The following is a 57671-nucleotide window of genomic DNA, read 5'->3' on the forward strand; positions in this document are numbered from 1 at the left end:
ACGAGGTGCATCTTAACACCTCTAATCAGGTGGCCAAATTCACCGTACCACTACACCTCAACGTCCTTAGTTCGACGGCTTATACAGGTGTAGTGCGGACAAACAAGCGGGATGTTAGCGAGCTTAAATACTGAGTCTAGAAAATCTTGCAGCACTCGCAATGGCATAGAGAAAACGCGCTTCACCATCAGTGCTGTTGTAATCGGCTAAGTCACTGAATCGGCAAGGTCTACCGCGCTTACCTTGTTTGCTTTGTTTCCACTCGGCTATCGTTTCCTCATCAATCCAAAAGGTCAGAGAACCACTGTTAATTAAGGATTTATTGTAATGCTTTCAGTTAGTTGTTTTGTAACGAGATTTCGGAATAAGGCTACGATAATTCACTGATGTAGCCGATCAGATCGTCACTTCCTGATTTAGTTCCATCGAATTACGCAACAAAGCCGGTAGATTATGCAAAGTATAGTGAAACCGTCTTTCAAGATGATTTTCTTACGTGTTAATTAATAAAAGATAAAGTCCTTGTGCTTATATTACACATCCTAAAAACCTTTCCTATCTATGTCACTGCAAACCCTGTGTCATGATTTTGTATGTACATTGTAATATCACGCTCACCATTACAGTCTAATTCGACAACTAACCAATAGATTGCATTAATATACAATTATATTTATGTATACCAATCACTTCCTCAACACAAAAAATAAATAATAATCAGATGCTTATAATGCAACATTAAGACAATCAGTCGTTTTTCAATCATAAGTCTCTTTGTCTACTCACGTTTAATCATCGTGACTCCTACGTACACTTCCTTACTTACCTTAGACATACTTGTTAAGTGCAGATTGATATTGTTAGGCATATAAGTCCAACAACAACCAATAGATCTTAACAATGAACATTGCTAGAACTTCTTTCATTTTTATCCTGCCCTTTATAACAATCGCGTGTACCACTAGTAGCAACGGTCATGTCTTCAAATCAGAGTGTGGCTTTTTTGAGCTTTCGGGCAGTAAACCTCTCACATATTCCATTGAAAATGAGAATGTGGTGAGCCTAGATGGTGTCATTTGCTCTGGGTCACTCGACACATTTGTCAGACTTACAGGATCTTATCCAAATCTTCATACGCTCAACATCAATATTATTGAAGGCAGCAGCGACGATGAAACCAATCTAAAACTTTCAAAGCTCATCCATGACATGGGCATCAACACACACTTAAACAAAGACGGCCTAATCGCCAGTGGTGGCGTTGACTTATTTCTCGCAGGCATCCATAGAACTGCCGAAGATGCTCATCCACAAATAGGTGTACATAGCTGGGAAAGCTCCGATGGAACCGATGGAGGGCAAGTGCCTAAGTCCGACCCAGTCCATCAAAAATATTTGACTTACTACAACCACATCAATGTCGAACCAGACTTCTACTGGTTTACCCTTGAGGCGGCTCCTGCAAGTGACATTCACTGGATGACACAAAGTGAACTAGCTCAATACCGCGTTATCACCCCATAGACTCTCAGACAAAAGCCCACTCAGGAATATCCCTAGGGCTTAATAGAAAACTTCCGATAGGATTTACAACATGAATAAATACTCTGCTTTACTCGTTTCCCTTCTTGTTAGTGGCGCCACTTTTGCTGATGGATTCGAAGGTGAACTGTCGTATATGGTGGGCTATGGCAAAAGTACCAGTAACTTAAGTACTGAAAACAGTACTAAAACAGGTGAGCTCAATAGCGCAGGCACTTCACACTCTGGCACGCAACAAGGGCCTTTTGGTCAGTTGCGTTACAACTTTGGCGAACAGCAGGTTTTTGTTGGGATGTCTAGGGATGACATCGTCCAAGGCGTTTTTGCTATGGAGCTTGGATACTCTCGTTTGCTGACGGATGATCATGCTATTTCATTTTCTTACTTGCCTACTATAGCTAACGGAAAGGTTTGGCAAGACCCTTACCTAGTAAACAAAGCGCGTAAAGAAACCGACATTTCTGGCAATGCCTATCGTATTACCTTCGAGAACGTGCAAGACGCTGGATTAAAAGTTGACCTAGCCTATTACGATCAGAAGTTAGAGCGTGAGTTCTCTGGAAGTAGCTACGCTGTTGACCAAACACTGCTACGTCGAGGCGGTAAGGGGTACAACATAGAGGTTTCTAATGGGATCCCACTTAGCCACGATATTTTACTACAACCATCTTTTGGATATCGACAATTTGAGGCAGACGGTAAAGCCATGGCATATGGCCGCTACAGTGCCGCTCTGACAGCAATGTACATTGATGGTAATCACCTCTTCTCTTTACATGGCGGGCTGTTCAAAGCCGATTACAAAGCCGTTAACCCTATGTTTAAGAGAAAGCGTGAAGACAAAGGGTATGAGGCTACGTTTGCCTATGAATATCAAGGATTTATGGGATGGGACAACCTAGGGTTTAACGCGCTCGCCAGCTACAGTCGCTCCGATTCAAACATCACTTTTTACGACGAAAACGACTACATGGTCGGCGTGGGCGTGAGTTACTTTTTCTAAACGCCAAACCACTCAATCAGGGAAAGTCTCGCCGTAGGCTTTCTCTGCTACCAATGATATTATTCAATGAAGTAGTTGATTAGTTTTGTCTCAAAATTGGTAATTTTGCCTACTGACCAAACATTCGGAGGCGTTTCTGCAAGTCTTGCGATGTTGGGTGATATCAATATCGGCGAGCCTAAAGCAAGAATAGGGTTTGCGGGGCGCCGTGTTATAGAGCATACCGTTCGTGAAAAATTACCCGAAGACTTTCAGCGGAGTGAGTTCCTCTTAGCTCATGGCGCTATAGACATGATTATAGACAGACGTGATATGCGCGAACGAGTTGGTGGATTAATAGCTAAAATGACAAATACAACTTGGTGAATCCCACTTAGGTAAGAGGTTCAAAGCTGTTGGCTAAACTGTTCAATATCACCAACAGCTTTGGGTTAGTACTCTATTCAGGAGCTTTAAAAGGCATATCCAAATTAAACAGATAGTTTGCCGTAATATACATTGGGTCGCTATCTTGCTTTTGTTCACGTTTGGGGTTGGTTTCGAACACCCCTTCCCATGTCATATTTTTATCATCATCACACGTTACTTTACGCGCCATAACTATTTGATTGGGCGGGATAGAGTTACACGCGATTTCCATTTGCGTATAAGCATTGGGCAAAGCAGCATGCTTACCTTTTTTATAAAGCTCATCTACCACATCGACCGATTTATCATCGCTGTATAGAGCATAAACATAGCCACCGTATAAAGATGCATACTTCATCGCTATAGTGATTTCTTTTGAAGTCGAAATCCCCCCTATCATTTGTCCGCCGTCTTGGATTTGGATCCCCCCTTTAAAACGAGGCTTGAATCCGACAGAAAAGATGGTTGAAGGGGGACGAGTATCAGCTCTGTAGACTATACGCATACGCTCTTTGTCTCCTGGTTGCAACTGAGTTAAGCGGTGTGAAGGGCCCGTAAAATCTCTTATTTGTAGTACAAACACACACCCAAAAATATGAAACGATAGTAATACAGTTAAACTTATTATTCTATGTGTTCTGTTTTATGTACCACTGAACCTATCGCATTACTAACTTAAAACAAACATATGTGATTCTGGCTCAGCAACTTTTAGCTACCCAACCAAAATAGCTTTTATAGAAAAATGAGGTTCTTTATTTCAACCATTAGAGAGAAACAGCGAGGCGATTAGCTTACGAAACACAGCCTTTCATCTATGCTTATAGAAAAACAATAATAAGTGGAACTATGAAAGCTTGCGTTTTAATTGCCTTGTGGATTCTCCCCTTCTCAGCTATCGCCGCGACTTCTGAGCCTCATCAGCTCGACTATTTGTCTATGTTTATGGGGCTTTTTGGTGGCTTAGCCATGTTTCTTTATGGCATGGAAAAGATGTCCGATGCTTTAAAAAGAACTGCTGGTAGTCGTATGAAGCAAGTTCTTGGAACATTAACCAAAACTCGGATAAGTTCAGTTGCAACGGGAGCAGGTTTGACTGCTGTCATTCAATCATCTTCTGTCACGACAGTGTTAGTGGTTGGTTTTGTCAGTGCAGGACTGATGTCATTAAACCAAGCTGTTGGCGTAATTATGGGTGCCAATATCGGTACAACCATTACCGCGCAAATTATAGCCTTTAAAGTAACAAAAGCGGCGATGGCGATGATCGCTGTAGGCTTTGCAATTGAAATGGCGTCTAAACAGCAACAAAACAAAAACTACGGCAATATCATTTTAGGCCTTGGTTTGTTGTTTTTGGGCATGAACCTAATGAGTGAGTCCATGTCACCATTGCGAGTTTTCCAGCCTTTTATTGATTTTATGGCAAGAATGGACAACCCAATTTTTGCCATTTTGCTAGCCGCAACGTTTACCGCTTTAGTCCAATCTTCATCGGCGACGACGGGGATCGTGATTGTTCTAGCTAGTCAGGGATTTATTACGCTTGAGTCTGGAATAGCAATGTCGATGGGTGCGAATATAGGAACTTGTGTCACTGCGTTATTAGCTGCCATTGGCAAAAGCATTGAAGCAAAACAGACATCAGCCATTCATCTATTGTTTAACCTTGCTGGTGTGCTGATTTGGCTACCAATGATCAGTTTTATTGCGCTCGCTGCCACCTCGATATCACCTGGCTACTCAGATTTAGATGGTATCGAACGCCTTGCAGCAGAAACACCGCGCCAAATAGCTAATGCTAACACCATGTTTAATGTCGCTAATACGCTCATTATGCTGCCATTTAGCGCCTTTTTTGTCACGATAGTTAAAAAGCTTATTCCTCATCAGGCTTCTGCAAAAGAACAACAAAAAGTCCAACTCAAATACATCAAAAAAGAATACTTATCGACTCCAGATATCGCACTTGAACAAACTCACTTGGAAATTGGTCGTCTTGGTCGTCGAGTGACCAACATGGTCAACCGACTTCCTCCCTTAGCAAGCCAACCCAAAAATGAAGACGAGAAGCACACCATTAGACAAACCCTAAGAGAGATTGAAAAAGTCGAAGACGAAGTAGATGTGCTGCACGCAAAAATTCTTTCCTACCTTGGAAAGTTACGTCAGTCACCGCTAACACAGCAAGAAAGCAGGCATCAAATTAAATTAGTCAGCATTACTGATCAACTAGAAAGTGTTGCTGATCTCGTCGCCAACAACATGCTGCCGCTCTGTTATAAGACACTAGATGCTAACATTCAAGCTAGTCCAGAGATGCGTGAAACACTTGATCGCACCCATTCTAGAGTTAATCAGGCGCTGCTCGACAGCGTCAATGCGATACGCCGAGAAGATGGCCAATTAGCCGAGAATGTGCTCAATGCTAAAAATGAAATCAATATCCTTCTAGAGTCAATTCTTGAACTCCAAGCGCAAAGGCTCTCTCAAGCAACCGAACAAAGATTAGCTATTTTTCGGATTCAAATGGAATGGGTAGAAGCTTTGAAAAGAATTTACACACTGAGTAAGCGCGTAGCTAAGTTACAGCTACGCAAGTAATAACTATTGTGGCAAACATGCCTAGATTTCAGGTAGAAAGTGGTTACTTAAAGGCCATCGCGCCTTTACCGACACCTTCATAAGCGATGATCTGCAAAGATTGACCATCCTTCAAGCTCGGTTTCACTTCATCGGCAATATAGCAGGCTAACAGCTCAACCGTAGTATCCGTCGGTAGAATTTCTGTTTCACTTTTGCCAATCGCTAGCTCAAACTCTCCTTGCGGAGCGGTGTAACGAAAACCAAAATGGGTCTCGTCTGTGACGCCATTGGCTGTTTCGCTAAGATTAAGTTCAGCAACAAAAACTTGATCTTCTTTGGACCCTAAGTAAATATCTTGCCAGCGTTGTGCAAAAGCCGCTTCTTTTACGCTGTCTCGCTGACCATCCACCAGTATTTCAATCGGAGAACGATGCCCATGCGCTATGCGCTGACAATTGCCATCGTGTTTTTTCAAACCATGTGTATAGTGATAAAACGCACCTGAAATGTTTTCGTGGCGTAGTGTAATGTCTATACCCGTCACATTGCTAGGCAGATTATTGCGTAGAATTTGGTATACGTGACTGGTAATGCTGTCGAGATTAATCTCTTCCGCATCAATCAAGCAGTAAGCTTCATTCGGGCAGTGAAGGTGGATACTCTTCTCACCACGCAGAACATCAAGTGTGGAGTAACCCGCTTTACTTGGCTTGTAAACAACGGCTGAGCTTTGTTTTGGTACAAGTAGTCGGTGGTCAACATACTGATCAACAAGCTGTTTGATTTGCTTCTTCACCCTACCGAAATCCAATACCATACTCATTTCATTGAGTTCACCAGACATGGTAACATCTAAAATCCAACTATCTCCCACGACCCCTCTGTGTTCACAGATGTATGAAGAATCGATAACGGTAAGATCTCTTACAAATAGGTTCAAGTTGAACTCCTTACTACATTAATGAGATACGGGAGGCTGATTGTCATTTCAGCAGGCACTTCGTCTCACTATTTAGGGTGAATAAAATGGAGAGGCAGGATGTATCAACGACTTGGTAAAGTCCACCTTTTTTGCGCCTCCTAGAGAAGAAAAGAGCAAACTCTGTTCAATTTCGCTTAAACATAGTCCACGGTAACAAAATTGCTACCATTTGGGTCTAGTCAATAACGAGTTGGATGGCTTACGTTAAAAGCCCTAGGTGTATTAAAACCTAGGGCGATAGGTGTGTGATGAGAAGGTTTAAATTAGATCCATTAGCTGAGTTTAAAGTTCGCAACCTGACGTTTCAGATCATCATTGGTATCATTCAGCCTTTCTGCTGCCTGAACGGTTTCTTGCCCGCTATTAACTAGCGACTCCACAATATCACGTATCGATAGCATATTGCGGCTCAACTCTTCGGCCACCGTACTTTGTTCTTCAGTGGCTGCCGCGATTTGGGTACTGACATCATCGATCTCTTTTACCGAGTCGCTCATCATAGATAGGCTTTGAGATACCTCTGATGTTTTGTCTGCAGTCTCTTGACATTGGTTCTTAGTCGCACTCATAGCCGTTACAACGCTTTCTGTGCCGCTAAGAAGTTGGCTGAGCATATCCGAGATTTCCATCGTACTATTCTGAGTTCGGGCTGCTAACGCTCGTACCTCATCTGCTACGACGGCAAACCCTCGACCTTGCTCTCCGGCCCTCGCCGCTTCTATTGCCGCATTTAATGCGAGTAAGTTAGTTTGCTCTGAAATTTCACCAATGACATTAAGCACATTGCTAATTTTATTGGCGTCTTGGTTCATGCGCATGATGCTGTTTGACATCTCGTCGACTTCTGACACCAATGCACTCACGGTATCAACAGCATTGTTTACTATTCTTAGTGACGATAACGCTTCTTTACTCGCTTCTTCAGTAATGCCGTTAGATTGGGTAACGTTCTCTGCCACGTTACGCGCACTCTCACTCATCTCGGTTATTGCTGTGACGACCTGCTCTGTTTCCTGTGAATGTGATAAAAGCTTCGATTCATTATCTCTTGCCGTACAACCGAGTTGATCAACACTAACTGAGATGTGCTCACTGGCATGAGAGATCTGCAGCATCATCTGTTGTAAATTCTCTACAAATTTGTTGAATCCTGCACTTATCTGAGCCAAATCATCTTCACCACTGACCTCTAGCCTCTGGGTCAAATCACCATTGCCTTGAGATAGGTCGAAAACTGCAGACTTGAGTTTTAAAAGCGGTTTGTAAGCAAAATGTAGGATGAAGAATATCGCCCCACAGCTCACCACGAGAAGCATTGCTCCTGTCGCAAAAGACTCGTACATCGCACTGTAGACACCAGCAAGTGCAGAATCCTGATCCACAAACACCATTAACGTCCAGTACATGTCCTGAGACAGATTTACGCGCTCAAAATAACCATCAAACTGAATACCTAAATAAGGGAATGTTAGGTGCCCAGACTGCTCGGAAAAAAACATCTGTTCCATTTCCTGAAAGTTGGGGCTAATTTGAGAAGGCGTTCGACCAATATCATTTGGGTCGTCACTGGCAAAGAAAACCGCATTCCTATCCGTTAGTGTCGCAGCACCACCTGCAAAGCGCATATTGCTGACCGTTGTGATGACCTCGCCAAGTTGAACATCACCAAGTAGTACGCCAACAAACTGCCCGTCTTGTGTGACTGGCATTGTCACGCTCACTACTTTTTCTTTAGTTACTTGGTCTTGATAAATGTCAGTAAGTTTAACACCACCAGAGCTTTTCGCAGACTTATACCAATCCCTTGTTCTAAAGTCGAACTTTGCCCCATCAATGGACATATAAGTTCGGCCGTCTTCGTAGGTCATGATGACATTTGAAATTGCAGCGCTCTTGGCAAGTAAAACCACCATTTTTTGATTATCTTCGTCACTGAGTGTTGTATTGAAGATCTGTGCCCCTTGCTCAATGGCATTAATCCTAAACTTCATCATCTGCTCGAGTTCAGTGACATGAAAACTGAGTTTGTCTGAAGTTTTTGATACAAGCCCATCAACCATTTTATCTCTCATTGATAGGATATTTAATGTCCCTAGTACAATTAGCGAAACAGCTACCAAAGTACCAACACCTAGATATATTCTTGATTTAAAGCCTAAGTTCATCATAAACCTCACGCATCAACGATCTTACTCGGAATGATGAATGACAATCGGTTACTGTAATTATATTGTGATTCGCGCATTGTTCTCAGCACGTAAAACCAACCTATCACCCAGCCAACGAAAACCAGCGCCATACAATATGCAACTAGGTTATCAATAGTACATCTAGTTGCAATTCCACCAACAATCAACATTTCACCTCACACTTTTATAAATAATCATTCTTATTTACATTTAACTCATTCTCCGCGTGAATATATGAGAACTCATAGCGACTTTTCGAACTGTTCATATTGAGGCTCTGCTCAGTGACTATAGTCAGCTATACACGAGTTTTCGTGTTGGCTAGGTAGCGAAAAACACTCTCGCTACTTGTTCCTGATACTAAGTATTTAAATCTTGGAGCAAAAATTATGAGTAACAGCAATAAAATCAACTACGGTCCAAAGCGAACGCCTTGGATCGAACAAGTTCCTGAGTTCGCAATAGGCAAAATAACGCCTCCATCTGCTGACCCAATCGAGGTATACGCAGAGCGAAACTATGATTTCCATTACACTGAGCAGGCTATTAATGGGTTCGACGTTGAACTGCCTCCCACAGGTCAAAACTGCGGTGAACAAAACAGTGTTTACGAACAAATTCAAGCATACGTAGACTCCCAAAAAGAGCGCTTTCTTGGCTATCAGACCGAAGAGAACATAAGTTATAAAAATCGATTGGCGCCTTTTCTCAATGTCAGTTTGAACAACGTTGGAGACCCCTTTGTCAACGGTAACTATACGATCAACTCGAAATGTGTAGAGCGCTCTGTACTGGATTACTATGCTTCGCTATGGAATGCGCAATGGCCTTCTCAAGGGCCTTACATTGACGAAAATGGAGACTTCCAGAAAGGTGTTGGTGAAAGCTATTGGGGGTATGTGCTAACAATGGGAAGCACAGAAGGTAACTTGTACGGTATGTTGAATGCGCGCGATTACCTCAGTGGTGTCATGCTGCTCGAAGAGGAAATTCGCGCAGAAACCGATGATGGTGATACTATTTCAAACTGCCAAGTGTATGCGCACCACCCCACTCCCCCTAAGCAAACCCCGAATGCCTATACTCCCGTAGCGTTTTTTTCCGAAGACACTCACTACTCCATCGTAAAAGCTATGGCTGTAGAGAAAATTGAAACTTTTGGTGAGCTAGGTAATCGGCTGTTCCCAGATTGCAACCCTGTGAATCCTGGTCAAAAATGGCCTGCGGAGGTTGAATCCGAAGGGCCAACACCAGAGCTACCTGCGGGTTCAGGAGCAATTGACGTAGACAAGCTTATCAAGTACGTCACATTTTTCGCCGAAAAAGGCTACCCTATTCTACTCGTGCTCAACTGTGGAACGACATTTAAAGGGGCGTACGACAACGTTTCACTGATCACCCAGAGATTAAAGCCGATATTAGAGGAAAATGGGCTATGGGAAAGACAGGTTCCCATTGATCCAGATGACCCGAGTTGTGGATATGAATCACGTAATGGCTACTGGCTTCATATTGATGGCGCCCTTGGAGGAAGCTACGTGCCATTTATAAAAATGGCGAAAGATTGCGATGAGTATCAGTCATTTTTTAGTGAACACGACAGCTATAGTGGACCAGACTTCGACTTCAAAAACCCAATGGTGCACTCAATAGTGACCAGCGGACACAAATTCCCTGGTGCCCCTTGGCCAACAGGTATCTATATGACCAAACAGCAGTATATGGTCTCTCCTCCAGATAACCCTGAATACATCGGCTCGCCGGACACCACATTTGCAGGTTCGCGAAATGGCCTATCGCCCATAGTTTTATGGGAGTATTTCGCACGGAACAGCTACAAGGAGCAGATACGGTTAACCATGAAGGCCCAAGAAATGGCTCAGTATGCTCACAAACAACTCAAAGATGTTGCCGATTACTGGGCTAAGAAAGGCTCACCTTTACCTGAAGGCCTATGGTTACAGCGAACTCCTCTTTCACTCTCGCTAATCTTTTGCCAACCAAATGAAGAAATCATTTTCCGCTACTCATTGGCCAAAGAAAGTACCACCGTAACAGTCTGCGATGATGGAAAAGAGGTTGATCAAGTTCGTCACTACGTCCACTTATTTACTATGTGGGATGTGGATAAACAACTCATCGATAGTCTATGTGAAGACTTGAAACAAGATGGGGCATTTGATGCTCGCCTGTTCAAGAAGATCAAACACACTACTGTTCATAAACCACGAGTGAAAAACGCTGTAAGACAAATACAGCTACCACTTAAGGGGCGGTCCTTTCGTTAGAGAACTTGAAACTTTGGAATATTAGAAACAACTTAGCCCACTTTAAGTGGGCTAAGTTTCAACAAGCGAAGCAACACAACAATTCGAGTGAGATTGCTAAACTAAGAGTCGAACAAGAATGCCTTAATCTACCTGATCTAAACGTCGTATTAATCTAGCAGGCGTTCCACCATATAAGCAATCTGGTGGTACATCATGATTAACGACTGAATTGGCGGCAATCACGGAACGAGCCCCTATGGTAACACTTTGATTGATGACACAGTTACCGCCAATCCAAACATCGTCTTCAACGGTAATTGGAAGGCAATATGTTTCCCATTTTCTGCGCTTTATGTAATCCAAAGAGTGTGAAGCGGTATAAAACTGAGTGCTTGGGCCTATTAGCACATTATCACCAATGGTAATTTTTGCTCCATCTAACATCACAACATTCATGTTTACAAAAGTGTTGTCACCGATCTCAATCGTTTTGCCAAATTCGCAATGAAAGGGAGACTGCACAACACTCTTACCGATCGCTCCCAATAAAGATTGCTGAAGTTTCTGCCTTTCTATTGGCTCTATTGATTGGTTGAACCTTTTTAAAGTATGGAGGGCTTGATTTCGTAACGTGTCTATTTCTTGGTCGGCGCCGTCAAACTTCTGACCCGACATCATTTTTTCTAATTCAGACATAGAGAATACCTAGTAAACGTAACCAGCTCAGGATAAAGGTTTCATACAAATAAAACAGAGTAAAAGATGAACCGAATCGTTTCCCATTTTCAGCCTTAACTTAACCAAGTAGGTGTTTTTCAATCTGTCTGCACTTTCCTAAATATAAAACTATATTTATATTAAAGATTACGAAGTTAATGCCTTTAAGAAGAAGGAGGCGGACCGCTACATATGACAGTAACCCATAGGTCTTTTGCAATTATGCTCGCAGTGGCAGTTAGCTTATTATTGATATTTATACTCAGCCATGACGACGTAGTCGGTCATCAGCATACGCACGGCTATCATCAGAGTAAGGCACATGCTCAACCTACAAACACCGACCTAATTACTCCTATTCCCGAGGCCGTAAACGTTAATAAACAGTACGCCAAAATCGGCTGGTTATTATTTAAAGACCCCCAACTTTCTTCAAACGGACGAGTAAGCTGTGAGTCCTGCCATCACTTGGCAAGTAACGGAGCTGAACCTACTGCGGTTTCAACTGGTGTCGAAGGTAAAGGGACGAGAAACTCAATCACCGTTTTTAACACCTCACTTAACTACCGATTTTTCTGGGATGGCCGAGCAAACTCTTTAAATGACCAAATTGACGAACCTATCCATAGCAATCTCGAAATGAATTCCGACTGGCCATCTATTACCGAGTATGTCGCTAACTCCCCTAAATACGTGCAGCTATTCACAGAACAGAAATTGGAAGCCAATGAACAAACCATTAAATCAATGTTGGTCGAGTTTATGAGTGCACTTGTCACCCCTAACGCACCGTTCGACAGATACTTACAAGGTGAAGATATCGCCCTAAGTGCACAACAAATTGATGGTTGGGAGCTCTTTCAAAAACACGGCTGTGTACGTTGTCATCGAGGTACCAACATTGGTGGTGGGATGGTGATGAAGTTTGGTTTATATGGGCTTAGATTCCAAGGAGAAGAACGCTCGACCGATACAGGCCGTCACATGCGCAGCAATAAACCAGAGGATATGTACATTTTTAGGGTGGCGAGTTTAAGAAATGTCGCTAACACAGCCCCTTATTTTCATGATGGGCAAACGAACAACCTAGAAGATGCGATACAAATAATGGCCAAAAGCCAGCTCGGGCTTACTCTAGATGCAGAAGAGTTAAACGCGATCAGTGCCTTTTTAAATTCTCTAAGTGCAGAAAGACCTGCTATTTTGAAGGAGTTTGAAAATGAATCTTACTAAAGTGCTATTTTCAATTGCCTCAGTTTTGTCGTTGTTCATTAGTGTCTTTGTATATCTTCTCTACCTAGAGCAAAAGCAATTAAACTCATATCAAGCAAGGATTAGTGCTTTGGGGCATGAGGTGATTGAAGTTCGAGATGTGATGACTACCCACGCTCTGTCATCTCGATTAGATCCTTACTATTTAAACTCTGTGATGGTAGATCTTGAAATTGAAAGCAAGGCTGTTTTATCAAGTTATCAACAAGTATCAAGACTCGGCCTTTACACACATCAAACAAGCAATGCGTTGAATCATTTCCATCAATCCTTGCTCAGTCTAACTGCAACTATGGATAAAGCCGTTGGCTTAATCATCGTTAAAGATGCTTTGCTCACTTCTTTATTGGAGCAAATCGGCGTTTCCACTGGCAGTGCATCGTTAGAACGAGAAGCTTTATCTAGAATTATTCACTTATCCTCTGCAACGTCTCCCGAGCTTCGATCCACAATCGTTACGTTTAAAGAAGTGGATTTGCAACTGCTTGACTGGTTTACTGCACTGCTCTCACCGAGCAATTCAGAGTTTGTCGAACACACAGAGAAGTTACTCAGACGACAGGCTACTGACATACAAACTCGAATGCTTCAGCTAGTTATTGCACTCGGATTGGTCGTATCTGCTTTTGTTGTTTATACCTACCTTAATCGTCTAAAAGAGCTCAAAAGAAACAACTTGGCATATCAAGAGGCCATCAACAAGACCGAAAAGGCCAATCAAGCAAAGTCGATGTTCTTAGCAACTATGAGTCATGAACTTAGAACTCCTCTGGGAGGCGTTTTGGGTGTCGCGCAGATGATTCGCGAAGATACTCAAGACAGTAAAACCCGAGAACAAGCCGATATGATCGTCGAATCAGGTAGTCACCTTCTAACATTACTTAACGACATTCTCGACTTTTCGAAAGTTGAACAAGGAAGGCTGGTGTTAGAAAAACATCCGTACTCTTTACAGGAGCTAATACAACCATTAGAGAATACTCTAGCCCCTTTAGCTCTAAATAAAGGTATTGAACTAATCATTCCAAGTTACCAGGCTGATAACATTAAGCTCGTCGGTGATTTGGCTCGTACTAGGCAACTGCTGTTTAATATTGTTGGCAACGCAATTAAGTTTACCAATCAAGGCAAGGTTGACGTAACGATCGAGTTGGACGGAGGTGACTCACATGGCGTTCACTTCTCGGTAAAAGACAGTGGAATCGGCATTGATGAGACAAAACTCGAACATATCTTCACTCCTTTTGAACAAGCAGAACTTTCTACGACACGCAAGTTTGGCGGGACTGGACTTGGCCTCTCGATCGTAAAAAAACTCGTCGACTTGATGGATGGAGCAATTTCGGTAGAAAGCCAGCTTGGTAAAGGTGCTAAATTTGACATATATCTTCCTTTAGAAGTACGACGTACTCAAGTTGATACAAACAACATACAACTTGTATCATCAGACACCATCACATCGATCAACCAACTAAGAATTTTGCTGATTGAGGATAATCGCGTAAATGCCGTCGTCGCAAAACGCTTTCTTAGAGAATATGCTAGCGATATCATATGGGCTAAAGATGGTTTGCAAGCGCTCGAAATACTTAAGAGAGATCAATTCGATCTGATTGTTACAGACAATCATATGCCTAAGCTAAGTGGGTTTGAAACCATCAAACGTATTCGAAATGTGTTAAAACTCGATACGGTAGTATTTGCTTATACTGCAGATGTTTTTAAAGAAGCACACGACTCGCTAATTGGTGCAGGAGCAAATTTTGTTCTTACTAAACCACTGCAAAAACCTAGCTTGGACCTAGCTCTTAAACAGTTCTCTGGCGAGATCATCGCTCGCTTACATAATGACGGCGAAATCCCGAAAATTATCCCTTTAATCCGCCACCCAGCAAGCCAACTTGCAATGACAGAGGAAGATCTTTCAGTAAGTGCAGTGTTCAACGACCCAACATTATGCCGTGTATCTAAACTTGAATTATTAATTGGGCTGAAAGCAAAGTTAAACTATTTAACAGACCAGCTCATCGAAGCCTACTCTGCCTCAGACTTTGAATTAATGACACAGATATTACAGCAAGTAGAAAACACAGCCTCTGAGCAAAAACTAGAGGGGATACTCGCTTTAGCAATAGAAGCAAGAAAGAGTAGCGAGCACAAACAACTGCCCAACGTTGAGCACCTACAACAACTTGTAAATCGTATGCTTGTGAATCACCACCAAGCTCAGCGGCTTACGCTAGAACTAAGCCACCAGGGAAAACGCGCAGAACATTTCTAGCCACCGAAATAGAAAATGGAGCCTAAAAGCTCCATTTATATGTTAGATATTTTCACAAAAATGTCAGGCCGCCACTTCTCTTAACCGAGCAAAGAACACGGGGTACTTATTACGGATCTTTCTTTGTTCATCAACCATGATTTTAAAAGTTGGGCCTTTGCGAAGTTGAACGACTACTTCGTCACGATCAAAACGAAGCACTGCCCCTTCAATCTCGACACGGCTTTGATCATTTAGATTCAGCATACCTTTGATCTCAAGACCTCTATACATATTGTTAGCGTTGCTCACTACCATTCGAATACCGCCCTCAGAGACTTCGGTCACTTGAAATAAGTCTTCTCCGAGCCTAACAAAAGGCCGCGCCCGTTTCGGGTATCTTAAGCGGTAAAACTGTCTTTTCTGTATAAAGCTACTCATGGTCCTGATCCTGCTCCGCGCTATTCATAGCTTACTCTAACCTTAAAGTATAACCTTTTCGAAGTAAAAAAGCTGTAGACAAGCATTAGCTATTCAACATCCACTCTACTATATCGGCAATGAATTGGTTTTTTGAAGGTTTGCGCGAAACGCAGTTGGTAAATGTGTGATGTATGTTGGTCCTTAAGAAATGAACAGAGACGGGTAATAGGACGCGCAATTAACAACAATCCACGATTTTCGAGCCGCCAGTAGCTTTATTGCGTATGTCGCTAATGCATATGGTGAACAAGGTGTGGCGTTGGGTTCGATCTATGTGGCAGCCAACATCATGGCCCTAACGACTGCCCTGTCTACTTTGACATTTACTGTGGGTGTATTATTGCTTCTCAGCTTAGGTTTTATATATACAAAAAATCAATGCAAACTATTGTTATATAAGTATTTAAAACAAATCACTGAGCAAAAAATCTTTACTTTACTTTTGGGCTTTTTAAGCTTAGATTTCGCACAATTATTATCCTTCTCGAGAATATTATGCCAGAGCAGCGTCTAGGCAATGGAATGGCCGCTTTTTCGTTCTTACTTTGGGGTCTATTGCCACTTTACTATCAGTTTTTACCCAATGCCGCGACCGATGAGCTACTCGCAATGCGCTTGATTGCTTCGGTACCACTTGGTGCGCTCATCGTTTTAGTAGTCACTAAGCGTTTGCCAGATCTACGTGCAATCTGGACGGATAAGCGCTCCCTTGCCTACACAACTGCAGCAACAGTGATGATGTCTATTTCATGGTGTGCATTTACTTGGGCCCTCACTAACGACAGAGTGATAGACGCCAGTTTGGGCTTTTTTATTAGCCCTATTACCATGATGGCATTAGGCGTGTTCTTCTTGAAAGAGTCACTGTCCATAGGCAAGAAAGTTGCCCTTGTGCTTGCCTGTATTGGCCTCACCTATCAAATCATCCATTATGGTGAGATCCCGTACATAGCCCTAACGATGGCGATTTTCTTTACCTTTTACGGTTGGTGTAAGAAGAAAATCAATTATAGCTGGAGCACTGGACTGTATGTCGAAGCCTTGGTGCTGTTACCTATCGCCCTATTCTATATGGGTTATAAAGAAGTCACGATAGGTACTGAGTCTCTTCATCATGGAGCATCCACTCTAGCTCTATATCTAGGTGCAGCTCCCGCCACGTTGCTCCCTTTGGTGTTTTACTCGATTGCGATTCGGTTAACTACCATGTCGACTATCGGATTAATGCAATACATCGAGCCAACTATTCAGTTTTTTCTCGCAATTTACTTATTCGGTGAAGCCTTTGATGAAGTGAAACTAATTAGCTTTAGTTTTATCTGGGCAGGTCTAATTTTTACCATTTTCGACAGCTTACGCTTTCGATACACAGCGAAGTACAGATAGAAAAATCCCCTGCCAAACTTGGTAGGGGATTTTCTCAAATAACCGGATTAGAAAGCCAAGCTTAAGCTACCTTGCCAAATCATACCAACAGCTAGCATCGCAACTGCGCCTAGCATGCCAGCACCGAGCTTCTCTCGACCTTCAAATGGATTGATACCCTGCTCTTTCTTAGCCTGAATATAAAAATACAGCCCTGGCACATACAAAATAGCCGATAGCAGTAAGTAGTTTAAGCCCGACGCATAAAGCAACCAAATCCCGTAGAGTGTCGCGCCCACGCCGATCAGCAACAGGCTCCCCTTGTTCTTTTCTTCAATCGCAATTTTGAGTACGAAAGCACCGACAAGGAAATACGGCACTAAGATCATTTCTGATGCAATGATGAGCAAAGTATCGTATGTACTGCCTGCAAACATCACAAATACAAGCGAGATCTGAATCCAGACATTGGTTAATGTCAGAGGCTTAACTGGACTACCCGCTTTGTTTAGTTCTGCATAACGCTTAGGAAACATTTTCTCTTTTGCGCATAGGTATGGCGCTTCTGATGCCAATACCGTCCAACTCAGGAACGCTCCACATACTGAAATCAGTAAGCCAATACTAATGATGTATTGTCCCCACGGGCCTAATATTTCTGTGAGCACTTTAGCCATAGAAGGGTTGTGGTAGCCGGCCAGTTCAACGGGTTTCACGACCCCCATAGAAAGTAAAGTTACAAAGACATAAATCGATAATGCCGTTAGGAGGCCTAATATAGTAGCTCGGCCAATATCTTTACGATTTCTAGCTCGACCAGAGACAACGACCGCCCCTTCAATCCCTATGAATACCCATACTGTAACCAGCATAGTACTCTTTACCTGAGACACGAGATCATGCCCTTCTCCAAAGTGGAGCCCGGTAAAGTCTATGGTAAATGTGTTCCACTGAAACGCAAATGCAGCGCAAACAATAAAAATTAACAGCGGAACTAACTTGGCGTAGGTAGTAACCATGTTAATCAGCGCCGCTGTTTGAACACCACGTAACACCAATGCATGCACCATCCACAACAAACAAGATGCGCCGATGATTGATATTAACGTATTGCCCTGGCCAAAGATGATGTTGTCTGGTGTATCAAACAGCATTCCAAGTGTGCTAAAAACGATCACCAAATAGGATACGTTCGCAAGCATGGCACTTAACCAATACCCCCAAGCAGAGCAAAAACCAACAAAATCACCAAAACCTGCTTTGGCGTAACCAAAGACACCGCTATCAACATTTGGTCGATGTGAGGCGAGCTTTTGAAATGAGAGAGCAAGGAAGATCATACCAACGCCTGTGATCGTCCAGCCGATTAATACTGCTGCGGGGCTAGCAACAGAAGCCATATTTTGAGGCAGGCTAAAAACACCCGCGCCGATCATCGAACCTATGACGATCGCTGTTAGCGAACTCAAGCCGAGTTTATTATCCATTATTGTTTCCGGTGTAACCGTTCAGGAGGTGCAATACTACGCTGAAATGCATGTGATAGGCAGAGCTGCTGTGAGCTAAGTCGCACATATGATTAGCAAATCATAGATTTCATTGTCACCGATCAAATCAGAGCGCTCATTATAATGTCTTTACAATAAAACAAGAAAATAAATTAGCATTATAAACCACATTCAAAGCAAAAAAGCAGCATATAACACCAAACGAAAACCATTATAAAACATATAATAGAACTAACGATTAACAACAATAACGACTAATTATCCGTTCATTTACGCCAATTATGCACAAACCCAAGCAACCAATAGAATTTAGACTAAGCTAATAACAGGTAAAGTGACAACAACGCACATTGCCTCTCAATGATATCCATTACTTCCTGTTTGTAAGGTCGCTGAAAGGCGACCATTTTTTTATGATAGCCATAACTGTTCACAGGCTACAAAAAAAGCAGCCCGAAAGCTGCTTCTACAAATCCATGTTTTAATGCTTAGCTTTGTCAGGCTCGTGGCTAAACTCAGCTTGTTGATAAATGTCGGCTAAACTGCGGTCTTTTCTCTGCTTTGCACGCTTGGTTTTAGCACAGTAGTGGTAGCTTTGATCTTCTAACGCCTTTTCATGAGCCTTTGCTGATTGAATAAACTCAGGATCTGACATCGATTGTTGACGTAGGCGATTAACGCGTTTGATGGTTTCCAACAACATAATAGACCTCCCATTTACCTGTATCTATAACCAGTATAATCGGTTCATTTTTAAGATCAATAAATACTGGATATAAAAACATGAAGTAGCTTTAATCTCTTGATGTAGAAAAGTTTATCCTTAGCTTAAGGATAGATACAAACGTTAAATCCTATATTTTTAATCGATAAAAACTATTGATGGATAGGCGCTATCACAGCGATTGCTTACCTCCAATTCTCACCACATGCACCACTCGATAGAATTGTAATCACATCAATGTAACTGGCAAGATTTTTGAGAGCATTCGTCGTAGAAGGTAGAGCAATGCACGGCACTTTTGCTGCAGGTGTGTTTGGATTCGTTTATAGAAAATGGCTTTCAAATAGGGATTATCGAAGGTGAGAAACATCTTGCAAACCGAGAGGGCGTATATGGTCTGACTCTGCTGTTAGTAAGAGCGCCATACCGTTCGTCATGACGGCTTGCGATTCGGCGCTCGGCCAATATTGACGTTATAGACCAGACAAGTCGAGTTCAACAGGCTTACCGAGCCAGTACGCATATTCAGAGTGATCTTTTATATCATCACCAGTAAGTGCATGAACTAATATAGACAATCCATTTCGCAAATTATCTAGCCATGAAACCACGGACTCAAATTCACTTGACGTAAAGGTAATGGAAAAGCTCCACATTGTATGAGGGCCAACTAACTTCTCATTAAACCTACCAACTGGTAATTCAAACCTGTTCATGGCTTGCTCGCGAATTTGTCTAGCCAACTCGCAACTCTGTTGGTCAAAATAGATGTGAGCATGGTATTTTTGATGAATATTTTTTGGATAGGACACAAGCAATAAACTTTTTGAGTGAATCATAATACTAGCTTAACACTGCCGTAGCCAACACTCGCGCTTACTTACAATAATTACAAAACTTGTACCAACGGGGTAAACAGGTGATCAGATAACTGCGCAGGTATTTATTCTGGTTGGTATTACGCAACTATCCCCTTTTCGACAGCGTATTTAGCCAGCTCAGCCGTGCTGTGAAGATCGAGTTTATGCTTAATGTTTTGGCGGTGTGTCTCAACCGTTCGGTAGCTTATATTTAGTAGTGAAGCAATCTTCTTGCTACTGTTCCCCTCTGCAACGAGCTTAAGTATTGCCTCTTCACGGCGACTAAGCGGATTAGGCTTTTGTGCAATAGGAACAACTTCTTGCGAAAAAAGCGTTTGCGTGACTGATTCACAAAAGTAAGTTGACCCTTGGTAGACGGTTTTGATCGCTTGGACCATACGCCGCGCACATATCTCTTTAAGCATGTAGCCTACCGCCCCTACCTGCATCACCTTCATGATGTACTCGCGATTGTCATGCATGGTGAGCATTAAGACTTTGACATCAGGCATCGACTCTTTAATCACTCGCGTCGCATCAATGCCATTCATCATCGGCATACTGACATCCATCAGAACCACATCCGGATTTAGTGACTTCACGACATCAATGGCCTCTAAACCATTGCTGGCTGAACCTATCACTTCTATCTCAGGCTCAGTTTGAAGTCGTGCGATAAATCCATCCAAGACCACTTGGTGATCATCAACAATCACCACTTTAATCGGTTCATCCATATACCAATCCATCCAATTCCAGTAGTACGGTTATCTCGGTGCCAAAACCCGGCTCACTTTCTATTTCAAAATCGCCACCAATAAACTCAACCCGCTCGCGCATATTACGTAAGCCAATGCCGCTTTTTCTTAGCGAGGCGTTGACATCAAAGCCCACACCATCATCGCGAATAATAAGCTGAAGCATATTACCCATCTGATGTAATATCACGCTAACCGTATTAGCGTGGGCGTGTTTTTCGATGTTAGTCAGTGACTCTTGAGCAACACGATACAAAGTCGTCGCGACTTCTGATTTTAGTTTTCCAGGCTGAGTGGTCAAAGAAGCTTCAACGTCGACACCAGAGTGCGATTTAAAGTCTTGCAGTAGTGTATTCATTGCCGCCTCTAAACCGATATCATCTAGTGCACTCGGGCGTAGGTTATGAGAAATATGCCTTACCTCGTTGATCGCCGTCATTAGTGATTGTTGAGACTTGACCAGGTGCTGTTGCAACGGAGCTTCGGTTATCTTACTCGATAGTAGTTCCAAATGGCATTTACTCGACACCAGTAATTGGTTAATTCCGTCATGAAGCTCACGAGCGAGGTGTTTTTTTTCATCTTCCTGAAACATCACCGTTTTATGAGCCAGTTCTTTTAAGCTTTTGTCGGCTAACCGGTGCTCATGCAAGTTCACAGCAAGGGTAATAACCACAATCACCCCTACCGTCACTATTACTATGACGATAACAGAGAAGAAAGTAGTTTCGATGTTTTTACTCACCTCTGATTTTAGATTAGCGACTTCATTAGTGATATCTTCTATATAAAGCCCAGTACCAACCATCCAATTCCATTTGTCTAACCACGCCGCGTAACTCAGTTTGGTAACGTTTTCTCCGGTAGAAGGTTTCTGCCACAGATAACGATGAAACCCACCACCATTTTGTGCTTGTTCTATCAGGGTCTCTATCAGCAAATCACCATTCTCATCTTGAAGGTCAATAAGATTTTGGCCTATGAGATTGGGCATGATTGGGTGAACAAGGTTGGTTCCTTGCTCGTCGTAAGCAAAAAAATAGCCGTCTTTGTCTTTGCCATAACGAAGTTTCGACAACACGGATTTAACCTGTTGCTTTGCTATGTCTTCCGACAGACTTTCATCATTATAAATGTGTGAGATCGCATCAAATGCCAGAGCAACGTGATCTTTGAGCGCGGTCTCCTTTGATCGGATCAAACCATCTTCAAAGATCTGAATCTCTTTTTCACCTAGAGTTTTTGCTTGATGGATCGAAATCCAACTCGTAAGTGCGGTGACGAGCAACAAAGGTAACAGGCTAAGTAAAATCAATTTTGCTTGTAGAGGCATCCTTCCCCCAATGACAACAGAGGCTGCTTACCAATTTGGCAAGCAGCCCCACTTTAACAGGAGTTGTTAATATTACGTAACTAAAGGATCACATTCCGTAGAATTCAGGGAACACGAGCAATGATGCGAGTACGAGAATCTGAATCGCAATAAACGGCATCACACCTCGATAGATATCCCTTGTCGTCACCCCTTTCGGTGCCACACCTTTCAGGTAGAAGAGACTAAAACCAAACGGTGGAGTTAAAAAAGACGTTTGTAGATTCATCGCAATCAAAATGGCAAACCAGGTCATATTGATACCCATAATTTCAGCGACAGGTGCAATGATCGGTACAATAATGAAACAAATCTCTACGAAATCGATAAAGAAGCCAAGAATTAGTATCACTAGCATAGTAATAATAAGGAAACCCCATTTCTCACCCGGGATTTGTAACATCCACTCTTCTACTAAGTAATCACCACCTGTATAGGTGAAGGCCATAGAGAACGCCGTTGCACCAAGTAAGATAGCAAACACCATTGCAGTCACTTTAACTGTCTCTTTTGACGCGTCATACACCATCGACCAACTAAACTGACGGTACAATATCGCCAATACAATTGCTCCTGCTCCCCCTAGAGCCGCTGACTCAGTCGGCGTTGCTACTCCTGCGAATATTGAGCCGAGTACAACAATAATTAAGGCTAGCGGTGGCACAACAGCTTTGAGAGCTGCGATAATTTCTTGCTTACGGCTCAAGTTATCATCGCTTGGCATTGGTTGCGCAGCGTCAGGATTCAGCTTGGCGTAAACTAGAATATAAACAACATAGGCGCCAACTAACACGAGGCCCGGCCAAACCGCCGCTTGAAACAAGTCACCAACAGGGACACCAAGGACATCGCCAAGTAAGATCAGTACGATTGAAGGCGGGATAATCTGTCCAAGCGTGCCAGAAGCACAGATAGTGCCACAGGCTAACCCTTTGTCGTAGTTGTACTTAAGCATAACAGGCAAAGAGATTAATCCCATTGCCACAACAGAAGCACCAACAACACCAGTGGAAGCCGCAAGCAGTGCGCCCACTAAAACAGTTGAAATGGCTAATCCACCTCTTACGCCACCAAACAACTTACCCATAGACTCTAGCAGTTGCTCAGCCAAACGAGTCTTTTGCAGAACCAAGCCCATAAATACAAACAGCGGTACCGCCATAAGTACAGTGTTTTCCATAATGGACTGGATTCGGTAAGGCATGAAAGCAAACATATCCATACCTTCAGCCCAAACCCCAAAGATTAATGCAATACCACCAAAGGTAAACGCAACCGGAAAGCCAAGTAGCAGTGCAAACAAAGCGACAAAAAACATTACGATACCGACCACTGTAGCCCCCTTTATTTGCGATCTTGTGAATAGATAAGGTGTGGATTGACGATCTTGTTTAGTGAATGCAGCAATAAACCAACACCACTGATCGCCATAAAGAAAAACGACAACGGGATCATCGCTTTAATTATCCAGCGATAAGGTAAACCACCTGGGTCACCTGACGTCTCACCTAAGGCATAGCTCTCTTTGGCAAAATCAATACCGTAGTAAGCCACCAATAAGCAAAACGGGAAAAGGAAGATAAGAGTTCCAAGCAAATCGATAATGGCTTGAGCCTTGTTCGATAAACGCTCATAGAAGAGATCAACCCGGACATGACCACCAGCTTTAATTGCATAAGGAACACCAAGTAGGAAGACTGCTGAGAACAGATGCCACTCCATTTCTTGAAACGCTATGGAAACGTCGTTAAATACGTAACGCATTACAACGTCGTAAACGACATTCGCAAGTAGCAAAATAAATAAAATGCTTGATAACCACCCTAGGAAGTCACCAAAACGATTAAATATTCGCTCGATATAGATTAGGCTTCTCATTCCCTACTCCATGGAATTTAGAATATGCGCCACTATCATTTTGTGGCGCTATTATTGATAAGTTTTCTTGGGCTTTAGTTAGGTGACAACGTCACCTAACTATTTATTGTTATTGTGCTTGGCTGTTTAAGTACGCGCGGTGAGAAATGTCGGTCCACGAACGCACTTGCTTAAGGTAATCAGCTTGAGATTGTTGAATTTGCTTCGCTAGCTCGTCTTTCTCCGCATGTTTAGCCAATAGGCGACCATTCGCTTCACGAAGTGCACTCATCACGGCTGGCGGGAAGTCTTTAACTTGAACGTCAGGATATTCAGACTTGATTGAAACCCAGTTCTTACCACTTTCGTGGGTCGCTTGAGTGTACATGTCATAAGCAGCAGTGCGCATCGCTACACGTAGAATTTCACGAAGATCTTCTGGTAGACGCTCGTAAGTACGCTTATTTACCAAGAACTGCAACTCCGAGCCCGGTTCATGCCAACCTGTATAGTAGTATGGGGCAATTTTGTGGAAACCCATCCGTAAGTCGAGTGAAGGGCCTACCCATTCAAGCGCATCGATAGTGCGGCGTTCTAGAGAGGTATATAGTTCACCCGGAGCAATGTTGGTCGGCTTTGCCCCAAGTTCTGCAAGAATTTCACCCGCAAAGCCAGGAATGCGCATTTTCAAACCTTGCAGATCTTCTACTGAGTTAATCTCTTTTTGGAACCAACCACCCATCTGGATATCTGTGTTGCCCCCTGGGAATGACAACAGATTATGCGGAGAGTAAACCTGCTCCATCAGTTCCATACCGCCACCGTGATAGAACCATGCATACTGCTCTGCTGGTGTCATACCAAACGGCATTGAAGTAAAGTACAGCGTGTTTGGTACTTTACCTTTCCAGTAGTAAGAGCCTGAGTGACCTAAGTCGTACTGACCCGACTTGACCATATCGAAAATGCCTAGCGGCGCTTTATGCTTGTTCGCAGAGTCGATTCGGATTTGCAGACGGCCATTAGACATCTTCTCGGCCATTTCGGCCATATTCTTAGTTGCATCACCAAAGACCGGGAAATTTGGCCCCCAGGTTTCAGCTAGCTTTAAGCGATACACTTTTTCTGCCGCATTAGCGGAAGTTGCTGCCACAGCCAATGCTGCCGCAATCGCGGTTCCTTTTAGCACTCTTTTTAGAGATTGTTTGATAAGACTCATGTTCACGTCCTTTGTTTACGGGTCATACCTGTTAGGGCATGTTCTATTTCTCATACAGATTGGTTCATCAATAACCAAGAAGAAATAGGCGTGAACACGGACTGGTTTTAACAAAAACAGAGAGGCCCAGACTAAAGAACTACGTAGATATACGTAGGAAATGCGAAACAATATTTTCACACCACATATAAATCAACAAGTTAAAACTAGAAAGAAAAACATCCCAAGTAAAATATACCTAGTAACTTATCCAATAAAGAATTGATTGAAAATGTGATAAGAGTATTAAACATAATTTAAAAAAATGAAAAAGCCCCGACTTAGTCGAGGCTCTAAAGCATTGTTTATCTAACCCGAGTTAGATTAGGCGCATGGCAATTATACGGCTTTGTAGATAACTTTGTTGCCAGCTAGCTGCTCTTTAACCACTAGATTCTCTTCTAGAAGTTTTTTAAGAGCGCCTGTCGCCCAAGATGCGGCTTTAGCATCTTCTTGACCAGCCGCTAGGCCGATCCCTTTAGGGTTGATACCTTCAGCGTTGCTTACAACGATATCTAGAACTTGTTGCTGCTTTGGAGTAAGCGCAACATCAGTAGTTTTAGCTGCTGCTACAACTTTCTCCGCTGCTGGTTTTACAGCGACTTTCTTCTCAACTGCAGGCTTAGCTTTCTGTGTTGCTTCAACGTTTGCAACTGTCGCTTTAATGCGTTTTTGCAGTTTAAGCTGCACTTTACGCTTATGAGCAAGTCTCATCGAGTATTTCTCCATTTCACTGCATACGGAGCAGTGGTGAAAATTTGAAGCGCGATTTATACCAAAAAATTGTGCGCTTTTACAGAGTATGAGCGGCTTTATGCCACAAAAATACGCGATACAGCGACATGCGACTACAATTTAATCAATAACTCTAGTGATCGAATCTTCAACTACTGATTATATAAACAGATGTATTTGTTGTTGAGAGAAATGCCTGTATGCAAACCGTACACCTAACCAATCAACCCTTTGTTTTTTCTTCTATCACAGTGAAGTGGCTAACTGGCATCTTCACCCTAGGATGTCTTTTTCTACTACTCTACGCACCGGGGTGGCAACAGGCGCTGCTTACCGCTGTAACGGTTGCTGCACTGATAGGTTTTGGATATGTGCTAGTTTTAAAAAGTACCGTCCGATTCACTCTGACAGCGACTCATTTCCAGCAACACCTATTCAAAGGCGGATGGGTTATAAAGTGGACAAACGTGCAAAAGATTGGCATTTGTACCTATGAGCAAGAGGGGTGGCATCAATCTTTACCTTGGATCGGGATAAAACTAAAGCACTACTCGCCTTATTTGACCAGTATCTGCCCACGTGTCGCTACGGAGATATTACTCAGCCAACGAGCTCTTCTATACCTAGGTGCAAAACAACATCAACAAGGGCAAGATTTTGAAGACATCGTACTCGACTCACATGCTTACCTGAATTCAGATGGCAGAGAGTTTAAAGGTTTATTGGCCATGTTGGCGAACAGAATGAGGTATCAGCGAGAGTATTATGATTACGACATTTTTATTTCCACCAATGATTTAGACCGATCACCAGAGGAGTTTGTTGGACTGTTACGTCGATACTTAGCCGCCGCTGAGCCAAACACATAAAAAAGGCCGCATCTGCGACCTTAGTAAAAATTTGCTCATCTTTGTTAATACAAAGGCATTTCATCAGCGACAAAAGGATTTGATGCGCGCTCGCGTCCAAATGTAGATTCAGGGCCGTGGCCAGGTACAAAGCGAACATCATTCCCCAGTGGCCACAACTTACCCTTGATTGAAGCAATCAGGGTATCAAAGTCTCCTTTGGGAAAATCGGTGCGGCCTACCGAGCCGTTAAACAGTACGTCACCCACAAAGGCAAGTTTGGATTCTTCACTGAATAAGACAACGTGACCTGGAGTGTGCCCCGGCGTATGGATAACGTCCATAACTTGATTACCAAAAGTAATTTTATCCCCCTCACTCAGCCACTGGCTTGGTTCAAACGCTTCGGTTAGCGGGAATCCAAACATCTTGCTTTGACCTTCAAGGCCTTGCAACCAAAAATTATCGTCTTTATGAGGGCCAACGATGTCAACACCACCGAGTTCGCGAGACAAAGGTTCCGTCCCCCCAACGTGATCAAGGTGACCATGAGTCAACACAAGATTTACCACCTCAACACCAAGCTCTTTTATCAACATTGCTAGCTGTTTAACATCACCGCCAGGATCGACGACAATACCTTCCATTGTTTCATCACACCAAACGATGGAACAATTCTGCGAAAAAGAAGTGACGGGAACGACTTGGTACTTAAGAGACATAGCTTAACCTTGATATATATCTAAACTGGCAGAACTATGACACTTGAATGCCACTTTGACAACTCTAAGCTAGGCAAGATTACGCCCAGTAGCGAACGGGGCCTGTATCGATGTGAACAAAGTTGCTCTTGGGGTAATAGCCTACGCCACCAAACCGCAAATCTCGCGCCACATCTCGAACTTGCTTTAGGTTCACTCCATCAAGACGAAAGTCAATCGCTTGGCCTAACATATGGTAACTTTTCTTAGCGACACCACTCGACTTACCACGCAGCGCTTCATTTGTAACGGGTGATCGATAACCCGAAATGATTTGTACTTCTGCTTCGACGCCCAGTTCTTGCTGTATTTGGCTGATATGATCAAATAGGCGTTTATCCATGGCATGAATTTCATTGCGCCTAAAGTCACGGCATAGGTGGTTTAACCGACCCAACTCTCTATCAACATAATTGCTGCCATCGAAATAACACGTTTCAAGCGCTTCACGGGTGTGCAAATTGGTTAGTGCTAGCGAGCGAGTCTTATCTGGGTAGGATGCCCATGCCACGCCTGGAGCACAGCTCGCTACGACCAAACCACTTCCGGCTAGTTTAATAAAATCTCGTCGGGATAATGCCACTTTAAAATTCCTTCACAAATCGTTGCTCAAACGTGTCAAACGGCGACACTACCGAACTCTCTTGTGAAGTGCAAATGCATAAAACATGCTCAAAGTCACACTAAGTGAGCATTTTTTTGCTTAACTATTGAACCTATTGGTAAAAATAATTTTAAGTTGCAAAGGTAAAGATACCGTCAACTTTAGCCCTTTGTGTAACGAAATCTGTCTAAACGGTAAATATCTTCCCTGTAGTGGACATTCCCTTCCTCATACCATGCCGTTTGATAAATAATATGGACTGGTATGTGACTTTTTAAAGGAATCGCTTGGTTAGGAACCGGGGGAACTGGTTCGCTCTCCTCACTGTTTGCATCTTCTTCAAGCTCCAAACCTTGAGTTTCTAGCAGTGTTACAGCAAAAAGATCAGCGTTCTCAACTCGAATACATCCTGAACTAAATGCTCGTTGCGTTTCATCGAACAACCCCTTACTTGGGGTATCGTGAAGGTATATGGCTCTGCGATTAGGTGTATTGAATTTATATAAACCTAACGCATTAGCATTACCTGATAACTGAGTCATCCGATAAGGAAATGAACTTGGCCTTAGGTTTTCCCAGTCGATTTCTTCTGGGTTCACAATGTCTTCAGAGCCCCACTTAGGAACAATCTTAATGTTTTGCCTAGTTAAGTAGTCAATATCTTCTTTCACCTTGGGGATAATGTCCTCAACCATAATTTTCCACGGGACATTCCAAGTTGGGTTTAGAATAAGCGAATCTAAGTTGGTGTTCATAACCGGAGTGGGTCTTCCTTTACGACCAACGACCACCTTGGATGCAAAAACTTGCTCTCCGGCCGACCAATACTTCATTTCAAAGCTTGGCACGTTCACTACAATAATTGTTTCACGTTGCACTGGCCAATAACGGATACGTTCGGCGTTAATCGCCAATATAGAGAGACGCTTCTCAATCGACAAATTTAACCACGCTATCGTCGCCGGGCCAATGACGCCATCTTCTGCCAATCCATGTAGCCGCTGGAACTGTTTTATGGCGGTTTCTAGCGTGCTATCAAACCAAGTCACATCTTTTCTTACGTCGAGAATATTGACGTCGACAACTTCAAGTCGTTGTAACAAAACATCTCTGTTATTTAGCTTGTCGCCAATTGTTTTAATACCAACCTGCTCGTAAAGCGGCATATTGAGCTTTTGAAACTTGATTAGGTGTAGGTACGTATCAATCAGATATTGATAGCCTGCCGAGTCAGGAGTATAGCGATCAATTAAATCACCTAATGACTGTTGGGCAATGGCTCTGTGGGTGGCGATAAGTGAACTGTTTGGGGGCAAAGGTAAGGGATACGCTACCTTTCTACCAAAAAACCATTCACTCCCCTTAGTTTTTGCACTCTCGGCGTAACTAAGATAAAGAAGCAGTGTATCTGTCGCCAACACATCGTATTCAAACCAGCGATTGCTTTTGCGATAAAACTGTAAATAGCTCAGTTGACGCGAGAATAAAGTGCTAAGACTTGCGTGGTGAATAACCTCGAGTTGAAATTCGAGTTTACTGCTTTGCTGAAGGTCAAACCAAATCATCTGGGAGCTATTGTTGCGGTAGATTCCCTCAACTACAGCAGGATATTGAAGCAATCGGTGAAGCTGGCTATCTGGTTCAAGCCAACCAATTTGATTAAAATACTGTGTTGCAAAGCTCGTCGATGGAGTAAGGCACAGCACCAACAACCAACAAGTCCACTTTCCCATTGCTCTGCCCCCTACCATGCTTCGAATATAAAGTATGGCAGAGTTCCAGACCAAGAGTGTGACTTGTTTTTGAAACTTTTGTCAGCCTCTCCATTTTTGCTATATTTACTAACTAATTACAGACCAATGGTTATCCCATTGAATGCCTGAACGAATAACTTGCTTATCTCCTGGCTCAAGTTGACTCACCACGCCTCCTGCACCTGAACTGACCTTAAACTCCTTTCCTTGCACCACGACACCAGAAGCGTCGGGAAGTGGTGATAGCTCAACGAGTTTCTGCGAATGTTTAGACCAAATACCATAACAATTACCCCTTGGAGAGGTAGCAAGTATCCAGTTTTCTGTCGCGGCAATGCTCGCAATATAATGATTAAAACGTGCCCACTGTTCTGGTTCCGCTTTAAGGGGTACAAACTCCCCACCAAAAGTATGCATTGCAAGCAGCGACGGATATTCATCAGGCTCTCCCCGATATTGCTGTCCGCACAGCACGGTTTTAGACCCATCATGAGCCAAATGACGAATACTCAGCTTGTGATCCTGCAACCCGACCTGTTCGATAAGGTGGCCATTTGGATCAAGGTAGCTCAAGCTTGGTACCATAGTATTGAGATTAAGCGGTTCTCTTCCGTTGGTATGAACACCACCGACACCAACGGCTAAAGAATCATCGGGCATCACAATCACTTCATGGGGCCCTAGGCCAAAGCCTGTAAATTCGGCGACCTTCTCGTAGCCTGCGGTAACGTCATAGACACCGATAATTCCTCGGCTAGTACCACGCTCTCCTTCCGTCGCGTACAACCATTTACCATCATTAGAAAACGCCCCATGGCCATAATAATGTCGCTTGGTGTCTGCAACACGGAGCTTTATCGTTTCACCCGTCTGGTAATTGAATACTTGAAAGTAGCTGCCGGGACGACGAGCAAAAGCAACCGCGTGTTCAAGATCCGAATTAGAGGCAACACCATGACCTCGCTCAGGTAGTGCGACTTGCCTTATAGGTATGCCGTTTTGGTTCGCAACCACTGCATTAAACCGATTTCGCCCAGAAACCGAACACCCTATCAATACTGGCTTAGCGTCTTGTGTCGACGTCGACGTCGACACACACCCTGCCAACGGGTAAGCCGCTCCCAACAATGCGGCTTTAAGTAATGAACGTCGCGTGTTATCAGTCACCATCTGTTGCGTTAAACCCTATAATCACACCCAATTCAATCGCGACCTCTTCATGGATCAAGTATTTAAGCTGCTCTAGCTTGTTGTACTGTGAGTAAGCCTTCTGATAACCCTTTTTCGTTTGTAGCATATCAAACAAACTTTCGTCAGTCGGCCATGTTTCAATCGTCATGGCAAACTGATTGGAAATGCGGTCAGCGAGGTTGGCTTTACCTTTTTCACGCAATAATGCATCCAACCCTTCTCCATTAGCTAAATAGAGCAAATTCATTGCTTCAACATTGGCTTTCAAGTTTTGCATTGATGTTTCAGAGCGCCAAGACTCTGAAAAATATGGACGTGGTTTACCAAAATTCGCCAGTGGACGGCTCATTTTTTTCATGCTGTACTCGAGCTGATTGGAAAGCAATGCGATGTATTCAGACTCCCACTGCTTTTCATCAAGATCAGCCCACGGGTTTGTTCCCCACGCCTGGGCAATTTTATCTGCATTGATTTCAATATTTTTGCTGATCGCTTGTGCGGTATCACAAGTTACTGCGCTGCCGGATAAATTGGATGCTTTGTCATAAAGTAACCATTCGATAGAGCCCAAACCTTGAACCGTGACACTTTGTTGAGCGATATCTTGCTGAGACCAAGCCAACGGCCTATTGATCAAACGGCTCATCTTGCGCCCAGTGGTGTTCTTTTTATCTGGCCAAAACTGTATGTTCCAGCTTTGGGCCAAAGCCAATTCTGGCCCACGTTCTTGACCCTGCAATGCCATCCAAGTCAGCATGGTTTGGTGCCACTGTTCTTCTACGCTATCCAGATCAGTAGAAGACGCACAGTAAGCCGATATCGACGCAGATAACTTCGAGGATTCATGTCTGAAAGCTTGTGCGGACGCAAACTCCACTTCATAAACACCTTGGCTAAGATGGTTAGTGCTCTGCGGCAATGTTTGGTCTGTCTGTGTTCCTTGACAGCCACTTAGCGCAGTAATAATCGCAGCATTTAACACATAATGTTTCTGTTTCATCATTGAATCCTATAAAGAGTTCAAGAAAGCAATCAGTGCGTCTCTTTCTTTCTGGTTAAACTTCAACACGTCCTGTTTGGACGCTTCAGCTTCTCCACCGTGCCATAATACCGCTTCCATTAAATTGCGCGCTCGTCCATCGTGCAGGAAGTATGTGTGATCATTCACCTCTTGAGTGTAACCGATCCCCCATAGAGGTTGAGTTCGCCACTCTTGCCCATTAGCCAAATACTCTGGACGGTTGTCTGCAAGACCTGGCCCCATATCATGCAACAGCATATCCGTGTATGGATGAATGGTTTGATTGGACAATGCGGGTAGATTCTCGCGAGGCCCCGTTTGTATATTAGTTTTATGGCAGCTATCACAGCCCACTTTCGCAAACAGTTCTTGGCCTAGCTTCACCTCTGGTTTATCTACATTACGACGAATCGGGACTGCTAGGTGCTGAGAGTAAAACTCTACGAATTCTAAAATATTGTCACTCACTTCCGGCGAGCCACCATTTGGTAAATCATCACAAATTGACTGCTTAGACGTACAGTTTTCATTAGGGAACAAGTTGCTCGTTAAGCCAACATCGCCATTAAAAGCCGCTGCATTTTGTTGCATTAGGTTTGGTTGACCAGCTTTCCAGCCAAAACGACCAATCGCAAAGTCTTTGGCGCGCACATCCCAAACAACGTTTACCTTGCCTGAGATACCATCACCATTTTTGTCTTGCTCATCAGCCCAAGCTTTAAGTGTTTCATCTGGGATACTTTCGAGCAAGCCCAGTCCAATCATCGGGGGGGCTACTCGAGCTGACATTTGAGTATCTGGATGCATCTTCCCGTAGCCTAAATTCGTAATCGAAAGGTTTGGTTTGCGCAGCGTGACCACTGTACCATCGGCGAATGTTACTGGTGCATCTGTGTAAGTTATGTCGATTGAGCCTTCTGGTGTTTTATCTTGAAGTGCAAAATCTTGTAGCTGACCACCATAAGTCGGTTCAGGGATCACACCGTCTTTGATGAAGGTTTTCTTTTGCTCAGGCGTCATAGCAGGAATACTTAAGCGCACTAGCATCGAAACGGCATGTATATCACCCTCTTCTGGTGGGTGACCACGCCCGTCCTTAATGTGACAATTCTGACAACCATTAGTATTAAATAATGGCCCTAAACCATCACGGGCATCGGTAGACGCTGGTGCCTGCACCCAAGGGTTTCGAAAGAAACTATTACCCACACTAAAATCTAAGCGTTTGGACATGGGGAGGTTTCCAGCAGGAAGTGAGAATGCGTTAGCGCCATCTTTTTTAACCGAGGTGTCACCACCAGACTTAACATCATAAGCAAATGCTGAAGACGCACTAATTGCGAAAAGGCTTGCAAGGACAGTGTTCATGTACAACTTCATACTAGGACTCTTTAAACAGAAATAACCTGACTTTTTAAATGGGAATAATTCTCAAAAACACAGTAAATAAGAAACGGCAAAAGGGCTCAATTGAGCCCTTTTATTTACTATTTGTTGTGGATTAGAACTCGTGGTCAGCAGTGTCTGGATTCAAGCTGCTGATACCAACGATTTTCGCCGCACGCTCAATTTGAGTAGTTTGAGCAACCAGCGACATGATGGTGTCGTTAACAAGCGCATTGCCTTGAGTGTTACCTGCAGCTATCAACTGGTCAAAGTACTGACCGTTTTTCTCAGCGGATGTGACCAGTTGGCCTACTTGAGCACGTGTTACGTCAAACTGCTTTTGGATCTCTTTTGCAGCTTGCTTATCTTCTTGTGCCACAAGGTCATTGATGCTTGGACCAGACAGAAGCGTACCGTCTTCACGCTTGTATAGCCCCGTATAAACGTTGTAGATCCCTTGCTCGTTGTAGTAGTGGGAGTTGTGCGTATTATCAGAGAAACAGTCGTGCTCATCTTCCGTTGAGTTTGCTTCTAGAGCGACCTTCATGCGCTCACCAGCCAACTCACCCAAAGAAAGAGAACCCATACCGAATAACATTTTACGCAGACCGTTATCCGCAGACTCGTTTAGAAGTTCTTCGCGGTAGTTGCCTTTAACATCAGCAGACCACTGCTTTTCCATCCACTCTAGATCTTGAACTAGAAGTTCTGCAGCAGCTTTTAGAAACTCACCGCGACGATCACAGTTATTATTCGTACACTCTGTGCCAACAACGAAGTCAGTGTAAGCACGTTGACCTGCGCCTGCGTTAGTGCCGTTTAGATCCTGACCCCAAAGTAGGAATTCGATCGCGTGATAACCAGAAGCAACGTTTGCTTCAGAGCCACCGACTTCATTTAGGTCAGCGATTAATTCTGGTGTAATTTTCGAAACATCAAGTTTAGAAGCGCCAATTGCTAACTCGTTGTTTGCAACGATATTAGCGTTTGCGCCTTCATTGCCTAGTTCGTATTGGTAATCTGAAGATACGTAATCAATCAAACCTTCATCAAGAGGCCATGCGTTAAGTTGACCTTCCCAATCGTCTACAATCGCGTTACCAAAACGAAATACTTCAGATTGTTGGTAAGGCACGCGAGAAGCAAGCCATACTTGTTTAACTTCTGCAAACGTCGCTGCGGTTGGATTTGCTAAAAATGCTTCTACTGACTGATCCAAAGCTTTTGCCGTAGTAAGAGAGTCTGCAAACACCGCGTGAGCAACATCTGCATAGTGCTCTACAACTTGTTGTTTAGTTACGTTTGCGGCAAAAGCAGAACCACTAGCGATAAGTAGTGAAGCTGCTACAGATTGAGCTAATAGAGATTTTACATTCATTGAAAAAGCATCCTTGTTGAGCTTAATAATTATTTTACATTCGTAGTGCTAATTATTATCATTTGCACCATTAGTTGCGAATAATACAAACTTACATTTTTTTTGCAAGCAGGAAACAAAAAAGCCTCACAAAAGTGAGGCTTTTATCAACATGGCTTACTTTAAGGGTTACACATCGAGGTTATGCTTACCATGAGACATTTTAGCTTTCAGGTAGCTCTCGTTGCCATCTTTAACATGAGCTAAAGTATTAACAACCTCGTCAATTTCTATCCCGTACTCTTCTAGATCACGTATCTTTTTTGGGTTGTTGGTTACTAATCGGATCTTTTCAACCCCTAAGGCTTTTAGCATTTGAGCGGCTTCTGTGAAATCACGTAGGTCATCTCCAAACCCTAAATGATTATTAGCTTCGTAAGTATTCATACCTTCGCTCTGCAGCTTATAAGCATCAATCTTGTTGTACAGACCAATCCCTCGCCCTTCTTGTCTTAGGTATAAAATAATTCCCCCCGACTCAGCCATGCGATTAATCGTTTCATCAAGTTGTTCACCACAATCACAGCGAGATGAGTGGAACACATCTCCAGTGAGACATTCTGAATGCATGCGAACAAGTGGGATCGCTTGGGTTTTATCTGCTTTTTTGAAGACAACGGCAACATGCTCTTTCTCAGTTTTCAAACCGTGAAAGGAAAGTAATTCAGCATCAATATTGCTCTTTGCACCTACTTTGAAGTCGACTCTGGCTCTTACTTCCGCCATATTTTTACTCACTTGAATCTCTGTCTTTATTATATCTGTCGCTGCATTCATCAAAATGCTCCGCTATGAACTTAACTATGGGGACTAATACTTAGGTTTTCAATGATTAGATCATAAAATGTTATAATATAACACTTCAATTAAGAGGCAATAAAAAACCTCAACAACATAGGTTGTGAGGTTTCACTGTTTGCCAATTTGCCTTATCGCTTTAATCTTGTTGGTTTTTCCAAACAGAAAGTGCAATCCAGCACGCCTCCAGCTCTCTTAATTCTTCATCTGTAAGTAACGACAGCGTTGGTTGCGTTTGCGGAAGTGCATACGACTGCATTGCACTGATGCGTGCATAAAAGTCTTCACGAAGTTGAGATACATTTAAAGCCACTGCTTTTCCCTAAGACTCAAGTATTAAATGAAAAATAATGCGTTGGAAACATTAGTATAATCAATAATATCAGAATACATTTTCGTCGCAAAAACTAGACATATTCCTGGGGTAGAAGTCACACAATTATGACATGATTAATCTTTACTTTTCTAAACGTTAGTAGGTTGTTAAGGTTCTTCTAGAAAAGTTCTACATCATCTTGGCCATTTCTGTACCCTTCTGGACATTTGGCATTAAAAAAGTGAATTTGATTCCTGCCATTATCTTTTGCGTAATATAGTGCGCTATCGGCGTGATCCAATATAGTTGGCAAATATTCTTGAGGTGTTACGCCACAAACCCCACAACTAAAAGTGAGGTTTATAACTTGCGGGAAGCGAAATGAATTAATGTGAAGGCGAAAACCTTCAAGCGTTGCCCGGCACTGCTCCATAGATTGCTGAGGTAACAAAATCACAAACTCTTCCCCTCCAAAACGGAACAACTGCTCATTGCCGGAAAAGTAGTTTCTCATTTGCTGTGCAAACAAGAGCAAGACCTCATCACCAATCATATGACCAAAGCGGTCATTGACACCTTTAAAGTGGTCTAGGTCAACAATGGCAACCCATGCGGTAATCTCGACAGGCCTATCAGGTATGATGCTAAAACAGCGCGACAACCTCTCCTCCAGTGTTCGGCGATTTAGCAAACCGGTGAGCTTGTCTCGTTCGCTGTCATGTAACACGACTAGGTAATTGCGATAGATCTTTGCAAACCCATCAATTAGAAGCTCATAATTGGCTGGTGATTCACCTAGTACGACGATAAGTTCCGCAGAGCTATCGTCAGAAACTGGAATCGGGTGTGTTGATATATATCGCCCATCATCGTCTCTGGAGATAACAGATTGTTCATTCAGGTGGCTTCTCGTTCCATTATTAACTGACGTTGAGTCATATACCCAATCAAACTCTCTTTGGGCGGCACCTATGCAAGTGATTTTTGCTACCGTCCGAGCCGTATTATTAATGAAATAGGTAAGTTCTATTGACTCAGCTGGGATCATTTCCGCCAGAGTGGCGACAAGACAATGACCAAGTGAAACTGAGTTTCTCTGTTCGGTAATTTCTATTACGGAGCGGATTATCTTGTCTTCCATGACTCATTCCATGCCTTTACATTTGTTAAGTAAGTATAGACAGGTGCAATAAATATGACATTAGCTGCATAAAAATAGAGCAGCTAATGCTGCTCTATTTTATTTTCTAAACCCTAGTTTAACCGTTCCTTGAGTATCAAACCAAAGCGCTTCTTTGCGACGTCTACCAATTAGAATAGGCCCATCGTCATAGAATAAGAAATTCTTCCAATGCTTTTTAAATACCGACCACTTGGTTTCAATCACATTGTATTTCTCATAACAAAAATAAACCGTCACATCGTCTTGCCAATCAATAAACTCTTCAAGCTCTTGTGGCATGGATTCTTCATCGGCTTCCCAAGCAGCCATCCAATCAATAGTTTGTTGCCAATTTGACTCTTTCATTGGCCAATCACTAGGGCTTAGACGCTCTGCATCAGGGCTTTGAGCACTGATATTCTCTTTCCAAAATTGAGACGCGCGCGCCTGACTCATAGGTTTGATCGCGACCAAATCCTCTTCAGGTACTGGCATAGATTGGTGGGTAAAAATCCATTTTCTTTGGTATTCATCCAAAGTAAGGTATGACATCAGTTTTCCTCTTAAAGCCTTACGCTTTTAGCCAACCATTTTTCGTGGCATCGTCAATAATCTGTTGTGCTTTTGTCCAAAGAGCTTTCGAACCAAATTCAATCTTTTGGTTAACAGTTAAGGCTTGATGGCGTGTAACACCATGCTCCTGCCAACTTTGGCCTTGATTGTGGTAGTTCAGTAGCATAGGAATGATTCTATCCAGTGCTTTAGCAAATTTAGCATCTGCGGATTGAGCAGATTCAAACTCTAACCAAAGCTCTAGCAGCGGTTGTCCTTGATCCTGTGGCAACATGTCAAACAGGCGCTGAGCGGCTTCTAGCTCTTTTTGCTCTTGCTTAGCAGAAGCGGCGATATCATAAACAAAGGTATCGCCCGCATCAATTTCGACGATATCATGAAGCAATAGCATCTTAACCACGCGCGAAATATCAACCTGTTCGTTGGCATGCTCTTCCATTAAAATAGCCATCAATGCGACATGCCAGCTATGTTCGGCACTATTTTCTAAACGACCATCGGCACTTTTTACCCGAGTGCGCCTTAAAACGGACTTGAGTTGATCAAGTTCCATAAGTAAACCGAGTTGTTTCTCTAGTCGTTCCACTACTATTAACCTTTCCAGTTAGGGTTGATAAGTGAAGTTAGGTTATGATCTTCCCATTGACCATTGATCAACAGATAGTCTTTAGCGAAGCCTTCTTTAATAAACCCAGTGCGTTCTAAAACCGCTTCACTACGATAATTACGTGGCATGTAACTCGCCATCACGCGATGAATATTCTGCACTTTAAACATGTAGTTTACAGCGAGCTTCAGTGCTCGCGTCATTATTCCGCGACCTTGCGCACTAACGGCTAGCGAATACCCAACGCTACAAGCATGAAATGGAAAGCGAGAAATATTACTAAATGATACTGTGCCGAGCATCTCGTTGGTTTTTCTGTCGATAATCAACAAGTAATAGCCAAGTCCTATTCTATGCAGCTCATTTAACTTAATCAGCTTTTGTGTCCAGCCTGATAGTGTGAAAAAGCCATCTTCTCGCTTTGGTTCCCATTCTTTTAAATGGGTGCGATTAGCAATGAAATATTCAGAGATTAGATAACCATCTGTCGGCTCGGCAGTGCGAACTATAATGTCTTCGTCTACCTCATAAACAGAGGTAGGGGTGCTGATTCTTTCCATTTAATTTTTTCTAATACCGTATTCACGCAATTTGTTGGCCACTGACGTATGAGAGACGTTCAGGCGCTTAGCTAATTTACGACTCGAGGGAAATGATTGATAAAGTCGCTCAAGTATCTGAGATTCATACTCTTTCATTATCTCATCCAACGAGCCATCTATGTTCAATGAAGGTGTATTTGACGTTGTTGTTTCTAACTGCGGCAAGTGAAATAGTTCAGCGGTCAGCATGTCAGATTCCAGCTCAGTTAAAGCTCGCAATACCATGTTCTCTAGTTGACGCATATTGCCGGGCCATTGATAACTAACAAGCTGATCAACCAAAAACTCGTCAATAGACGGCTTAGAAATACCAAGCTGTTTAACGTACTTCGCCACAAATAACTCTAGTAACGGCGCAATATCATTCGAGCGCTCTCGTAACGGTGGAATAAGTAGAGTCAGTACATTCAAACGATAGAATAGGTCTTCGCGGAATGACCCCGACTCAGCGAGATCTGCCAACTGGTGACGCGTAGAGGCAATCACTCTTACATCCACATGAATTTCGTCTTCTTCCCCAACGCGGCGGAAAGTACCATCTTGGAGTAAGCGCAGCAGTTTAATTTGCAAATGCGGACTCATTTCACCAATTTCATCAAGGAAAACGGTGCCACCATTTGCCTGTTCAAATATCCCTTTATGGCCTTGTTCATGGTTAAACGAACCCGGTGCATGGCCAAACAACTCGGTTTCAGCAACACCATCTGGCATTGACGCACAGCTCAATACTAGAAAAGGGTTTGCTGCGCGATGGGAGCGATTATGACAAGCTCGCGCTAACATTTCTTTACCTGTTCCCGTTTCGCCTTGAATCAGAAGCGGCTGATCGAGCATAGAGAGTTTCTTCGCTTGGCTGATGAGCGCTTTATGACGATTAGAAACACCAACAAAATGTTCAAAGCCAAGGTTGTTGTGCAAAGGCAACGAGTCATCAAACAGTGGCTTTTCCTGTGCAGAGCGAATGATCATTACGGCACTTGCTAGCACCGATTCATTTGACTCATCCGAGATATAGACAGGCATTATTTCCATCATGTAGTCGAGGCCGCTAATCACGATCTCTTCTCGTTGACGAGCAATCTTACCTTCAACCCACTTAGTAAAACTGAAACTTGGGAGTAGCGTAGAGATTTGGTGTCCGAACATTTCGCTCTCTTCACAACCAAATAGCGACAACGCTGCATGGTTAGCCATGTCTACATGACCTTTTAAATCAATCGCCAATACGGGTTCAGGTAGATTGTTGAGAAGAGAAATAAGTTCGTTGTTATGACGTTCAATTGGCATGAACTGAATCTTGCGAACGTCTTTCACACCTGAGATACGACGAATCTCCGCCATCAGTTCACTAAAAGTATCGAAGTCGATATCAGGGCAGTTTAAGTAGATAATCCCGGAAACATCGATTTCAATACCTCGGAGATCGAGGTTTTTGGAAGCAAGAATATCGAGTAATTCACGAGTCAGACCAAGTCTGTCTTCACAGAAAACTTCAAGACGCACGGATAAGTCCCTACATAAGGTGTCACGAAAAGTTGACAGTAGTTTCCCTTAAGCCTAGATCCTCGTCAAGCAAACAGATATTACCTGCTTCACATTCGCACTATTTGATTGTTAAAGCGGCGACTTTTTCAACAATTTGTTTGCGAATAGCACTTAATTTAACTTGCCTATCCTTGTGCCAAGGGATTGGTCGTAACAATGCCATCGCCTTTAGGCCTAGCCTTGCTGTTAAAATACCAACACCTAACCCTTGCCCAGCACGAGCCGAAACTTTACCTGCTAAGTCCATAGACATGAGATCCATACTCGCGTCCACTGCAACTTCACTTGCGCCTGCTGCTGCCATATTAATCAATGTGGCTTTAAACAACTTAAGTCTCGACCAGTAACCTAACTCAACACCATAAACATCGGCTAGGTTGTCGATCATCTTAAAGTTGCGCCACGCGACCAACATCATGTCAGCAATGGCTAATGGGCTTATAGCCACCAGAGCGGCGGACTCTGTTGCATGTTTGGAGACCACCCTAGTTGCCACTTTATCTTGCTCTGCCACGACCATAGCATCGTACATATCCAGCACTTCAGCATCGCTATGTGACGCGTTTACGCTATTCGCCCAACGATCATAACTTGGTGACTCTCGTTGAATACCCGACTGTTTGGCGACCGATTCGCAAAATGCTTTGCCTTGTCCAACACTTTCTGACTGAATAAGGGCTTCACTTTGCTCTTGAACACTAAAGTGGTTACGAAGTCTACGCAGCTTAAACAGCTCCTTGCCTATCGCTCCAACACCTAAAAGTGAAAGCGTGGCAATAAACCCTGACCAACCCAATGCGAGCCAGTCTGCTGTTTGTACCGCGGTCACCACACTATCGATTGCTTGCCAACCGACCAGACCAGCAAATGTACCTACAAGACCAGTCGCCAGCCATTTGGAGCTGGATTTAGGTCGAATCACCTGTTCTAACTCGGCTTCAACACTGATGTCTTCACTCTTGTGGTCGACTTCAACAGGAACGAACTGCTCCTGTTGCTCAAACTGCATTTGAGCGGTCAGTTCTGGATGAGATTGAGATTCATCTTGTTCACTTTGGAAAGCGTCGCTAAAAACGTGCTTTTGCTTAAGCTGCGATTTGTCACTGTTTGTCATTTAAGCTTATCTCCAATCAGATATTCAAGCGCTTTATCCATTCTAATATGAGGTAATGGCTCATCCGGTGCCCCTTGCTGTGGCCTAAAACCTGTAAACTCAAATCCTTGGTTAGCCCAGTAATTTTGCGTGGGCAACTTTTTAGGCACTTCACCCGGAAAAACGGTCATTGCTTGTTCATCTATGGTTACGCCTTGAATCGCGGGGTAAGACTGATCACCTTTGCTAATGAAGCCCGCCTGTGTCGCCTGTATTGATGCTATAGTCATGCAATTCATTTCGATGTTTTCATAAGATGCGGTTTGCCAAGCAGGGTGAACCATCTGTTGCAATAAAGACACCAAATTGGGGTGTTGCTCCGGAGTGACATGATCAGCCTTTGTTGCAGCAAACAAGATCTTATCGATTCTTGGTGCAAACAGTCTCTTCAATATGTTACTACGGCCATAACGGAAGCTATGCATGATCTGTTCAAGAGCATTACGCATATCGTGAAAAGACTCGTAACCCGCATTGAGCGGCTGCAAGCAATCCACCAGAACAATTTGACGATCAAAAGTCGAAAAATGATGCTTATAAAACGCTTTCACCACTTTTTGTTGGTACTCCTGATAACGCGCTTTAAGCATGGCTAAGTTGGAACCTTTCACTACCTTAGTCTGCTCATCAAACTGGCAAGGGAAGAACTGAAGTACAGGCGCGCCTTCTAGATCCCCCGGAAGCACGAATCTACCCGGCTGTACCCAATGCAAGCCAAGATCTTTGCAACCGTGTAGAAACTGAGTATATAGGTTAGATATTTCTACTAATGCGTTTTCATCCAACTCATCCATCAAATCAAAGCCATCGAGTTTTTCAAGCCACTTCTGCGCTAGCTGCTTACGCTCGCCCTTTAATGCATCAAACTGACTTTGAGACCATTGCTGAAAATCCATATCAAGTAGTGGTAAATCAAGTAACCACTCCCCTGGATAATCAATGATATCGATATGCAAAGTCGATGTACTACCAAACACTCTTTTGGTCTTTTTCTGCGGACGATACTTTATAGCAAGTCGAATTTCGCTCACGTCTCGAGTCGGCTCTGGCCAAATCGGAGGAGTGGCGTGAACGTGCTGCATAGCGTGATCGTAAGCGAAACGAGGAACAAGCATATTAGTCTGAGGTTCACGCTTCGCTCCAACAAGTCGCTTGTCACGAGCAGCATTAAACAATGGTAGATTCTCATGAGTTGAAGTATGTAGAAGTTGATTAACTAGCGAACTAATAAATGCGGTTTTACCTGCTCTAGACAGACCTGTTACCGCAATACGAACATGGGAGTCCATCGTGCGGCTAAGTAAATCATTCACTTCTTGGGTAATTTGCTTCATTTACACTCTCTTATCTAACTATCGAGCTTATCGTAACGTTTCTAATCTTAATCCTAGATGAACAAAAAAGCCCCTGATATAAATCAGAGGCTTAGTGTAGCAATCAAGCAACGACAGTTAGTCGTCTTCGATCAATTTGTAGATAACAAATAGTGCAATCTCAAGTAAAACAAACAATACACAGCTAATTGTTACGTACTTTTCATCGAAAATGCTGATGCCATGAAGCACAAGGTCATAACCTATGAACACGCCAACAACCACCGCAATGATTATCTGCAAGATTTGAATAAAACGTGGCATTTTAGCTCCTGACGAATAAACAATGATTACAGTATACAAATAAAAGGTGCAGCGTTTGCTCCACCTTTATCAGTTAATTCAATGAGTTCTCACAAGCTGAACAATCTAATTTACGCTTGGTCTTCCATTTCTTGGATTTTTACTTTCCAAGTATCAGGACCAATCTGGTGAGCGTTTGCACCGTTTGAGTCAACCGCGACAGTAACAGGCATATCTTCTACTTCAAATTCGTAGATTGCTTCCATACCTAGGTCTTCAAAAGCGACCACGCGTGCTTTCTTAATTGCTTTAGCAACCAAGTAAGCCGCACCACCGACCGCCATTAGGTACACCGCTTTATGCTTTTTAATCGACTCTACTGTCGCTGGTCCGCGCTCAGCTTTGCCAATCATTCCCATGATGCCAGTCTCTTCTAGCATCATATCGGTAAACTTATCCATACGCGTAGAGGTCGTAGGACCAGCAGGACCAACCGCTTCATCACCCACTGCATCAACTGGACCTACGTAGTAGATAAATTTGCCTTTGAAGTCGACGCCTTCAGGCAAGCCTTCACCACTTTGCAGCATGCCTTGAATGCGTTTATGTGCTGCATCACGACCTGTTAGGATTTTGCCAGAAAGTAGAACGGTTTCGCCTGTTTTCCACTTTTCTACTTCTTCTTGAGTCACTTCATCTAGGTTAACACGGCGCGTATTTGCTCCCGCTTCCCATGTGATATCCGGCCACTCTTCGAGCTTAGGTGGTTGAAGATCAGCAGGGCCAGTTCCATCAAGCGTGAAATGTACGTGACGAGTCGCGGCACAGTTAGGAATCAAGCACACTGGCTTAGAAGCTGCGTGAGTTGGCGCTGTTTTAATTTTAACATCAACAACGGTAGTCAAACCGCCCAGACCTTGAGCACCAATACCCAACTTATTGACGCGATTGAAAATATCAAGGCGAAGCTCTTCTTCCGCATTTTGTGGACCACGGTCAATCAGCTCCTGAATGTCGATGTGCTCCATCAGAGACTCTTTCGCCAATACCGCAGCTTTTTCTGCTGTACCACCAATACCGATACCAAGCATGCCCGGTGGACACCAACCTGCGCCCATTGTTGGTAGCGTTTTCTCTACCCATTCAGCGATATCATCCGATGGGTTCAGCATCACCATCTTGGTCTTGTTTTCTGAGCCGCCGCCTTTCGCTGCAATTTGAATTTCAACCTTGTTACCCGGCACCATATTGATATGAACAACGGCAGGCGTGTTGTCTTTGGTGTTGATTCGCTTACCTGCAGGGTCCATAAGAACCGAGGCACGTAGCGGGTTGTCTGGGTTGGTGTAGGCTTGGCGTACACCTTCATCCACCATCTGCTGAACAGTCAGATCGGTTGAGTCCCACTGGACACCCATGCCCACATTAACAAAACAGGTCACAATACCAGTGTCCTGACAAATTGGACGATGGCCTTCTGCAGACATACGAGAGTTAATTAGGATTTGAGCAATGGCATCTTTCGCCGCTTGACTCTCTTCACGGTTATAGGCTTTTTCTAGGGCTTGGACAAAGTCTAATGGGTGGTAATAAGAAATGTACTGGAGCGCATCAGCAACACTGCTGATCACATCCTGCTGGCGAATTACGGTCATTGCATGCCTCGTTATATTTTTGCTTCCTTTTTATGGTCGAACACAAACGTTTGCTTGTTAATTTTATATTTGCAAAACACTGGTGTAGCGACCTTTGTGGTCATTATGATACTCTTGCTTTCCTCAACACGCTACGTAATCAACGATCTCTTTGTCACAAATTAAACAAATGAATAACATCAAGCCAAATCGCTTAGAAATCAAACCGATTCCTTACCAGCCAGACATTGCAACGCAGTATTTTAGCCATATTGAGATGCTTCCTTGGTCGATGCTTTTGCGTTCCCCTTCCCGTACTCATGTTGATAGTCGATTTGATGTATTGGTCGCACAACCTGTAGCAACCGTTACCACGCACGGCAACGAGAGTTATATTGTGGCTGGCGATGATACTGAAAGCTCAAGCGATAACCCGTTTGAACTGCTCAAACGAGTCCAAGCGCAGCGACTACCCGATATTGAATACTCAGGCGAGCTGCCTTTCGTTGGTGGCGCACTGGGTTATTTTGCCTATGACTTAGGTCGTCGTGTTGAGCGATTACCATCAATCGCTGAGCAAGACCTAGTCTCGCCCGACATGGCAATTGGCCTTTACGATTGGGCAATGATTGTTGATCACCAAGAGAAATCGGCGTTTGTCGTTGGTGTAGAGACAGAGTCACGTTGGCAATGGTTATGTGCACAAGAAACAAAGTCAAACGGAACGTTTATTCTCTCCGACGAATGGACGTCGAACATGACCAAAACCAGTTACATTGACAAGTTTAACCAAGTTCAGGAGTATCTGCGCTCAGGCGACTGCTACCAGATCAACTTGGCACAGAGATTTAGTGCACCTTATCAGGGGGGGGAGTGGCAAGCCTACCAAAAACTGGAACAGGTAAACCAAGGGCCGTTCTCAGCCTTTATTCGTACTGAACAAGGCGCAATTTTAAGTGTTTCTCCGGAACGTTTTTTACAATTGAAAAAGCGCCAGATTGAAACGAAACCAATCAAAGGAACACGCCCTCGTTCGGCAGATCCGCTCACTGACAGAAATGCCGCTGTCGAACTCGCCCATGCTGAAAAAGATCAGGCAGAAAACCTGATGATCGTTGACCTCTTGAGGAATGACGTGGGACGAGTTGCCAAACCAGGCTCTGTCCATGTTCCGAAGCTCTTCGATATTGAAAGTTTCCCGGCGGTTCATCACCTAGTCAGTACAATATGTGCTGAACTTGATACTCAATATAGTGCATCTGACCTTCTTAAAGCTTCTTTCCCTGGAGGTTCGATAACAGGCGCTCCTAAGATTCGAGCAATGGAAATCATTGAAGAGCTTGAGCCTCACCGCCGAAGCGCTTACTGCGGCAGTATCGGCTATATCAGTCGTCATGGCCGTATGGACACCAGTATTACTATTCGTACCTTAGTGGCCGAAAATGGAACAATTCATGTTTGGGCAGGTGGTGGGCTTGTAGCCGACAGTCAATGTGAATCAGAATATCAAGAGACCTTGGACAAACTGAGTCGAATTCTACCTGTTCTTACGAAATAGACCTTATACATCAAAATGGTGGGCTTAGTACCTAGGGTTTGCAGAGCTAAGGCTAAACCCATTTTTCTAGCATGAGCTTAAGATCTTTTGCCGTGTATGGCTTGGTCAAGATATCGTCCATACCACATTGAATACACCTATCACGTTCTTCTAATGTGGTTCCAGCGGTCAGCGCAATAATTGGCTGCGTGTATTCTTGCTCTCGCAGGTAGGCTGTCGCTTCAAAGCCATCCATTTCTGGCATACGGCAATCCATAAAAATCAAGTCATAGTAGCTGGTATTAAACGCTTTAATCGCTTCAAGGCCATTGTTTGCGAGATCGGGAGTAATCGAGAGCTTCTTTAACATTTGATTTATGATGACTTGATTCATACGAATATCATCAACTACAAGAATGGAGAGTTGTTCAAGCGATCTTGTCTGCCCTTTCGATTGTGGTTTCGCTTTATATGCCACTCGCTCAGAGGCCTCTTTTATTGGCAATCGAACATCAAATCGACTCCCTTTTCCAACTTCACTGAACAGGGAAATATCGCCAGACATCAGTTCTACTAGATTCTTACATATTGCCAGCCCTAAACCAGTCCCTTCAAAATTCCGCTTTGCAGTTCTATCGGCTTGAACAAAAGGAGTGAACAGTTGTTTTTGCGCTTCTTTGCTGATCCCTACGCCGGTGTCAACAATAGAGATAAATAAACTGTCCCCGTCCCATTTAACGCTGACCACCACCTCTCCTTTAGAGGTAAACTTAATTGCATTGCCGATAAGGTTAATTAGTATCTGGTTTATTCGTTCGAAGTCACCAATGAAGGTCTCAGGAATTCCGTCCTGTTCATGAAATTCAAAGCGAATCCCCTTTTCTTGAGCTTGGGTTTCGAATATGCCGTAGACCATTTTTTTCAGCTCTTCCCATTGGAACTGAGAAGGTATCAACTGCATCATACCTGCACTCATTTTGCTGAAATCAAGGATATCATTGATGATATGACGCAGTAGGTCTCCGGAATGGGATAGGTTGCTTAATAACGTCTGCTGGTCTTCATCCAAGTGAGTGCTTGCCAGTAACTCAGCACTACCTAATAATCCATTCAGTGGGGTTCTCAACTCATGGTTGATCATTGCGACAAACTCTTTCGTTGAGCGTTCAGATTCTTCCGCCCTAGCCCGTGCCTCTTGGTTGCTAGTAATAATGAGCTGTCGGCAGATGGCACTACACAGCAACTCAGCGACAAGCAACAACTGGTTGACAACAAACTCGCGTTCGATATCAATGCTTAACACTTCTACGGCAAGCTCTCCGACAACTTCATGCTCCACCTCTATTGGTAGCTTTAATGTATTTTGCTCCCAAATTGCGTATGGCTTAATCAACTCTATGTCTCTCGCCACCGCAGAACCAAATGTATTGCCAATGACAGTGGTGATGAGACCAGGAGTAATAAACAAACCTATCTGCTTCAATGCTGTCGAAGCCATCAACCGCTCAAGCAAATTAGTAATCAAGCCATCATCTAGAGTACGACCTAAAAAAGCGCGACCAAAATGGATCAATGCCTCATTGATGTGCTGCTCAAATTCGAGTTTATGTAAGTCACTATGGGTTTGCTTTTTGAGTTGCGTTAATACCAACTCTAAATGTTGGTTAGTCTCATACAGCTCGAGGCTTTTTTGCTCTAACAGCTGTTCTGCTTGCTTGCGAGCCTCTATTTCTCTGGCGAGCTTTCTTTCTAATGGAGAATTTTTATCCATTGACAGCTATCCTACCAAGCTAACCTTGAACCGAACCTGACTGCCGTCGTCAGATAAGTTTTCCATGGTCATAGTCAGACGCTCATTAAAAAACTCAGCGCATCCCTCGATTAATCCTAAACAAACATGAGACAAACAGCGTGCGCTCTGGTAGTCGAACACCATGTCACTTTCCGTTTCCGAGATAAATACAAATGAAGGAGGGTTCGCTTCCGGGTAGAGCTTTTTAACTTCTATATGTATGTAGTCTTCGACCAACTTGATAAATTGAAACGTCGTTTTGCAACCTTGTAGGCTATTATTATCAGGTAAGGTGTTATAAAGGTTATTAAAAACTGACTGGCCGAACACACGTTGTAGATCTTCAGGGGAGATACCCGTGCGTTTACTAAGTTGTATGATGAGTTTGACCAGATTACGATGGTCGTAGCTTCCGACTGCAGTGTATACGCCACTATCACCCACCGCAGAAAGCAGGCTATCAAGTTCATCTAAGCCAAACTTCTGTTCGACTAGGTCCATAAACTCGGTAAAGATAATGCCTTTCATGTTTTACGCTATCCTTGAGCCGATATATGTAATAGAAAGCATGAGTCATATTGATGGTTTTTTCAAATATCAAAGGAGCTAACGTGTTGTCTGAGCTAAATAAAAGTCACTTAATTCAGCAATTTCAAATGCACCAGACTGTCGACTATCATCAGGAAGCTATCAAACGTGTTTCACACCTCAATCAGAGTAATTTACGTAAAGCATCTGTCTTAATCGGTTTTGTAGAAAGAAAACAAGGCATCAACGTCCTATTCACTCGCCGAGCGAAGCACCTTAAGCACCATCCAGGGCAAGTAAGCTTTCCTGGTGGAAAGTTTGAACCTACTGATCTCGACTTATCTCACACAGCTTTACGTGAAACTTTTGAAGAAGTAGGGATTGAACAAGATAAAATCGAGATCTTTGGCCAGATGCCAGAGTTAGTCACTATAAGTCGCTTTACCGTAACGCCCTATTTGGCATTCATCTCTTCCGACTACCAAACTCAGATCGACACGAATGAAGTCGATGAAGTCTTTGAAGTTCCTGCCTCTGTCGTCCTCGACAAAGAAAAATTACACAGTCAGCAATTTCGAGTTAATAATTTTTCACATCGTGTCTTCGGACTTTCTTACAATTCTCATTTTATTTGGGGAATGACCGCGCAAATCATCCAAGCTATGCAGAATCATATTATGCATCAATATTAATAGAATCATTGAATGGTTTATTTTTGTTCACATTAGTTAAATTTTTTATCAATAAAGCAAACGTTTTCCTGCGACACGCATAAAACAAATTTGCAACAACATTAGTTTTACTAATGCTATGGATTAGCATAAATCACCAGTAGCACATCATTTTCGTGACCAAAAACCTGTTTTTGACATATCATGTTATAACTTGAATCAATTCATGATTTAGATCTATTTTTCATGCAAGATTTTTATGCAAAATTGCCCCCGACTTATTTCCTGTTCCCAAAAATGAGTATCACAAAATGAATACTACTACTACTGCGGGTAAAACCGCACAATCGTCTAGTAAGTTTACTTACAAAGACTTCACTTGGTGCCTATCGCTATTCGGTACAGCTGTAGGTGCTGGCGTACTTTTCCTTCCAATTAAAGCAGGCGCTGGTGGCTTCTGGCCATTAGTAATCCTTGCTCTAATCGCAGCTCCAATGACTTGGTTTGCACACAAGTCTCTGGCTCGTTTTGTACTATCTGCGAAAAATCCTGAAGCTGATATCACTGACACTGTTGAAGAACACTTTGGTAAAACTGGCGCAAACATCATCACTTTTGCATACTTCTTCGCCATTTACCCAATCGTACTAATCTACGGCGTTGGTATCACAAATACTGTTGATTCTTTCCTAGTCAACCAAATGGGTATGGAATCCATCCCTCGCTGGCTACTTTCTGGCGCGTTAATCGCTGCTATGACTGCTGGCGTTGTGTTTGGTAAAGAGCTAATGCTAAAAGCAACATCTGCACTGGTTTACCCACTCGTTGCGATCCTGCTAGCACTTTCTTTCTACCTAATCCCTGATTGGAACAGCTCAATGGTAGAAGTAGCACCAGACTGGTCTTCGATGCCATCTGTTGTTTGGCTAGCAATCCCAATCATCGTATTCTCTTTCAACCACAGCCCAGTTATTTCTCAGTTCTCTAAAGAGCAACGTCGTGTATACGGTGACGATGCTGTTAAGAAAACAGACACTATCACTGGTGGCGCAGCAATGATGCTAATGGGCTTCGTAATGTTCTTCGTGTTCTCTGTAGTACTTTCTCTATCTCCAGAGCAACTAGCAATGGCAAAAGAGCAAAACATCTCTGTTCTTTCTTACCTAGCGAACGTTCACGAATCTCCACTGATTTCTTACATGGGTCCTCTAGTGGCATTTGCAGCAATCACTTCAAGCTACTTTGGTCACTTCCTAGGTGCTCACGAAGGTCTAGTTGGTCTGATCAAGTCTCGCTCTGAAACTTCAGTTAGCAAGATTGAGAAAACATCACTACTGTTCATCGTTATCACTACATGGATTGTGGCTATCGTTAACCCAAGCATCCTAGGTATGATTGAAACAATGGGCGCGCCAATGATTGCGGCAATCCTATTCCTAATGCCTGTATTCGCAATGCAAAAAGTACCTGCAATGGCGAAGTACAAAACTTCGGCACCTGTACAGATTTTCACAGCAATCTGTGGTATTGCGGCAATTACTTCTGTAATCTACGGCGCTCTTTAATCTAAGGCTTTATAAGTCTGATTAAACCAAGAATATAACGATAATAATAAGCCTCCCTCTCCCCTTGGGAGGCTTTGTTCTGAGGTAATCGATATGATTAGTGTTTTTGATATCTATAAGATCGGCGTTGGTCCTTCTAGTTCTCACACTGTAGGTCCAATGAAGGCAGGTAAAGAATTTATTGATGATTTACGCTCAATGGGAAAATTGCGCGACATCACTAAAATTACCGTCGACGTTTATGGATCACTATCACTGACAGGGAAAGGTCACCACACAGATATTGCTATCATCATGGGTCTTGCAGGCAACACCCCTGAGAAAGTTGATATCGATTCTATTCCGGGCTTTATGGCTCGTGTAGAAGAAACTGAGCGCCTTCCTGTTGGCATGCACTGTCACACAGTATCGTTCCCAAAAGAGGGTGGTATGAACTTTCATACTACTAACCTTGAACTTCACGAGAACGGCATGCAAATCCATGCTTGGATTGGTGAAGAGCTGGCTTACTCAAAGACTTATTACTCAATCGGCGGTGGTTTCATCGTTGATGAAGAGAACTTCGGCAAGGAAGAAGAAAACCCGGTTAAATCACCTTACGAATTTACTACCGCTGAAGAGCTAGTGAACCAGTGCAAAGATAACGGTCTTTCTATCAGCACGCTTGTAATGCAGAACCAAGCTGCGCTTCATTCTGACGAAGAGTCTCGTACTTACTTTGCTAACATCTGGAAAACCATGCGTGAGTGTATGGATCGCGGCATGAATACCGAAGGTATCCTGCCTGGCCCGCTACGCGTACCTCGCCGTGCTGCTGCGCTGCGTCAGCAACTTCTAACGTCTGAAAAAACAACTAACGATCCTATGTCGGTTGTCGACTGGGTGAACATGTTTGCTTTCGCCGTTAACGAAGAAAACGCAGCGGGTGGTCGTGTGGTTACTGCACCTACCAATGGTGCTTGTGGCATCATCCCAGCAGTACTCGCTTACTACGATAAGTTCATTCAAACTGTGACTGAAAAAGATTACATCCGTTACTTTGCCGCTTCTGGCGCAATCGGTGGTCTATACAAACGTAACGCATCTATCTCTGGTGCTGAGGTTGGCTGTCAGGGTGAAGTCGGCGTAGCGTGTTCTATGGCGGCCGCGGGTCTTGCTGAGCTTATGGGTGGTAGCCCTGAGCAAGTGTGTATGGCTGCAGAAATTGCTATGGAGCACAATCTAGGTTTGACGTGTGACCCAGTTGCCGGTCAGGTACAGGTTCCTTGTATTGAACGTAACGGTATTGCTGCTGTGAAAGCAATTAACTCTACTCGCATGGCTCTACGCCGTTCTTCTGCACCAACGGTATCTCTGGATAAAGTAATTGAAACTATGCTAGAGACAGGTAAAGACATGAACGCGAAATACCGTGAGACTTCTCAGGGTGGCCTGGCAGTTAAGGTTATTTGCTAATCTTACTGAAACCTTATTAAACAAAGCCTGAGCCACTGCTCAGGCTTTTTTATTATCACTAGATCAAGAACCATTCACCACACAACTTCATCATTTAATTAGTTTTATAAAAAAATATAAATATGTCGCTATATCCAAATACTTTGGATTTGCTCGTATTTAATCACATCCAAACGCCTCATTTATTGATAACTTCATGCCCTTTTCAACTCAGGGTTATTATTCGAATGATTAGGTTTGAACTTGGAAGTCAAATCTGTGTGTGCCTGTCGGAAAACGAACTCTCTATCGAGATCAATCACCAACGACATGCATCCCTTTACATTACTCACAATGAATATCTTATATTAAACACTATATCCGCATTTGGGACGCTTAACTCACCGATATGCCAACGCTCAATTGAGCGAAAAATAGCGCAAAATCACCAGGTAACATTACCTGAGAATGGCTTCAAGAATGTCATTGCTTCATTGCGTAAAAAATTCAAGAAACTGATCGATCCACACTTATCAACGAGAAAAAACATCATCGAAAATATCCACCGTGTTGGTTATTTTGTGCCTTTCGAGAGTCATGACAGCCAGAAAAATGGCGCCGAGCAACAAAGAAGAGTTGATAAACAAGCCAAGCACGCGCTGGTCACTGCGGTTAAGTATTGCTTGACGAACCGCAAGGTCTATTTGGACCTAGGATTAGTTTTGATCTTAACCAGTGTTGGCTTTATCTTTATTTACTACATCACTATTAACGCCCTTATAAAGCAAACATACTTTAATGACATTAACGCCTTCACCGACACGCTTGCAGACCAAACATGTTTTACCGATCAAGAAACACTAAGTTCAATGTTTGATCAGGTCGAGTTAGTTGAATCAGGTATGATGATCGACCGCTTTAATACTCGCTGCCTAATAACGCCAGAACATGTTATGCCGGTTAGCCGAACCCAATACAATCAGTGGTTGGAAAACAACAACTACATCATGCATGAGTTTGGAAAAAAGGGCGCAACCATGACAGTGAGAGTAAAGAATATTAACCTGTCTCGAAGCATAGAGGGGCACCTTTCACGCTTCTTTCTTAAAGGTATGAAAATCTGCACCAATACAGGAACATCTCTTGATGTCGGCAAAACTGATGGCCGCCCTTCAATTAGTAAGGAAACCAATGTAGGGTACAAAGAGTTTTTTTATATCTCTAACCCTATCCGCAACATTCTACTGTTTGCTACGCTACTGATCATTGCTCTGCGCTACAAGAACTTGTTCGCCCTTAGCCAATATTTAATGGGTATCAGACAGTTTAACCTCAAGCTAGAACCTATCTATGACACAGAGGGCCACGTTAACCTCCACTATGAAGCACTATCCCGCTTCACAACAACGAATACTCAAAAGTTTATTGAAACCCTCATCGCCAGAGATCTGTTATTGACTCACACTTTGTTGGTGATAAAGACACTGTATGGTGACGGCAAAAATTTACTTGCACCAGTGAGTGTCAACGTGTGCCCCTCACTCTTAAAGAGTACTAATTTTAGGTCTCTATATCAGTGCTTATCTGGTTATGACTGTAGCCACCTCACCATAGAGATAACAGAAAACGCATCAATGTATTACACCGATGAAATATACGCCAATATCCGCCAAATCAAGTCTCTAGGTTGCAAAATAAGTATCGATGATTTTGGAACCGGGAATAATAATGTTGAGCTGATTGGTAAGATCAAGCCTGACTATCTAAAAATAGACAGAGACTTCGTTATCGGTATGCGCCAAGACGAGAAGAAAGTTGAAACGGTCCGCCAACTCATTGCTATGGGTAAAGCCTACCAATGTACGATTATTGTTGAAGGTGTAGAAACAGCAGAATGTGCTCACCTGCTGACAAAGCTAGGTGCAAAAATACATCAAGGCTTCTATTACGCCCTTACCTAAAATTATAAACCAAGGTGGCTTAGCTTAAGTCACCTTAGTTCTCTCCATATAAATCACTAAACACTAGTATTGCCCATTCAAACCCAGCAAATACCTGTTGACGTCAATATCACCCCCAATCTGTTGTTTGTGAGACATTCTGCATAATTTTGTAAACCTAATTTATTCAAACAAATAAAAATGCGACGAACCTTAAACTTATTGACATAGTAAATATCTATCTTGGTTGTGATTTTTTAATCCAATGAGAAAACCTATGACAATAAAAATGAACAAACTCACCCTAGTCGCATTAATGTGTTCACCTATGGCTTTTGCACAAATACAAAATGGCGACTTTGAGCAGTGGAATGGAAACACACCCGTTAACTGGACAACTATCGACTCTGGTATATCTGTTGCCCCATCGAATGTTCAGATAAAAAGCGGTGGTTTATCCGCTCATATCACCATTAATACGGGCACGCAAAGTAACACCGACTTTTTGCAAACAGTTTCTGTCGAGCAAGGAAAAACGTACCCATTCTCGGCTGCTATCTATCATACAGAAGGCAAGGTAAAAGCAAGGCTCATCGTTGACGGATACCAGAATTATTCAGATCCGTCCAAAACAAACCAGTGGCAGGATCTCACCTATACATATACTGCCACCAGCAGCAAAGACATTCAGGTTGGACTCAGGTTTTACGATGTATCAGGTTTCGACGGTTCAGAAGCGGTTTACGTTGACAACTTCCAACCATCAAACACCACAAACCCTCAGCCACCGACATGTGATAAGACTAATCTCACCCTCTCGTTGACTACCGACCAATATGGCTCAGAGACTTCTTGGAACATCAAAAACAGTGGCTCGACAGTTATAGCCTCAGGAGAGGGTTACAGTAACTCTACCACCTATACCAAGGATATTTGTCTCGACGATGGCGACTATCAGTTCACGATCCTAGACAGCTACGGAGATGGTATTTGCTGTAACTCTGGTAACGGCTCTTATTCCTTGAAAAATGGTCAAGAAGTCATTGTGTCCGGCGGTCAATTCCAAAACAGTCAGACCACCGACTTTACTCTTGGTGGTACTACCCCACCGCCCACTAGCGACTACTATAAATCTGCACTAGGCAAATCAGAATTTGAGCTAAAATCGGCTCTGCATGACATCATTAAAAACCACAATAGCCGAGGCTATTCCGCGATTTGGACGCTAGTTAAAGACGCCGATATAGATAACTACTACGAGAAAGACGGTTCAATTCTCGATGTCTACTCAGAGAAACCGGAATCGTCAGACGCTATCAACTTCACCAAAGTCACAGATCAGTGTGGGCAATACAGTCGCGAAGGGGATTGCTACAACCGTGAGCACTCTTTCCCTAAAAGCTGGTTCGGTGGCAAGGTAGAACCAATGAACTCTGACGCACATCACTTGTTCGCCACCGACGGTTACGTTAATGCGAAACGTAGTAACTGGCCGTTTGGTGAGGTTACGAGTGCGACTTACGTCTCAAGCAATGGCTCAAAACTTGGTAGCGCTAGCAGTTCATTAGGCTACAGCGGTACGGTGTTTGAACCTATTGATGAATTTAAAGGAGATTTTGCTCGTGCATATTTCTATATGGCAACTCGCTACGAAAATGTGATTGGTAACTGGCAGAACAATAGCGCTAATGCAGACGCGGTACTCAACGGAACAAGCACTACTGTATTTGAACCTTGGCTGCTTTCGATGTTAAAGCGTTGGCACAAAGAGGATCCTGTCAGTACGAAGGAAGTGAATCGCAATCAAGCCGTATTTGAATTCCAAGGAAATCGAAACCCATTTATCGACCACCCAGAGTTTGTCGCGCAAATTTGGGGAAATTAATCCCAATATAAAAATAGGCGCTAGTCAGCGCCTATTTTTAATTTGTCAGCAAGACCGCTATATCATTTGCGACACAAGCAAGAACCCACCAAAAGCCAGCCCAAAGAACATCATCGCATTGCCACCTTCTGCTGCATAACGCTCACTTAAGGTGTTCGCTATTCTTAGTCTGTAGACCATAGCAAGCGGAACGAAAACCGCTAAGAACACTAGAATAATACCCGCGTAAGCCAGAACAGATAAGAACTGGTCTGCTGCCATAATCGCACCAATAAGCGGTAATACGAAAGTTAGAATATAAGTCACCACGCGATTCTGTTTAAAGGTATCGCTATTTTGATGGAACAGTGACATAGCGACACCAAAGAAAGAAGTTAGCAGCGCTAAACCTGTAAACAACGATAGCACAGTACCAATCCAAGGTGCATCATGCTCAAACCCAGCCATTAGCTCAGATACACTACCAAACTCTTTTAGCTGCTCTGGTGGCAAGTTGCCTACTACAGCAAACAACCAACACAGGTAGCAGAACAATGGGATTAAAGAGCCTAGAATGACCATGTTTCTCAATTGACTGTCTGTAGCCTCATGGTTGTAGGAAACCAAACTTGGAATCACTACCATAAAGCCAAAACTAGTAAACAATACCGCACTTGTTTGAATCAGCCCGACTTGGTCATTATTGCTTACTTGCGCGAGGTTTTGTGTCGAAAACTCAGGTAGTAGCACTAGTAGCGTTACCGCTAGGCTGACAACCATTACAAAGAAAAGTGCTCTATTAAGCTTATCAATCACACCTGTACCACAAGCTACAATTGCTCCAGCTACAAGGGTAAATAAGATCTGACTTTGGGTGAAACTAATCGACACACCAAGAGCAGTAAAACCCTGAGATAATAAGTCTGCTGCACCCAGAATGTATGCCATCAATAAGCAGATCAGCAATGCGTAGAGCAGACCATTAGAGACAAGTTGTCCACCCTTGCCTAACGTTTTGCGAGCTATCGAGTTAAGTCCTAACCCACCACCAGATTTAATGGTCGCTTCGAGCAAAAGTAAAGCAGAGTATGTGGTACCGAACCAAATCAGCACCATTAATAGTGTCCCGTACAATAAGCCAAATTGGGCTAGTACCATTGGAATTGCAAGCATACCAGCGCCAAGTGCTGTACCAGAAATAAT

The 57671-nt window shown here is 43.3% G+C and carries 49 protein-coding genes and 2 pseudogenes (1 of these 51 running past the window's edge); 15 read left to right on the forward strand and 36 right to left on the reverse strand.

Annotation, left to right across the window (positions count from 1 at the left end):
• Positions 1-53 precede the first annotated feature (53 nt).
• Positions 54-312 (reverse strand): annotated as a pseudogene (locus APB76_RS22785) (transposase); the annotation flags it as partial.
• Between the two features lie 588 nt (positions 313-900).
• Between APB76_RS22785 and APB76_RS21645 the strand changes: the two are divergent.
• The 3 genes and pseudogenes from APB76_RS21645 to APB76_RS21655 all read left to right on the forward strand — a co-directional run.
• Complete coding sequence (locus tag APB76_RS21645) at positions 901-1524, forward strand: hypothetical protein (protein ID WP_054962515.1); 624 nt, start codon at positions 901-903, stop codon at positions 1522-1524.
• Positions 1525-1594: 70 nt separating this feature from the next.
• Positions 1595-2545, forward strand: a complete 951-nt coding sequence (locus tag APB76_RS21650; RefSeq protein ID WP_054962516.1) for a DUF2860 family protein — start codon at positions 1595-1597, stop codon at positions 2543-2545.
• 111 nt (positions 2546-2656) lie between these two features.
• A pseudogene (locus tag APB76_RS21655) lies at positions 2657-2911 on the forward strand (acetyl-CoA carboxylase, carboxyltransferase subunit beta); the annotation flags it as partial.
• A 73-nt stretch (positions 2912-2984) separates the two neighbouring features.
• Here APB76_RS21655 and APB76_RS21660 read toward each other — a convergent pair.
• Positions 2985-3458 carry a hypothetical protein gene (locus tag APB76_RS21660; protein ID WP_049845111.1) on the reverse strand — a complete coding sequence of 158 codons (474 nt, stop codon included), beginning with the start codon at positions 3456-3458 and terminating at the stop codon, positions 2985-2987.
• Positions 3459-3802: 344 nt separating this feature from the next.
• Between APB76_RS21660 and APB76_RS21665 the strand changes: the two genes are divergently transcribed.
• Complete coding sequence (locus APB76_RS21665) at positions 3803-5557, forward strand: Na/Pi cotransporter family protein (RefSeq protein WP_054962518.1); 1755 nt, start codon at positions 3803-3805, stop codon at positions 5555-5557.
• Between the two features lie 43 nt (positions 5558-5600).
• On the opposite strand, the gene APB76_RS21670 is transcribed toward APB76_RS21665, so the two are convergent.
• Both APB76_RS21670 and APB76_RS21675 read right to left on the reverse strand, forming a co-directional pair.
• The gene (locus APB76_RS21670; protein ID WP_054962519.1) at positions 5601-6479 is read right to left on the reverse strand and encodes a 6-pyruvoyl trahydropterin synthase family protein; all 879 of its coding nucleotides are present in this window, start codon (positions 6477-6479) and stop codon (positions 5601-5603) included.
• A 314-nt stretch (positions 6480-6793) separates the two neighbouring features.
• Positions 6794-8686, reverse strand: coding sequence for a methyl-accepting chemotaxis protein (locus APB76_RS21675; RefSeq protein ID WP_054962520.1), 1893 nt, complete (start codon positions 8684-8686; stop codon positions 6794-6796).
• A gap of 413 nt (positions 8687-9099) precedes the next feature.
• On the opposite strand from APB76_RS21675, the gene APB76_RS21685 reads away from it, so the two are divergent.
• Positions 9100-10998 (forward strand): PLP-dependent aminotransferase family protein, encoded by a 1899-nt coding sequence (locus tag APB76_RS21685; RefSeq protein ID WP_054962522.1) that lies wholly within the window; start codon positions 9100-9102, stop codon positions 10996-10998.
• Between the two features lie 123 nt (positions 10999-11121).
• On the opposite strand, the gene APB76_RS21690 is transcribed toward APB76_RS21685, so the two are convergent.
• Positions 11122-11676 carry a sugar O-acetyltransferase gene (locus tag APB76_RS21690; protein ID WP_054962523.1) on the reverse strand — a complete coding sequence of 185 codons (555 nt, stop codon included), beginning with the start codon at positions 11674-11676 and terminating at the stop codon, positions 11122-11124.
• 213 nt (positions 11677-11889) lie between these two features.
• Between APB76_RS21690 and APB76_RS21695 the strand changes: the two genes are divergently transcribed.
• Together APB76_RS21695 and APB76_RS21700 are read left to right on the forward strand one after the other, a co-directional pair.
• Positions 11890-12930 carry a cytochrome-c peroxidase gene (locus APB76_RS21695; protein WP_054962524.1) on the forward strand — a complete coding sequence of 347 codons (1041 nt, stop codon included), beginning with the start codon at positions 11890-11892 and terminating at the stop codon, positions 12928-12930.
• A complete protein-coding gene (locus APB76_RS21700) occupies positions 12917-15250 on the forward strand; it encodes an ATP-binding protein (RefSeq protein ID WP_054962525.1) in 2334 nt (777 codons plus the stop codon). The genes APB76_RS21695 and APB76_RS21700 overlap by 14 nt, the downstream gene beginning before the upstream one ends.
• A gap of 63 nt (positions 15251-15313) precedes the next feature.
• On the opposite strand, the gene APB76_RS21705 is transcribed toward APB76_RS21700, so the two are convergent.
• A complete protein-coding gene (locus APB76_RS21705) occupies positions 15314-15670 on the reverse strand; it encodes a PilZ domain-containing protein (protein WP_049845103.1) in 357 nt (118 codons plus the stop codon).
• Between the two features lie 537 nt (positions 15671-16207).
• On the opposite strand from APB76_RS21705, the gene rarD reads away from it, so the two are divergent.
• The gene (gene rarD, locus APB76_RS21710; RefSeq protein ID WP_049845102.1) at positions 16208-17098 is read left to right on the forward strand and encodes an EamA family transporter RarD; all 891 of its coding nucleotides are present in this window, start codon (positions 16208-16210) and stop codon (positions 17096-17098) included.
• A 47-nt stretch (positions 17099-17145) separates the two neighbouring features.
• Here the strand turns inward: rarD and APB76_RS21715 are convergent, their stop codons facing one another.
• From APB76_RS21715 to APB76_RS21755, 9 genes are all read right to left on the reverse strand, one after another.
• Positions 17146-18564, reverse strand: coding sequence for a basic amino acid/polyamine antiporter (locus tag APB76_RS21715; RefSeq protein ID WP_054962526.1), 1419 nt, complete (start codon positions 18562-18564; stop codon positions 17146-17148).
• 502 nt (positions 18565-19066) lie between these two features.
• A complete protein-coding gene (locus tag APB76_RS21720; RefSeq protein ID WP_049845100.1) occupies positions 19067-19288 on the reverse strand; it encodes a hypothetical protein in 222 nt (73 codons plus the stop codon).
• 494 nt (positions 19289-19782) lie between these two features.
• Complete coding sequence (locus APB76_RS21725) at positions 19783-20121, reverse strand: DOPA 4,5-dioxygenase family protein (RefSeq protein WP_054962609.1); 339 nt, start codon at positions 20119-20121, stop codon at positions 19783-19785.
• Positions 20122-20267: 146 nt separating this feature from the next.
• A complete protein-coding gene (locus tag APB76_RS21730; RefSeq protein WP_049845099.1) occupies positions 20268-20906 on the reverse strand; it encodes a response regulator in 639 nt (212 codons plus the stop codon).
• Positions 20899-22260, reverse strand: a complete 1362-nt coding sequence (locus APB76_RS21735; protein ID WP_049845098.1) for a cache domain-containing protein — start codon at positions 22258-22260, stop codon at positions 20899-20901. Before APB76_RS21735 ends, APB76_RS21730 begins: the two co-directional genes overlap by 8 nt.
• 88 nt (positions 22261-22348) lie before the next feature.
• Positions 22349-23632, reverse strand: coding sequence for a TRAP transporter large permease (locus APB76_RS21740; RefSeq protein WP_049845097.1), 1284 nt, complete (start codon positions 23630-23632; stop codon positions 22349-22351).
• A gap of 11 nt (positions 23633-23643) precedes the next feature.
• Positions 23644-24177 carry a TRAP transporter small permease subunit gene (locus APB76_RS21745; RefSeq protein WP_054962527.1) on the reverse strand — a complete coding sequence of 178 codons (534 nt, stop codon included), beginning with the start codon at positions 24175-24177 and terminating at the stop codon, positions 23644-23646.
• A gap of 109 nt (positions 24178-24286) precedes the next feature.
• Complete coding sequence (locus tag APB76_RS21750; protein WP_049845095.1) at positions 24287-25375, reverse strand: TRAP transporter substrate-binding protein; 1089 nt, start codon at positions 25373-25375, stop codon at positions 24287-24289.
• A gap of 378 nt (positions 25376-25753) precedes the next feature.
• Positions 25754-26128 (reverse strand): hypothetical protein, encoded by a 375-nt coding sequence (locus tag APB76_RS21755; RefSeq protein WP_049845094.1) that lies wholly within the window; start codon positions 26126-26128, stop codon positions 25754-25756.
• A 221-nt stretch (positions 26129-26349) separates the two neighbouring features.
• On the opposite strand from APB76_RS21755, the gene APB76_RS21760 reads away from it, so the two are divergent.
• Complete coding sequence (locus APB76_RS21760; RefSeq protein ID WP_054962528.1) at positions 26350-27018, forward strand: DUF2982 domain-containing protein; 669 nt, start codon at positions 26350-26352, stop codon at positions 27016-27018.
• Between the two features lie 44 nt (positions 27019-27062).
• Here APB76_RS21760 and APB76_RS21765 read toward each other — a convergent pair whose 3' ends face one another.
• From APB76_RS21765 to APB76_RS21845, 18 genes are all read right to left on the reverse strand, one after another.
• Positions 27063-27719, reverse strand: a complete 657-nt coding sequence (locus APB76_RS21765) for an MBL fold metallo-hydrolase (protein ID WP_049845092.1) — start codon at positions 27717-27719, stop codon at positions 27063-27065.
• Between the two features lie 79 nt (positions 27720-27798).
• Positions 27799-28341, reverse strand: coding sequence for a DUF882 domain-containing protein (locus APB76_RS21770; protein ID WP_049845091.1), 543 nt, complete (start codon positions 28339-28341; stop codon positions 27799-27801).
• A gap of 182 nt (positions 28342-28523) precedes the next feature.
• Complete coding sequence (locus APB76_RS21775; RefSeq protein ID WP_049845090.1) at positions 28524-30095, reverse strand: L,D-transpeptidase family protein; 1572 nt, start codon at positions 30093-30095, stop codon at positions 28524-28526.
• Positions 30096-30203: 108 nt separating this feature from the next.
• Positions 30204-31286, reverse strand: a complete 1083-nt coding sequence (locus APB76_RS21780; protein WP_054962529.1) for a DUF1513 domain-containing protein — start codon at positions 31284-31286, stop codon at positions 30204-30206.
• Positions 31276-32307, reverse strand: a complete 1032-nt coding sequence (locus tag APB76_RS21785) for an imelysin family protein (RefSeq protein ID WP_054962530.1) — start codon at positions 32305-32307, stop codon at positions 31276-31278. Before APB76_RS21785 ends, APB76_RS21780 begins: the two co-directional genes overlap by 11 nt.
• A 9-nt stretch (positions 32308-32316) precedes the next feature.
• Positions 32317-33708, reverse strand: coding sequence for a di-heme oxidoreductase family protein (locus APB76_RS21790; RefSeq protein ID WP_054962531.1), 1392 nt, complete (start codon positions 33706-33708; stop codon positions 32317-32319).
• A 121-nt stretch (positions 33709-33829) separates the two neighbouring features.
• Entirely contained in the window at positions 33830-35092 is a 1263-nt protein-coding gene (locus APB76_RS21795) for an imelysin family protein (RefSeq protein ID WP_054962532.1), read from the reverse strand.
• 168 nt (positions 35093-35260) lie between these two features.
• On the reverse strand, positions 35261-35908 hold the full coding sequence (locus APB76_RS21800) for a GTP cyclohydrolase II (RefSeq protein WP_157633234.1): 648 nt from the start codon (positions 35906-35908) through the stop codon (positions 35261-35263).
• Positions 35909-36068: 160 nt separating this feature from the next.
• Positions 36069-36242: a hypothetical protein gene (locus APB76_RS23200; protein ID WP_054962533.1), complete on the reverse strand. Its 174-nt coding sequence runs from the start codon at positions 36240-36242 to the stop codon at positions 36069-36071.
• A gap of 181 nt (positions 36243-36423) precedes the next feature.
• Positions 36424-37386: a GGDEF domain-containing protein gene (locus APB76_RS21805; protein ID WP_054962534.1), complete on the reverse strand. Its 963-nt coding sequence runs from the start codon at positions 37384-37386 to the stop codon at positions 36424-36426.
• 99 nt (positions 37387-37485) lie between these two features.
• The gene (locus tag APB76_RS21810) at positions 37486-37959 is read right to left on the reverse strand and encodes a DUF2947 domain-containing protein (protein ID WP_054962535.1); all 474 of its coding nucleotides are present in this window, start codon (positions 37957-37959) and stop codon (positions 37486-37488) included.
• Between the two features lie 19 nt (positions 37960-37978).
• The gene (locus APB76_RS21815; protein WP_049845082.1) at positions 37979-38566 is read right to left on the reverse strand and encodes an HD domain-containing protein; all 588 of its coding nucleotides are present in this window, start codon (positions 38564-38566) and stop codon (positions 37979-37981) included.
• 5 nt (positions 38567-38571) lie between these two features.
• Positions 38572-39147 (reverse strand): ribosomal protein S5-alanine N-acetyltransferase, encoded by a 576-nt coding sequence (gene rimJ / locus APB76_RS21820; RefSeq protein WP_054962536.1) that lies wholly within the window; start codon positions 39145-39147, stop codon positions 38572-38574.
• On the reverse strand, positions 39148-40692 hold the full coding sequence (tyrR, locus tag APB76_RS21825) for a transcriptional regulator TyrR (RefSeq protein ID WP_054962537.1): 1545 nt from the start codon (positions 40690-40692) through the stop codon (positions 39148-39150). It lies immediately after the preceding gene.
• Between the two features lie 100 nt (positions 40693-40792).
• Entirely contained in the window at positions 40793-41848 is a 1056-nt protein-coding gene (locus APB76_RS21830; RefSeq protein WP_054962538.1) for a YcjF family protein, read from the reverse strand.
• Positions 41845-43221: a YcjX family GTP-binding protein gene (locus tag APB76_RS21835; RefSeq protein ID WP_049845078.1), complete on the reverse strand. Its 1377-nt coding sequence runs from the start codon at positions 43219-43221 to the stop codon at positions 41845-41847. Before APB76_RS21835 ends, APB76_RS21830 begins: the two co-directional genes overlap by 4 nt.
• 117 nt (positions 43222-43338) lie before the next feature.
• Positions 43339-43524: a hypothetical protein gene (locus tag APB76_RS21840; RefSeq protein ID WP_049845077.1), complete on the reverse strand. Its 186-nt coding sequence runs from the start codon at positions 43522-43524 to the stop codon at positions 43339-43341.
• A gap of 110 nt (positions 43525-43634) precedes the next feature.
• The gene (locus APB76_RS21845) at positions 43635-45158 is read right to left on the reverse strand and encodes a fumarate hydratase (protein ID WP_054962539.1); all 1524 of its coding nucleotides are present in this window, start codon (positions 45156-45158) and stop codon (positions 43635-43637) included.
• A gap of 169 nt (positions 45159-45327) precedes the next feature.
• Between APB76_RS21845 and pabB the strand changes: the two genes are divergently transcribed.
• Positions 45328-46695 carry an aminodeoxychorismate synthase component 1 gene (gene pabB, locus APB76_RS21850; protein WP_054962540.1) on the forward strand — a complete coding sequence of 456 codons (1368 nt, stop codon included), beginning with the start codon at positions 45328-45330 and terminating at the stop codon, positions 46693-46695.
• A gap of 52 nt (positions 46696-46747) precedes the next feature.
• Here pabB and APB76_RS21855 read toward each other — a convergent pair whose 3' ends face one another.
• Together APB76_RS21855 and APB76_RS21860 are read right to left on the reverse strand one after the other, a co-directional pair.
• Complete coding sequence (locus tag APB76_RS21855) at positions 46748-48445, reverse strand: ATP-binding protein (protein ID WP_054962541.1); 1698 nt, start codon at positions 48443-48445, stop codon at positions 46748-46750.
• A 6-nt stretch (positions 48446-48451) separates the two neighbouring features.
• The gene (locus tag APB76_RS21860; RefSeq protein WP_054962542.1) at positions 48452-48994 is read right to left on the reverse strand and encodes a heme NO-binding domain-containing protein; all 543 of its coding nucleotides are present in this window, start codon (positions 48992-48994) and stop codon (positions 48452-48454) included.
• Between the two features lie 83 nt (positions 48995-49077).
• On the opposite strand from APB76_RS21860, the gene APB76_RS21865 reads away from it, so the two are divergent.
• The 5 genes from APB76_RS21865 (at position 49078) to APB76_RS21885 (ending at position 56489) form a co-directional block, all read left to right on the forward strand.
• Positions 49078-49686 carry a CoA pyrophosphatase gene (locus APB76_RS21865; protein WP_054962611.1) on the forward strand — a complete coding sequence of 203 codons (609 nt, stop codon included), beginning with the start codon at positions 49078-49080 and terminating at the stop codon, positions 49684-49686.
• Between the two features lie 290 nt (positions 49687-49976).
• Positions 49977-51230 (forward strand): aromatic amino acid transport family protein, encoded by a 1254-nt coding sequence (locus APB76_RS21870; RefSeq protein ID WP_054962543.1) that lies wholly within the window; start codon positions 49977-49979, stop codon positions 51228-51230.
• 93 nt (positions 51231-51323) lie between these two features.
• The gene (locus APB76_RS21875) at positions 51324-52685 is read left to right on the forward strand and encodes an L-serine ammonia-lyase (RefSeq protein WP_049845071.1); all 1362 of its coding nucleotides are present in this window, start codon (positions 51324-51326) and stop codon (positions 52683-52685) included.
• A gap of 227 nt (positions 52686-52912) precedes the next feature.
• The gene (gene tpdA, locus APB76_RS21880) at positions 52913-54625 is read left to right on the forward strand and encodes a cyclic di-GMP phosphodiesterase TpdA (protein ID WP_054962544.1); all 1713 of its coding nucleotides are present in this window, start codon (positions 52913-52915) and stop codon (positions 54623-54625) included.
• 256 nt (positions 54626-54881) lie between these two features.
• Positions 54882-56489, forward strand: coding sequence for an endonuclease (locus APB76_RS21885; protein WP_054962545.1), 1608 nt, complete (start codon positions 54882-54884; stop codon positions 56487-56489).
• A gap of 57 nt (positions 56490-56546) precedes the next feature.
• On the opposite strand, the gene APB76_RS21890 is transcribed toward APB76_RS21885, so the two are convergent.
• Positions 56547-57671 carry the 3' portion of an amino acid permease gene (locus APB76_RS21890; RefSeq protein WP_054962546.1) on the reverse strand. Its footprint extends 30 nt past the window's final position, so the window shows 1125 of its 1155 coding nt (coding positions 31-1155); its start codon lies off the right edge, out of view — the gene reads right to left on this strand; it ends in the stop codon at positions 56547-56549.

The sequence above is a fragment of the Vibrio bivalvicida genome, from assembly GCF_001399455.2.
Taxonomy (GTDB): Bacteria; Pseudomonadota; Gammaproteobacteria; order Enterobacterales; family Vibrionaceae; genus Vibrio; species Vibrio bivalvicida.

Bases quoted from the DNA above. Each gene is read 5' to 3' on its own strand.
- APB76_RS21690 (WP_054962523.1), bottom strand. From the start codon at position 11,676: ATGTCTGAATTAGAAAAAATGATGTCGGGTCAGAAGTTTGACGGCGCC.
- APB76_RS21745 (WP_054962527.1), bottom strand. From the start codon at position 24,177: ATGAGAAGCCTAATCTATATCGAGCGAATATTTAATCGTTTTGGTGAC.
- APB76_RS21860 (WP_054962542.1), bottom strand. From the start codon at position 48,994: ATGAAAGGCATTATCTTTACCGAGTTTATGGACCTAGTCGAACAGAAG.
- APB76_RS21765 (WP_049845092.1), bottom strand. From the start codon at position 27,719: ATGTCTCTTAAGTACCAAGTCGTTCCCGTCACTTCTTTTTCGCAGAAT.
- APB76_RS21755 (WP_049845094.1), bottom strand. From the start codon at position 26,128: ATGAGACTTGCTCATAAGCGTAAAGTGCAGCTTAAACTGCAAAAACGC.
- APB76_RS21805 (WP_054962534.1), bottom strand. From the start codon at position 37,386: ATGGAAGACAAGATAATCCGCTCCGTAATAGAAATTACCGAACAGAGA.
- APB76_RS21695 (WP_054962524.1), top strand. From the start codon at position 11,890: ATGACAGTAACCCATAGGTCTTTTGCAATTATGCTCGCAGTGGCAGTT.
- APB76_RS21785 (WP_054962530.1), bottom strand. From the start codon at position 32,307: ATGAAACAGAAACATTATGTGTTAAATGCTGCGATTATTACTGCGCTA.
- APB76_RS21810 (WP_054962535.1), bottom strand. From the start codon at position 37,959: ATGTCATACCTTACTTTGGATGAATACCAAAGAAAATGGATTTTTACC.
- pabB (WP_054962540.1), top strand. From the start codon at position 45,328: ATGAATAACATCAAGCCAAATCGCTTAGAAATCAAACCGATTCCTTAC.
- rarD (WP_049845102.1), top strand. From the start codon at position 16,208: ATGCCAGAGCAGCGTCTAGGCAATGGAATGGCCGCTTTTTCGTTCTTA.
- APB76_RS21835 (WP_049845078.1), bottom strand. From the start codon at position 43,221: ATGAAGCAAATTACCCAAGAAGTGAATGATTTACTTAGCCGCACGATG.
- APB76_RS21700 (WP_054962525.1), top strand. From the start codon at position 12,917: ATGAATCTTACTAAAGTGCTATTTTCAATTGCCTCAGTTTTGTCGTTG.
- APB76_RS21675 (WP_054962520.1), bottom strand. From the start codon at position 8,686: ATGAACTTAGGCTTTAAATCAAGAATATATCTAGGTGTTGGTACTTTG.
- APB76_RS21750 (WP_049845095.1), bottom strand. From the start codon at position 25,375: ATGAGTCTTATCAAACAATCTCTAAAAAGAGTGCTAAAAGGAACCGCG.
- APB76_RS21730 (WP_049845099.1), bottom strand. From the start codon at position 20,906: ATGGATGAACCGATTAAAGTGGTGATTGTTGATGATCACCAAGTGGTC.
- APB76_RS21855 (WP_054962541.1), bottom strand. From the start codon at position 48,445: ATGGATAAAAATTCTCCATTAGAAAGAAAGCTCGCCAGAGAAATAGAG.
- APB76_RS21875 (WP_049845071.1), top strand. From the start codon at position 51,324: ATGATTAGTGTTTTTGATATCTATAAGATCGGCGTTGGTCCTTCTAGT.
- APB76_RS21735 (WP_049845098.1), bottom strand. From the start codon at position 22,260: ATGCCTCTACAAGCAAAATTGATTTTACTTAGCCTGTTACCTTTGTTG.
- APB76_RS21685 (WP_054962522.1), top strand. From the start codon at position 9,100: ATGAGTAACAGCAATAAAATCAACTACGGTCCAAAGCGAACGCCTTGG.
- APB76_RS21715 (WP_054962526.1), bottom strand. From the start codon at position 18,564: ATGGATAATAAACTCGGCTTGAGTTCGCTAACAGCGATCGTCATAGGT.
- APB76_RS21705 (WP_049845103.1), bottom strand. From the start codon at position 15,670: ATGAGTAGCTTTATACAGAAAAGACAGTTTTACCGCTTAAGATACCCG.
- APB76_RS21800 (WP_157633234.1), bottom strand. From the start codon at position 35,908: ATGAATGCAGCGACAGATATAATAAAGACAGAGATTCAAGTGAGTAAA.
- APB76_RS21665 (WP_054962518.1), top strand. From the start codon at position 3,803: ATGAAAGCTTGCGTTTTAATTGCCTTGTGGATTCTCCCCTTCTCAGCT.
- APB76_RS21845 (WP_054962539.1), bottom strand. From the start codon at position 45,158: ATGACCGTAATTCGCCAGCAGGATGTGATCAGCAGTGTTGCTGATGCG.
- APB76_RS21775 (WP_049845090.1), bottom strand. From the start codon at position 30,095: ATGGGAAAGTGGACTTGTTGGTTGTTGGTGCTGTGCCTTACTCCATCG.
- rimJ (WP_054962536.1), bottom strand. From the start codon at position 39,147: ATGGAAAGAATCAGCACCCCTACCTCTGTTTATGAGGTAGACGAAGAC.
- APB76_RS21660 (WP_049845111.1), bottom strand. From the start codon at position 3,458: ATGCGTATAGTCTACAGAGCTGATACTCGTCCCCCTTCAACCATCTTT.
- APB76_RS21830 (WP_054962538.1), bottom strand. From the start codon at position 41,848: ATGACAAACAGTGACAAATCGCAGCTTAAGCAAAAGCACGTTTTTAGC.
- APB76_RS21840 (WP_049845077.1), bottom strand. From the start codon at position 43,524: ATGCCACGTTTTATTCAAATCTTGCAGATAATCATTGCGGTGGTTGTT.
- APB76_RS21885 (WP_054962545.1), top strand. From the start codon at position 54,882: ATGACAATAAAAATGAACAAACTCACCCTAGTCGCATTAATGTGTTCA.
- APB76_RS21650 (WP_054962516.1), top strand. From the start codon at position 1,595: ATGAATAAATACTCTGCTTTACTCGTTTCCCTTCTTGTTAGTGGCGCC.
- APB76_RS21870 (WP_054962543.1), top strand. From the start codon at position 49,977: ATGAATACTACTACTACTGCGGGTAAAACCGCACAATCGTCTAGTAAG.
- APB76_RS21795 (WP_054962532.1), bottom strand. From the start codon at position 35,092: ATGAATGTAAAATCTCTATTAGCTCAATCTGTAGCAGCTTCACTACTT.
- APB76_RS21760 (WP_054962528.1), top strand. From the start codon at position 26,350: ATGCAAACCGTACACCTAACCAATCAACCCTTTGTTTTTTCTTCTATC.
- APB76_RS21720 (WP_049845100.1), bottom strand. From the start codon at position 19,288: ATGTTGTTGGAAACCATCAAACGCGTTAATCGCCTACGTCAACAATCG.
- APB76_RS21790 (WP_054962531.1), bottom strand. From the start codon at position 33,708: ATGAAGTTGTACATGAACACTGTCCTTGCAAGCCTTTTCGCAATTAGT.
- APB76_RS21780 (WP_054962529.1), bottom strand. From the start codon at position 31,286: ATGGTGACTGATAACACGCGACGTTCATTACTTAAAGCCGCATTGTTG.
- APB76_RS21645 (WP_054962515.1), top strand. From the start codon at position 901: ATGAACATTGCTAGAACTTCTTTCATTTTTATCCTGCCCTTTATAACA.
- tpdA (WP_054962544.1), top strand. From the start codon at position 52,913: ATGATTAGGTTTGAACTTGGAAGTCAAATCTGTGTGTGCCTGTCGGAA.